Origin of the sequence: Pseudoalteromonas atlantica (genome assembly GCA_007988745.1) — a bacterium.
Lineage (GTDB): Bacteria > Pseudomonadota > Gammaproteobacteria > Enterobacterales > Alteromonadaceae > Pseudoalteromonas > Pseudoalteromonas atlantica.
Window position 1 is genome coordinate 1 of sequence record BJUT01000027.1, and the last position, 53,620, is coordinate 53,620.

The 53,620-nt window shown below is 41.6% G+C and carries 52 protein-coding genes and 1 riboswitch; of the genes, 35 read left to right on the forward strand and 17 right to left on the reverse strand.

What is annotated here, in order from left to right:
* Positions 1-182 precede the first annotated feature (182 nt).
* The 3 genes from PAT01_RS11965 to tolC all read right to left on the reverse strand — a co-directional run bounded on the left by PAT01_RS11965 (position 183) and on the right by tolC (position 3,176).
* A complete protein-coding gene (locus PAT01_RS11965) occupies positions 183-755 on the reverse strand; it encodes a toxin co-regulated pilus biosynthesis Q family protein (RefSeq protein WP_024031547.1) in 573 nt (190 codons plus the stop codon).
* 38 nt (positions 756-793) lie between these two features.
* A complete protein-coding gene (gene lpxL / locus PAT01_RS11970; protein ID WP_054983765.1) occupies positions 794-1,723 on the reverse strand; it encodes an LpxL/LpxP family Kdo(2)-lipid IV(A) lauroyl/palmitoleoyl acyltransferase in 930 nt (309 codons plus the stop codon).
* A gap of 97 nt (positions 1,724-1,820) precedes the next feature.
* Entirely contained in the window at positions 1,821-3,176 is a 1,356-nt protein-coding gene (gene tolC, locus PAT01_RS11975; RefSeq protein ID WP_154945546.1) for an outer membrane channel protein TolC, read from the reverse strand.
* Between the two features lie 150 nt (positions 3,177-3,326).
* On the opposite strand from tolC, the gene PAT01_RS11980 reads away from it, so the two are divergent.
* From PAT01_RS11980 to PAT01_RS12025, 10 genes are all read left to right on the forward strand, one after another.
* Entirely contained in the window at positions 3,327-3,953 is a 627-nt protein-coding gene (locus PAT01_RS11980; protein ID WP_004587962.1) for an NUDIX domain-containing protein, read from the forward strand.
* A gap of 26 nt (positions 3,954-3,979) precedes the next feature.
* Positions 3,980-4,438: a DUF1249 domain-containing protein gene (locus tag PAT01_RS11985; RefSeq protein WP_024031550.1), complete on the forward strand. Its 459-nt coding sequence runs from the start codon at positions 3,980-3,982 to the stop codon at positions 4,436-4,438.
* On the forward strand, positions 4,425-5,210 hold the full coding sequence (locus PAT01_RS11990) for a metallophosphoesterase (RefSeq protein ID WP_096041194.1): 786 nt from the start codon (positions 4,425-4,427) through the stop codon (positions 5,208-5,210). The genes PAT01_RS11985 and PAT01_RS11990 overlap by 14 nt, the downstream gene beginning before the upstream one ends.
* The gene (locus PAT01_RS11995) at positions 5,195-5,764 is read left to right on the forward strand and encodes a YqiA/YcfP family alpha/beta fold hydrolase (protein ID WP_004587965.1); all 570 of its coding nucleotides are present in this window, start codon (positions 5,195-5,197) and stop codon (positions 5,762-5,764) included. Before PAT01_RS11990 ends, PAT01_RS11995 begins: the two co-directional genes overlap by 16 nt.
* A gap of 26 nt (positions 5,765-5,790) precedes the next feature.
* A complete protein-coding gene (gene parE / locus PAT01_RS12000) occupies positions 5,791-7,680 on the forward strand; it encodes a DNA topoisomerase IV subunit B (RefSeq protein WP_055254871.1) in 1,890 nt (629 codons plus the stop codon).
* 30 nt (positions 7,681-7,710) lie between these two features.
* Positions 7,711-8,805: a PQQ-dependent sugar dehydrogenase gene (locus tag PAT01_RS12005; RefSeq protein ID WP_024031553.1), complete on the forward strand. Its 1,095-nt coding sequence runs from the start codon at positions 7,711-7,713 to the stop codon at positions 8,803-8,805.
* Between the two features lie 10 nt (positions 8,806-8,815).
* A complete protein-coding gene (parC, locus tag PAT01_RS12010) occupies positions 8,816-11,110 on the forward strand; it encodes a DNA topoisomerase IV subunit A (RefSeq protein WP_121637001.1) in 2,295 nt (764 codons plus the stop codon).
* Positions 11,111-11,279: 169 nt separating this feature from the next.
* Complete coding sequence (locus PAT01_RS12015) at positions 11,280-11,993, forward strand: 1-acylglycerol-3-phosphate O-acyltransferase (RefSeq protein ID WP_154945547.1); 714 nt, start codon at positions 11,280-11,282, stop codon at positions 11,991-11,993.
* On the forward strand, positions 11,993-12,328 hold the full coding sequence (gene rraB / locus PAT01_RS12020) for a ribonuclease E inhibitor RraB (protein ID WP_004587970.1): 336 nt from the start codon (positions 11,993-11,995) through the stop codon (positions 12,326-12,328). The genes PAT01_RS12015 and rraB overlap by 1 nt, the downstream gene beginning before the upstream one ends.
* 680 nt (positions 12,329-13,008) lie before the next feature.
* Positions 13,009-14,184, forward strand: a complete 1,176-nt coding sequence (locus tag PAT01_RS12025) for a polysaccharide lyase family 7 protein (protein WP_154945548.1) — start codon at positions 13,009-13,011, stop codon at positions 14,182-14,184.
* Positions 14,185-14,238: 54 nt separating this feature from the next.
* Here the strand turns inward: PAT01_RS12025 and PAT01_RS12030 are convergent, their stop codons facing one another.
* Entirely contained in the window at positions 14,239-15,210 is a 972-nt protein-coding gene (locus PAT01_RS12030; RefSeq protein ID WP_029772374.1) for a zinc transporter ZntB, read from the reverse strand.
* A gap of 278 nt (positions 15,211-15,488) precedes the next feature.
* Between PAT01_RS12030 and PAT01_RS12035 the strand changes: the two genes are divergently transcribed.
* From PAT01_RS12035 to PAT01_RS12045, 3 genes are read left to right on the forward strand one after another with little or no spacing between them, the layout of a single operon-like run.
* On the forward strand, positions 15,489-15,917 hold the full coding sequence (locus PAT01_RS12035; protein WP_004587973.1) for an ATP-dependent zinc protease family protein: 429 nt from the start codon (positions 15,489-15,491) through the stop codon (positions 15,915-15,917).
* 10 nt (positions 15,918-15,927) lie between these two features.
* Positions 15,928-16,833, forward strand: coding sequence for a 30S ribosomal protein S6--L-glutamate ligase (gene rimK / locus PAT01_RS12040; protein WP_004587974.1), 906 nt, complete (start codon positions 15,928-15,930; stop codon positions 16,831-16,833).
* Positions 16,820-17,878, forward strand: a complete 1,059-nt coding sequence (locus PAT01_RS12045; RefSeq protein WP_024031557.1) for a succinylglutamate desuccinylase/aspartoacylase family protein — start codon at positions 16,820-16,822, stop codon at positions 17,876-17,878. Before rimK ends, PAT01_RS12045 begins: the two co-directional genes overlap by 14 nt.
* Positions 17,879-17,952: 74 nt before the next feature.
* On the opposite strand, the gene PAT01_RS12050 is transcribed toward PAT01_RS12045, so the two are convergent.
* The 4 genes from PAT01_RS12050 to recQ all read right to left on the reverse strand — a co-directional run bounded on the left by PAT01_RS12050 (position 17,953) and on the right by recQ (position 22,567).
* Complete coding sequence (locus PAT01_RS12050) at positions 17,953-18,525, reverse strand: mechanosensitive ion channel domain-containing protein (protein WP_096739123.1); 573 nt, start codon at positions 18,523-18,525, stop codon at positions 17,953-17,955.
* A gap of 70 nt (positions 18,526-18,595) precedes the next feature.
* Complete coding sequence (locus PAT01_RS12055) at positions 18,596-20,305, reverse strand: POTRA domain-containing protein (protein WP_154945549.1); 1,710 nt, start codon at positions 20,303-20,305, stop codon at positions 18,596-18,598.
* 146 nt (positions 20,306-20,451) lie between these two features.
* Entirely contained in the window at positions 20,452-20,736 is a 285-nt protein-coding gene (locus tag PAT01_RS12060; protein ID WP_029772370.1) for a DUF3630 family protein, read from the reverse strand.
* Positions 20,737-20,743: 7 nt separating this feature from the next.
* Positions 20,744-22,567 carry a DNA helicase RecQ gene (gene recQ / locus PAT01_RS12065; RefSeq protein WP_054983758.1) on the reverse strand — a complete coding sequence of 608 codons (1,824 nt, stop codon included), beginning with the start codon at positions 22,565-22,567 and terminating at the stop codon, positions 20,744-20,746.
* Between the two features lie 134 nt (positions 22,568-22,701).
* Here recQ and PAT01_RS12070 point away from each other — a divergent pair, with 134 nt between their 5' ends.
* Together PAT01_RS12070 and rarD are read left to right on the forward strand one after the other, a co-directional pair.
* A complete protein-coding gene (locus PAT01_RS12070; RefSeq protein WP_004587980.1) occupies positions 22,702-23,157 on the forward strand; it encodes a thioesterase family protein in 456 nt (151 codons plus the stop codon).
* A gap of 130 nt (positions 23,158-23,287) precedes the next feature.
* Complete coding sequence (gene rarD, locus PAT01_RS12075; protein WP_004587981.1) at positions 23,288-24,205, forward strand: EamA family transporter RarD; 918 nt, start codon at positions 23,288-23,290, stop codon at positions 24,203-24,205.
* A 52-nt stretch (positions 24,206-24,257) separates the two neighbouring features.
* Here the strand turns inward: rarD and PAT01_RS12080 are convergent, their stop codons facing one another.
* Together PAT01_RS12080 and PAT01_RS12085 are read right to left on the reverse strand one after the other, a co-directional pair.
* Complete coding sequence (locus tag PAT01_RS12080) at positions 24,258-25,493, reverse strand: response regulator (RefSeq protein WP_154945550.1); 1,236 nt, start codon at positions 25,491-25,493, stop codon at positions 24,258-24,260.
* 87 nt (positions 25,494-25,580) lie between these two features.
* Positions 25,581-25,955 (reverse strand): MaoP family protein, encoded by a 375-nt coding sequence (locus tag PAT01_RS12085; protein WP_004587983.1) that lies wholly within the window; start codon positions 25,953-25,955, stop codon positions 25,581-25,583.
* A 90-nt stretch (positions 25,956-26,045) separates the two neighbouring features.
* On the opposite strand from PAT01_RS12085, the gene PAT01_RS12090 reads away from it, so the two are divergent.
* The 8 genes from PAT01_RS12090 to ung all read left to right on the forward strand — a co-directional run bounded on the left by PAT01_RS12090 (position 26,046) and on the right by ung (position 33,761).
* Positions 26,046-26,915, forward strand: coding sequence for a LysR family transcriptional regulator (locus PAT01_RS12090; protein WP_004587984.1), 870 nt, complete (start codon positions 26,046-26,048; stop codon positions 26,913-26,915).
* A 198-nt stretch (positions 26,916-27,113) separates the two neighbouring features.
* On the forward strand, positions 27,114-28,046 hold the full coding sequence (locus tag PAT01_RS12095) for a porin (protein WP_054983757.1): 933 nt from the start codon (positions 27,114-27,116) through the stop codon (positions 28,044-28,046).
* A gap of 98 nt (positions 28,047-28,144) precedes the next feature.
* A riboswitch (cobalamin riboswitch) is annotated at positions 28,145-28,276 on the forward strand.
* A 68-nt stretch (positions 28,277-28,344) separates the two neighbouring features.
* Positions 28,345-29,154 carry an ABC transporter ATP-binding protein gene (locus tag PAT01_RS12100; RefSeq protein ID WP_024031566.1) on the forward strand — a complete coding sequence of 270 codons (810 nt, stop codon included), beginning with the start codon at positions 28,345-28,347 and terminating at the stop codon, positions 29,152-29,154.
* Positions 29,155-29,158: 4 nt separating this feature from the next.
* The gene (locus PAT01_RS12105; RefSeq protein ID WP_055254854.1) at positions 29,159-30,163 is read left to right on the forward strand and encodes a FecCD family ABC transporter permease; all 1,005 of its coding nucleotides are present in this window, start codon (positions 29,159-29,161) and stop codon (positions 30,161-30,163) included.
* 5 nt (positions 30,164-30,168) lie between these two features.
* Entirely contained in the window at positions 30,169-31,659 is a 1,491-nt protein-coding gene (locus PAT01_RS12110; RefSeq protein WP_154945551.1) for a cobyric acid synthase, read from the forward strand.
* Positions 31,643-32,242 carry a cob(I)yrinic acid a,c-diamide adenosyltransferase gene (gene cobO, locus PAT01_RS12115; protein WP_004587989.1) on the forward strand — a complete coding sequence of 200 codons (600 nt, stop codon included), beginning with the start codon at positions 31,643-31,645 and terminating at the stop codon, positions 32,240-32,242. The genes PAT01_RS12110 and cobO overlap by 17 nt, the downstream gene beginning before the upstream one ends.
* Positions 32,242-33,102 carry a cobalamin-binding protein gene (locus PAT01_RS12120; RefSeq protein WP_154945552.1) on the forward strand — a complete coding sequence of 287 codons (861 nt, stop codon included), beginning with the start codon at positions 32,242-32,244 and terminating at the stop codon, positions 33,100-33,102. Before cobO ends, PAT01_RS12120 begins: the two co-directional genes overlap by 1 nt.
* Positions 33,099-33,761 (forward strand): uracil-DNA glycosylase, encoded by a 663-nt coding sequence (gene ung / locus PAT01_RS12125; protein WP_154945553.1) that lies wholly within the window; start codon positions 33,099-33,101, stop codon positions 33,759-33,761. Before PAT01_RS12120 ends, ung begins: the two co-directional genes overlap by 4 nt.
* Positions 33,762-33,941: 180 nt before the next feature.
* Here the strand turns inward: ung and PAT01_RS12130 are convergent, their stop codons facing one another.
* Positions 33,942-34,130, reverse strand: a complete 189-nt coding sequence (locus PAT01_RS12130; RefSeq protein WP_004587992.1) for a DUF3545 family protein — start codon at positions 34,128-34,130, stop codon at positions 33,942-33,944.
* Between the two features lie 305 nt (positions 34,131-34,435).
* Positions 34,436-35,386 (reverse strand): transaldolase, encoded by a 951-nt coding sequence (tal, locus tag PAT01_RS12135; protein ID WP_004587993.1) that lies wholly within the window; start codon positions 35,384-35,386, stop codon positions 34,436-34,438.
* A 254-nt stretch (positions 35,387-35,640) separates the two neighbouring features.
* Between tal and yaaA the strand changes: the two genes are divergently transcribed.
* Positions 35,641-36,420, forward strand: coding sequence for a peroxide stress protein YaaA (gene yaaA / locus PAT01_RS12140; RefSeq protein WP_004587994.1), 780 nt, complete (start codon positions 35,641-35,643; stop codon positions 36,418-36,420).
* A 123-nt stretch (positions 36,421-36,543) separates the two neighbouring features.
* Positions 36,544-37,500, forward strand: a complete 957-nt coding sequence (locus PAT01_RS12145) for a mechanosensitive ion channel family protein (protein WP_029774207.1) — start codon at positions 36,544-36,546, stop codon at positions 37,498-37,500.
* A 146-nt stretch (positions 37,501-37,646) separates the two neighbouring features.
* Here PAT01_RS12145 and PAT01_RS12150 read toward each other — a convergent pair whose 3' ends face one another.
* From PAT01_RS12150 to srmB, 3 genes are all read right to left on the reverse strand, one after another.
* On the reverse strand, positions 37,647-37,880 hold the full coding sequence (locus PAT01_RS12150; protein WP_154945554.1) for a hypothetical protein: 234 nt from the start codon (positions 37,878-37,880) through the stop codon (positions 37,647-37,649).
* 438 nt (positions 37,881-38,318) lie between these two features.
* Positions 38,319-38,639: a BON domain-containing protein gene (locus PAT01_RS12155; protein WP_004587996.1), complete on the reverse strand. Its 321-nt coding sequence runs from the start codon at positions 38,637-38,639 to the stop codon at positions 38,319-38,321.
* A 229-nt stretch (positions 38,640-38,868) separates the two neighbouring features.
* The gene (gene srmB, locus PAT01_RS12160; protein ID WP_004587997.1) at positions 38,869-40,098 is read right to left on the reverse strand and encodes an ATP-dependent RNA helicase SrmB; all 1,230 of its coding nucleotides are present in this window, start codon (positions 40,096-40,098) and stop codon (positions 38,869-38,871) included.
* Between the two features lie 76 nt (positions 40,099-40,174).
* On the opposite strand from srmB, the gene PAT01_RS12165 reads away from it, so the two are divergent.
* From PAT01_RS12165 to PAT01_RS12175, 3 genes are all read left to right on the forward strand, one after another.
* A complete protein-coding gene (locus PAT01_RS12165; protein ID WP_154945555.1) occupies positions 40,175-40,873 on the forward strand; it encodes a tRNA1(Val) (adenine(37)-N6)-methyltransferase in 699 nt (232 codons plus the stop codon).
* 155 nt (positions 40,874-41,028) lie between these two features.
* Complete coding sequence (locus tag PAT01_RS12170) at positions 41,029-43,035, forward strand: alpha-amylase (RefSeq protein ID WP_154945556.1); 2,007 nt, start codon at positions 41,029-41,031, stop codon at positions 43,033-43,035.
* Positions 43,036-43,212: 177 nt separating this feature from the next.
* Entirely contained in the window at positions 43,213-43,659 is a 447-nt protein-coding gene (locus PAT01_RS12175; protein WP_054983747.1) for a DUF2147 domain-containing protein, read from the forward strand.
* A gap of 2 nt (positions 43,660-43,661) precedes the next feature.
* On the opposite strand, the gene PAT01_RS12180 is transcribed toward PAT01_RS12175, so the two are convergent.
* Positions 43,662-44,576, reverse strand: coding sequence for a LysR substrate-binding domain-containing protein (locus PAT01_RS12180; protein ID WP_154945557.1), 915 nt, complete (start codon positions 44,574-44,576; stop codon positions 43,662-43,664).
* A gap of 192 nt (positions 44,577-44,768) precedes the next feature.
* On the opposite strand from PAT01_RS12180, the gene PAT01_RS12185 reads away from it, so the two are divergent.
* Positions 44,769-45,716: a DMT family transporter gene (locus PAT01_RS12185; RefSeq protein ID WP_055254837.1), complete on the forward strand. Its 948-nt coding sequence runs from the start codon at positions 44,769-44,771 to the stop codon at positions 45,714-45,716.
* A 34-nt stretch (positions 45,717-45,750) separates the two neighbouring features.
* On the opposite strand, the gene fldB is transcribed toward PAT01_RS12185, so the two are convergent.
* Positions 45,751-46,272, reverse strand: a complete 522-nt coding sequence (gene fldB, locus PAT01_RS12190) for a flavodoxin FldB (RefSeq protein ID WP_004588002.1) — start codon at positions 46,270-46,272, stop codon at positions 45,751-45,753.
* 106 nt (positions 46,273-46,378) lie between these two features.
* On the opposite strand from fldB, the gene xerD reads away from it, so the two are divergent.
* The 6 genes from xerD (at position 46,379) to PAT01_RS12220 (ending at position 53,492) form a co-directional block, all read left to right on the forward strand.
* Positions 46,379-47,305, forward strand: coding sequence for a site-specific tyrosine recombinase XerD (gene xerD, locus PAT01_RS12195; protein ID WP_055254835.1), 927 nt, complete (start codon positions 46,379-46,381; stop codon positions 47,303-47,305).
* Between the two features lie 60 nt (positions 47,306-47,365).
* Positions 47,366-48,094 (forward strand): bifunctional protein-disulfide isomerase/oxidoreductase DsbC, encoded by a 729-nt coding sequence (gene dsbC / locus PAT01_RS12200; protein ID WP_154945558.1) that lies wholly within the window; start codon positions 47,366-47,368, stop codon positions 48,092-48,094.
* Between the two features lie 292 nt (positions 48,095-48,386).
* On the forward strand, positions 48,387-50,108 hold the full coding sequence (recJ, locus tag PAT01_RS12205) for a single-stranded-DNA-specific exonuclease RecJ (protein ID WP_154945559.1): 1,722 nt from the start codon (positions 48,387-48,389) through the stop codon (positions 50,106-50,108).
* Positions 50,109-50,252: 144 nt separating this feature from the next.
* Positions 50,253-51,351, forward strand: a protein-coding gene (gene prfB / locus PAT01_RS12210; RefSeq protein WP_096041210.1) for a peptide chain release factor 2 whose coding sequence is annotated in 2 segments (ribosomal slippage) — positions 50,253-50,327 and positions 50,329-51,351 — 1,098 coding nt in all. Because the reading frame shifts where the segments join, the coding sequence is not laid out codon by codon here.
* A 26-nt stretch (positions 51,352-51,377) separates the two neighbouring features.
* A complete protein-coding gene (gene lysS / locus PAT01_RS12215; protein WP_096739134.1) occupies positions 51,378-52,913 on the forward strand; it encodes a lysine--tRNA ligase in 1,536 nt (511 codons plus the stop codon).
* Positions 52,914-53,309: 396 nt separating this feature from the next.
* Positions 53,310-53,492: a hypothetical protein gene (locus tag PAT01_RS12220; protein ID WP_024031585.1), complete on the forward strand. Its 183-nt coding sequence runs from the start codon at positions 53,310-53,312 to the stop codon at positions 53,490-53,492.
* Positions 53,493-53,620: the final 128 nt, after the last annotated feature.

A 53,620-nucleotide genomic window follows, 5' to 3' on the forward strand; every position in this document is an offset into this window, starting at 1 on the left:
TGCTGTGTTATCGCCTATTTATGTGGAATAACCACACTTCATAGGCTCTGTCTTGCCTAAAAACCAAACATGCTGCTGCAAATTCAACCATCAAAGTTCAACACGCCCTCGAAACATAAACACTAAAAACCCAAGCACAGGCTTGGGTTTTTATTATGTATGGGGTTGGTTTATTTACGCTGCTAAGTATTAAGCTTTAAACAATTGCTGCGCACAAATTCAGAGGGCAGCTCAGTGATCACCGCTGCGCGCTGTTTGTGGCAAAGGTAGGTATACACTTCGTATTCAAAGTCATCATTAATTGCGCGGCCAACTTGATAAAGCGCTGATGTAAAACTGCTATCAACCCTAAAATGATCTTTTACAACGTAATCTTTACTCAAATACCAATATAATTGAATACCTTCGCTTTTAGCGTATTGGTTAAGTACGTCTTTTAACGTTGAGCCGTTTTCAAAGCGTCTTGGTGCACTTGTTCCTGTCCAGCTAGCAGGCATGGGGTCAACGGCTCTGCCGCGCTCTGCTAAAACACGATCAAGTGTTTGCTCGGGCTTTTTAAGTTGTAATACAAACTTATCGCGCTCCCTATCGGATTTAACTTGGTTACGGATAGACGAATAAAAGCGAGAAAGCCCCTCGGCAGCTGCGTTTTTACTCTCTTTTATGTCAAACAATGGACCCGTACCAACTAACACATAGGTAGCTAGTAAGATTAATGCAACTGCTAGTATTAAATGCTTAACCCAAAACCACATAACTCATGCTCATTTATTATCATTATTTATTTATACCACTACTTTTTATAAAAAGAAGGGGTATTTTTATCAGGGCGTGTTTTAAAACGGCGGTGCAGCCACATGTATTGCTCAGGCGCTGCGTTAATTGATTGCTCAACGCGCTGATTTACACGTGTTACATCTGCTTTATCATCGCCGCTTGGGAAATTTTCAAGCTCAGGTACAATTTCTAAATGGTATTTACCGTGCTCATCACGACGACTAATTAGGCTCATGGTTTCGCAGTGTTTACTTGCTGCAAACAGTAATGTACCTGTAGTTGTTGCTGTATCTGGTACTGCGTAAAAAGGCACAAATTCACAGCGGTTACGGCCGTAGTCTTGGTCGGGTAGGTAATAACACACCTTTTTATTTTTTAGTGACTTTAACAAGCCTTTTACGTCTTTTCGTCCAATTAAATACTCGTTAGAACGAAGACGGCCATTGGTTGTAAAGTATTCCATGAGTGCATTGTTGTGTGGGCGGTAAAACCCCAGCCCTTGGCATTTAGTGCCCATAACACGACTCGCCATTTCTAAGTGTAAAATATGCGGCACCAATAGCAATACGCCTTTACCTTGAGCCTGCACGCGCTCAAAGTGCTCTAATCCTTTAATAGAGCCATACGCTTTTTTAACGCGCCACTGCGGCCACCACCAGGCCATGCCAGTTTCAACCATGGCAATTCCGGTGTTTTCCATGTTTTTTAGCACAAGCTGTTGTTGCTCGGCTTCGCTCATATCAGGAAAACACAGCTTTATATTAACCTCGGCAATATGGCGACGACGTTTCATAAATTTGTGTACTAAGCGCCCTAATAACTTACCTAAGCTAAGCTGAATTTTTTGTGGCAACCACGAAATCAAATACAAAAAGAAAACGCCAATCCACGTTAGCCAATAACGAGGGCCTAAAAACGAGGCTTTAAAAGGAGATGAGGTGACCACAAAATACTCTCTAAAATAAAAACGCTAGTTTAACGCTTAGTGTTATAAAATACAAAAAGCCAGCAATGGCTGGCTTTAAACGCTACTTTTTAACTTATTAGGCTTTTTTTAAGCCTTGGTTAATACCCAGTAAATCGGCACTTGTTAGTGTACCTGCAGCTTGCTTTAAGCGAAGCGTAGATAACACGTAACGATAGCGTACATCAGCTAGGTTTCGTTTTGCATCGTACAGGTTTTGCGTGCTTACAAGCACATCAACAATAGTACGCGTGCCTACTTCAAAGCCAGCTTCTGTTGCTTTAAGCGCACTTTGCGCTGATACCACAGCTTGCTCTAGAGCTTTGTAAGTCGCGATGTCTGATACAACCTGGTTGTATGAGGTAATAACGGTACGCGTTACGGCGCGGTAATTTGTTTCGTAATCTTGGCTGGCTGAAACATAAAACGCACGGGCTTGTTTAGTTGCAGCTACGGTTGCGCCGCCTGTGTACAGAGGAACACTTAAATTAACGGCAACCGATGTTGAGTCGGCACGTGGTTGGTCGTTAAAGCTTAAACCATTTATATTTTGGTCAGTTAAAGAATCACCGTAGCTGGCATCAAGTGTTAGCTTTGGGTAGTGGCCAGCTTTAGCAAGCGTGATCTGATCCTTAGCAATATCAACCGTGACTTTAGCCACTTGTAAACTGATATTATTGTTCTCAGCTACTTTTACAAAGTCAGTCGGTTTTTTAACCGGTTTTACTGTTGAAAATGTTTCGGTGTTTAAAAAATCAAGTTTTGCGTGGTACTTACCGGTTATTTCACGCAGTTGCTCGCGTGCGGTTTCAACGGCATTACTGGCAATAATTTCTTGTGCTACTGAGTTATCGTATTGTGCTTGCGCTTCGTGAACATCTGTAATTGCTGTAAGGCCAACTGCGTAGCGCTGTTTGGTTTGCTCTAACTGGCGTTCAATGGCACGCTTTTCGGCTTGCACAAATTCAAGGTTATCAATGGCGCTTAATACGTTAAAATAGCCTTCAGCAACGCGCACAATTAAGTTTTGTTTTGCGTTATCGTATTGCGCATTGGCTTGCAGCGCTTGTTTTTCGGCAATATCGAGTGTATTCCATGCGCCTAAGTCGAATAAGGTTTGGCTTAAACTAACACCACGCGTGAATTGGTCGGTATCGCTGTTTATTTTAACTTGGTCAGCTAAATTACCGACGCTTTGAAAAGAGGTAGAATCGCTTTTTTCATAGCCCATGCTTACGCCAATTTGCGGCAGTAATGCACTCATTGCTAAATCGCTCTCGTAAGATTGCGCATCTGCTTGGGCTTTTGCTTTTAAAACGGTGGGATCGTTAGCAGTAGCAATTTCAAAAACTTGCATTAAATCTTCAGCACTTGCTGTGGTTGTGCCTAATGCGCACGACAAACTAACGAGCGCTGCAAGGATGTTCTTTTTCATGTTAGGTTCAGTCCTTAGACAAATTTTGTACTAAAAGCATGGTAACGTGTTTTGCTTAATAACTAAAAAAGAAATTAGTAAAACTGTATGTTCAAATGTAACAGAATATATTAACAAACTTTAATCGTTTAAATAAGCGGGATGTATAATATGGCAGATAAAAGCTTGGTTCAATTTACACATAAAGATGTGAGCTTAAAAGCAGTTAAAAGTCTGTATAATGGCTTTTTTAAGGTGGATATGTATGAGTTTGAGCATAGCCTGTTTAATGGTGGTACATCGCAACTTATAAAGCGCGAAATACTAGAGCGGGGCGATGCAATCGCTGTTCTACCTTATGATGTAACTACGCAAAGTGTACTTTTAATAGAGCAAATACGTATTGGCGCTATTAACAGCAAACACTCGCCCTGGCTGCTAGAATGTATTGCCGGTATGACCGATGGCAGTACCGATTACGAAGGGGTGGTAAAAAAAGAAGCCTATGAAGAGGCTGGGCTTGAGCTTACTGACCTTGAATTTATGCTCTCTTACCTTTCAAGTCCGGGCGGTACCACTGAGCGCTTACATTTATACTTAGCACGGGCAGATTTAAGCCAAGTACAAAGTGGTGTATATGGCCTTGAAAGCGAAGGTGAAGACATTAAAACCCATATTTTAAGCCTTGATGATGCGCTTTCGCGCCTCAATAACGGTGAAATAGATAACGCGGCAACGGTAATCTGTTTACAGTGGTTGGCGTTAAATCGTGAAAAAATAAGCAGTAAGTGGACATAATTTTAACTTTTTAATACGGCGGTACTTTGACAGCACTTTTAGCAACCCAACGATATATTCAGAGTCTCCCAAAGTACATGACGCTTTGCGAGCATAATTACGTACGTCTTTCAAAACTATTACCTAAAGAGCGCAGCGCTAATAGTGTGCGTAAAGTTAAATTAGGTCATAGTGAATTTGCCATTATCATTGACGATAGTGCTAAGTACACACTGGATATTTCTATCAAACAGCTAACAGGGATGGTTAAAGGCGTTTCTCCTTTGTATTTAACAGTCAGGCTTTATCAAGATGCAAAAGTGGCTGAAATTATTCACCACGATTACCATCAACGGATAAAGCCATCTTATGGTTATCCAAATCCTAAAATGCACCAAAAAGATGAAAAGTATCAACTTAATGCATTTTTATATGACTGGTTAGTAGCCTGTGTAGAGCATGGCCGAGCAGTACTAAACTGGGATATAAACAATGGCTTGGTTTGATGAGCATTATCACTTTAACCGCTCATCGCTGCGTGTTGCGCATATAACCGATAGCCATTTATTTGCCGACCCTAACGCAGAGTACTTTAACGTAAACACCGCCGCGCATTTTGCACAAGCATTAGCGCACATGGCCACGCAGTCATTAGATGCGGTTATATTTGGTGGTGATTTAACACAAGATCATAGTTTTGAATCTTATTTATTATTTGCCGAGCTTATTAATAACGCTGATTTGACCTGCCCAGTATTTTGGGTACCAGGCAATCATGATGAGATTGCCATGCTTAATCGCATCAGTGGTGGGCAAATAGTGTCAGCTAAACGCATAATCGCACAAGGATTTGAGCTGCTACTTATAAATTCAAAAGGCCCTACACCTGCAGGGTGGGTGTCTAGTGAGCACTTAAATGAAATCGCGGATTGTTTAGCAAGTTCGCAATCACAGCATGTGGTGTTTTGTCATCACAACCCGCTTGCTATTAATGGCTATCTTGATAAACACATGCTTGAAAACGGCCCGCAATTATTAAACGTGTTAGTTAATAGTGCTAATGTAGCGGCGTTGCTGCACGGTCATGTGCATAATCACTATACGCAAACTTTTAGAGAGCTGAGTATTTATGCAACGCCCGCCAGTTCGGTGCAATTTACAAAAAATTGCCCGCAATGGCAGCAAGAAAACCACGGCCCCGCTTATCGAATGTTGCATTTAACTACACAGGACAATGCTTTAACAGTTAAAACGGATGTTGTATGGTTAAACGCGTAATTTATATTCATGGCTTTAATAGTTCTGAAAAATCATATAAAGCTGTGCGCTTTGGCGAGCTTATGGCAAACTATGACGTTGACTATTGCGTACCGCGTTTAAATCACGAGCCCTTACAAGCTATTTTACAGCTTGAGCATTTATTAACGCCAGATACCGCGTTACTTGGGAGCTCACTAGGTGGGTTTTATGCCACCTACTTGTCGCAGCGTTATAACCTGCGAGCAGCATTAATAAACCCAGCAGTAGCACCATTTAACTTATTAGCGCCGCTTATTGGCCACAATTATAATCCGTATCAAGATTATCATTATGAGTTAAATACCAGCCACATGGATGCTTTAAAAGCATTGTATGTGCCTAAATTAACATCCCCCGAATTGCTCTATTTGTTGCAGCAAACGGGAGATGAAGTGTTAAATTATCAACACGCAGTAAATTATTTTTCACAATGCAAACAGTTAGTTGAGTTTGGTGGCGATCACAGCTTTGTTGGTTTTGAACGCACCTTAGATAGTATTGTAGAGTTTCTTAAATTACCTAAAACAAATTAGCCTAAGCGCATATAAAGATAAAAATTATGAGTCAGCAAAATTATAACGCCGAAGCCATTGAGGTTCTCAATGGATTAGAGCCGGTAAAACGCCGCCCTGGTATGTATACCGACACGGTACGTCCAAACCATTTAGGCCAAGAGGTTATCGATAACAGTGTCGATGAAGCCATGGCGGGCCATGCCACTAAAATTGATGTGATCTTACACGAAGATAACTCTCTTGAAGTTATAGACGATGGCCGTGGTATGCCTATAGATATTCACCCTGAGGAAGGTATTCCTGGGGTGGAGCTGATTTTTACCAAGCTGCATGCAGGTGGTAAATTCTCTAACAAAAACTATCAGTTTTCGGGCGGTTTACACGGGGTAGGTATTTCGGTTGTAAATGCGTTATCGCACCGTGTTGAAGTAACGGTAAGGCGCGACGCTCAACAATTTAGAATGGCCTTTGAAAACGGCGATAAAGTTGAAGACTTAAATGTAATTGGCACTGTTGGTAAGCGCAACACCGGTACAACCGTTCGATTTTGGCCCGATGCGAGTTACTTTGACTCAGCTAACTTTTCAATTACTAAATTAAACCACCTATTAAAAGCTAAAGCGGTTTTATGCCCAGGCTTGCGCATTAAGTTTGTTAATAAGCAAACTAAAGAAACTCAAGAATGGTTTTACGAAACAGGCTTAAAGGATTACTTAATTGAAGCTGTTAAAGGCTTTGAAGTACTGCCAAAAGACCCATTTGTAGGCGAGTTTTCAAGCTCGATTGAAGGGGCTGATTGGGCTGTTGTATGGCAACCAGAAGGCGGCGAGTCGATTGCGGAGAGCTATGTAAACCTTATTCCTACCGCACAAGGTGGTACACACGTAAATGGTTTGCGCCAAGGCTTACTTGAAGCAATGCGCGAATTTTGTGAATTTAGAAACTTATTACCGCGTGGCGTAAAGCTTACCCCAGATGATATTTGGGAGCGCTGTAGCTATGTGTTATCGGTAAAAATGCAAGACCCACAATTTGCTGGTCAAACGAAAGAAAAGCTTTCTTCTCGCTCATGTGCAGCGTTTGTATCGGGTGTGGTTAAAGACTCATTTAGCTTATGGTTAAACGAGCACACTGATACTGCAGAATTGCTTGCAGAACTGTGTATTTCAAATGCACAGCGCCGATTGCGAGCGGCTAAAAAAGTAGTGCGTAAACGCGTCACCTCAGGCCCAGCGTTACCCGGTAAACTAACCGACTGTAGTGCCGCCGATAACGACCGTACAGAACTATTTTTGGTAGAGGGTGACTCAGCAGGTGGCTCGGCTAAGCAGGCGCGCGATCGTGAGTTTCAGGCAATAATGCCACTGCGCGGTAAAATTTTGAATACGTGGGAAGTTGAATCAGGGCAAATATTAGCCTCGCAAGAGGTGCATGATATTTCGGTGGCGCTGGGTATTGACCCAGACTCAACTGATTTAACCGGCCTGCGTTATAATAAAATTTGTATATTGGCCGATGCTGACTCGGATGGACTACACATTGCCACCTTATTGTGTGCTTTGTTTGTGCGTCATTTTCCGCAACTGGTTAAAACAGGACATGTATACGTAGCTATGCCACCACTGTTTAGAATCGACATTGGTAAAGAGGTGTATTACGCCCTCGATGAAGATGAAAAAACAGGTATTTTGGCCCGCATAGAAGCAGAGAAAAAACGCGGTAAAGTAAACGTGCAACGATTTAAAGGGCTGGGCGAAATGAACCCGCTGCAGCTGCGCGAAACGACAATGGACCCAAATACTCGCCGCTTAGTGCAACTCACGCTAGATGAAGAAGAGCAAACATTAGAAATGATGGATATGCTACTTGCTAAAAAGCGCTCGTCAGACAGACGCCAGTGGCTAGAAGATCACGGTAATAAAGCACAGGTATAATAGGCTTGTGTTTAACACTTGGAGAGGCAAATGAATAAAATACTAGGAAGTTTATTATTGCTTGGCTTAACAACAGCCCCAGCAATGGCAAAAGACATACTAGACAAACTCACCGTAGCACCAGGGTTTGAGGTAAGCTTATTTGCTGATGATGTTGAAAATGCACGCCAAATAGCAGTATCAAAAAAAGGCATTGTTTACGCAGGTTCGCGCAAAGCAGGAAATGTGTATGCGTTAATCGATCATAACAGTGATGGCGTAGCAGATAAAAAAATGGTGATTGCTGAGGGGCTAAACATGCCCTCTGGTTTAGCAATTAAAGATGGCGACTTATACGTAGGTGAAGTACACCGTATTATTCGCTTTAAAAACGTAGACACGCAGTTAAAAGACCCTAAATTTGACGTAGTTTACAACGCGTTGCCATCGGATCGTCACCACGGGTGGAAGTTTTTACGCTTTGCACCCACCGGAGAGCTTATTATTCCGGTTGGTGTTCCGTGTAATATATGCGCCGAAGATGAGCGTTACGGGCGTATTTTTGCACTTGATGTAGAAACCAAACAAATTAAAACAATAGCCCAAGGGGTACGCAACTCAGTGGGGTTTGACTTTCATCCAAGCACGCAAGCATTATGGTTTAGTGATAATGGCCGCGACATGATGGGTGATGATATTCCACCTGATGAAATTAACCGCGTAAGTAAAGAAAATGAGCACTTTGGTTTTCCTTACGTTCACGCCGGTGCCATTGCAGATCCTGAGTTTGGTAAAGGTAAAAACATTAGTGACTACAGCCCGCCAGCGCTTGCGCTAGGTGCTCACGTTGCGCCCCTTGGTATTCATTTTTATACCGGTAAACAGTTCCCGGGCTCTTACAAAGAGCAGCTATTTGTTGCTGAACATGGCTCGTGGAATCGTACTAAAAAATCAGGTTATAAAGTGGCTGTAGCCAATGTAGAGCAAGGGCGTATTACTAAATACACGCCATTTATTACCGGCTTTATGCATAACGAAACAACCTTTGGACGCCCAGTTGCATTTGCACAATTAAATGACGGCAGTCTGCTAATAAGCGACGATTACGCAAACGTGATCTACCGCGTAAGCTATAAGAAAAACTAGGTAAGCTTTAATGAGTGATACAGATACCTTGCTAATGCAAGGAATTGAACAACAAACAATGGGGCGTTTTACCGAAGACGCCTACTTAAATTACTCTATGTACGTAATTATGGACCGTGCATTACCGCATGTTGGTGATGGTTTAAAACCGGTTCAACGTCGTATTATTTATGCTATGAGCGAGCTGGGTTTATCGGCCGCTGCTAAATATAAAAAATCGGCTCGTACGGTAGGTGATGTATTAGGTAAATACCACCCGCATGGCGACAGTGCCTGTTACGAGGCTATGGTATTAATGGCGCAGCCGTTTTCTTACCGTTACCCATTAGTCGATGGGCAAGGTAACTGGGGGGCAGCAGATGACCCTAAATCGTTTGCAGCAATGCGTTATACCGAAGCACGCTTATCAAAGTTCTCTGAGGTATTACTTAAAGAGCTAGGCCAAGGCACCGTTGATTGGACGCCAAACTTTGACGGCACTATGGACGAGCCATTAGTGTTACCGGCGCGCTTACCGCATATTTTGTTAAATGGCGTAACGGGTATTGCAGTAGGTATGGCAACCGATATTCCACCACATAATGTGCGTGAAGTAGCCAGTGCCTGTTGTTTATTACTTGATAAGCCTAAAACCGAGCTTGATGAGTTACTTGAGCTTGTGCACGCACCCGATTATCCAACCGACGCTGAAATAATTACCCCAAAAGCCGATATTCATAAAATATACAAAACCGGCCGAGGCTCAATTAAAATGCGCGCGGTGTATACTGAAGAGCATGGCGATATTGTTATTACGGCGCTACCGCATCAGTGTTCAGGGGCTAAGGTGCTTGAGCAAATCGCGGCGCAAATGAATGCTAAAAAGCTGCCAATGGTCGCTGATTTACGAGATGAGTCTGATCACGAAAATCCTACCCGTATTGTGATTGTACCGCGTTCAAACCGCATTAAAGCTGAGCCGTTAATGGCGCACTTATTTGCCACCACCGACCTTGAAAAAAACTACCGTGTAAACTTAAACATGCTAGGCCTTGATGGCCGCCCGCAAGTAAAAGACCTACGCAGTATTTTATCTGAGTGGCTAACGTTTAGACGCGAAACAGTACGCAGGCGCTTACAGCACCGTTTAGATAAAGTACTGGCACGATTGCATATTTTAGAAGGTTTACTTGCTGCCTTTTTAAATATTGATGAAGTAATTGAAATTATTCGCACAGAAGATAAACCAAAACCTGTGTTGATGGAGCGCTTTGATTTAACCGATACTCAAGCCGAAGCCATTTTAGAGTTAAAACTTCGTCATTTAGCAAAACTAGAAGAATTTAAAATACGTGGCGAGCAAGATGAGCTGGCCAAAGAACGTGACAAGTTAGAGCTAACGCTTGGCTCAGACCGTCGTATGTCAACGCTTCTTAAAAAAGAAATTCAAGAAGCGGCCGACATGTATGGCGACGATCGCCGCTCACCTGTTATTGAGCGCGTAGAAGCTAAAGCACTGAGTGAAAAAGATTTAATTCCTTCAGAGTCGGTAACAGTCGTGCTTTCTGATAAAGGCTGGGCACGTGTTGGTAAAGGCCATGACATTGACGTAGAAGGGCTTAATTACCGTGCTGGCGATGAATACAAAGCCTCCGCTAAGGGTAAGAGTAATCAGCCTGCGGTATTTTTAGACTCAGCAGGGCGTGCATTTGCAACCGATGCGCACAGCTTGCCATCAGCACGTAGCCAAGGCGAGCCAATGACTGGGCGCTTTAACCTCACCACAGGGGCTAATTTTGAGCACGTGGTAATGGGTGAAGATAATCAAGTGCTACTTATGGCCTCTGACGCGGGCTATGGTTTTATTACTGACTTTAAAGACCTAGTAAGTAAAAATAAAAACGGTAAAGCCTTGGTGAGCGTGCCTAAGGGCGGAATTTTACTCTCACCAATCAGAGTAAACGATGTAGCAACCGATTACTGCATGGCCATTTCGAACGAAGGACGCATGCTGTTGTTCCCACTGCGCGACTTACCAAAACTGGGTAAAGGTAAAGGCAATAAAATTATCTCTATACCAGGGGCTAAAGTGCAAGCACGTGAAGAGTTTGTCAAAGTGCTGGCGGTGGTACCACAAGGCAGTAGCGTTACCCTTCATGCTGGTAAACGAAAGCTAACGCTTAAACCGAGTGACCTGGAGCATTATCATGGTGAGCGCGGGCGTAGAGGTAATAAGTTACCGCGAGGCCTACAGCGTGTTGATGAAGCAGTGGTGGAGTTTACGCCGGCAGATGAGCAAAGTGATGACACATTAGCCGAAGAATAAACCCGAAATATAAACCTCTAACGGCCTGCTTTTGCAGGCCGTTTTTGTTTATCCTGTATTTTTCAGCTTACAGCTGTTCGCTATTGTCTCGTGATCGTCATAAAATCACGTTATAATAGTGAAATATGCGTGGCTTATAGCGCATTGCACACACATTTTGGAGAGAAGTTTGTTAGCTGTTATACGTATTTTAATTATGGTGCTGTTTATATTTTTCAGCTGCGTGTTTGGGTTGTTATTGTCGATTGTGAGACCGTTTCACCCTAATAATGTGCATGTGATAGCCGGCTGGTTTGGCTCAATGGCTAAAATGTTAGGGGTTAAACTTGTCCTTAAACGCCACCCTGATGCGCTTAATATTGGCCCTGCGGTTTACCTATCAAACCATCAAAACAATTACGATTTATTTACGGTATCGGCTATGGTGCCTGAAAACTGCGTTAGCTTAGGCAAAAAAAGCTTAAAGTGGATCCCATTTTTTGGGCAACTTTACTGGTTGTCGGGCAACATATTGATTGATAGAGCCAATCGCTCAAAAGCGGCAGGTACAATTTCAAAAGCCGCTGAAAAAATTAAACAAAAAGGCCTATCTATTTGGGTATTTCCCGAAGGCACAAGAAGCTATGGCCGCGGTTTACTGCCATTTAAAACCGGCGCATTTCACACCGCTTTAAGCGCAGATGTACCCATAGTGCCGGTATGTATGAGCACAACTGATAAAACTATTAAGCTAAACCGCTGGGATAATGGTACAATTTACATTGAAATGTTAGCGCCTATATCACTTGATAAAAAAGTGAATGCCCGTGAACAGGCCACCCAAGTGCATAGTATTATGGCTGCTAAAATAACTGAATTAGATGCTCAAGCGAGAGATAAATAATGGAAAACTGGCGTGAAATAAGTGAAGACATCGTAAGTTCACTACTTGAAGATGGCTCTGATCCTGAAATACTTTATGAAGTTGAGCATCATTTTGTATGCGAAGATTTTAGCAAATTAGAGCAAGCGGCACTGGCTGCCTTTAAATTAGGCTACGATGTTGAAGAACCGGCAGAGCTTGAGCTAGAAGATGGCAGCAAAATTTGGAGCTTTGATATTGTAGTCGAAGCTGAGCTAGACGTTGAAGTTATAATGGAAGACGTTGATAAACTTGCAGCGTTAGCTGTTGAGTGTGACGTTGAATACGACGGTTGGGGCACTTACTTTCAAGAGTAAGGCGTTAGCTAGTTGATAAAGGCGAGCATTTATATGTGCTCGCTTTTTTGTGCACAGAGTAAACATGACTCTTTAAACCGCGGCCTATTTTCAGATATTAATTCATTTTTAGTGTAATGGCGCATTAATACCCCCTTTATTTTGCCTTATTTAACGGCAAAAATTTAATACTTTTCGTGTTACCAATTTTATTTTTGTTATAACCAATTATTATCTTTCATATAAAAAACTTAATTCTCCTTAATTTATTCATTAAAAGTTAAGCTTGTTCATATTCCTATTGGTAATAGGGCTTATTTCGACGTACTACTTATTCATTAAATTGAAAAAATATTTTTATTTATTGCTAACCTGTCCCTAATATATAACCTGTTGAATAGTTATAACTATTTACAAGTTGCAAATGCAATATTTAATAAAACTAATACTTATTTGCTATTACATCCTCTGTTGACATATTGGTAACAAAAAATATAGCCTTTAGCTCGCCATATGGCATTAATATTGGTAAGGCCAATTTAAGGGTTTTAGATTGATTTTTGTAACCCGAGTGTTCTTGCCAAATCTATTCATACACAAAAATAGAAACCTGTTTACACAGGGTGATCTAAGTTTTAGTGACTGACACAAAACTAGGTAGTTAGGTTATTTTTATATTCAGGTTTAAAGGAATAAAGATAATGATTAACCATAAAAAACTGTTTTTTTACAGCGCAATTGCGACAAGTTCAGCGCTATCTCATGCTGCAACAATTAATAATGCAGGCTTTGAAAGTGGCTTTAGTAACTGGAACGAAACCGACCCAGCCGCTATTTCTTCAGATGCTTACAGTGGCTCAAAATCGTTAAAAATTCAGGGCAGTCCAGCACGGGTTTATCAAGTGGTAGATATACAGCCTAACACTGAATACACCCTAAGTGCTTATGTGCTGGGTAAAGGGCAAATTGGTGTAAACGATTTAAATGGTTTATTTAAAAACCAAACCTTTAATGTTTCTTCGTGGACTAAAGTAACAAAAACATTTACCTCAGCAAACACCAATTCACTTCAGGTTTTTGCTAAACATTACAACAACACCAGCGATGTAAGGTTTGATAATTTTGCCTTGGTTGAGGGCAGCGGCAGTAATGATGGTGGCTCAGATGGCGGCAGCGATAACTCAAATGGTTCAACAATTCCTAGCAGCATAACCAGTGGTAGCATTTTTGATTTAGAAGGTGATAACCCAAATCCTCTCGTTGACGATAGCACCTTAGTGTTTGTGCCGTTAGAAGCACAACATATTACGCCTAATGGTAATGGCTGGCGTCATGAGTATAAGGTTAAAGAAAGTTTACGCGCTGCGATGACTCAAACCTATGAAGTGTTCGAAGCTACGGTAAAAGTTGAGATGTCTGATGGCGGAAAAACAATTATATCGCAGCACCATGCTAGTGATACCGGCACTATATCTAAAGTGTATGTGTCGGATACTGATGAATCGGGCTTTAATGATAGCGTAGCGAACAACGGAATTTTTGATGTGTACGTACGTTTACGTAATACCAGCGGTAATGAAGAAAAATTTGCTTTGGGTACAATGACCAGCGGTGAGACATTTAACTTGCGGGTAGTTAATAACTACGGCGATGTAGAGGTTACGGCATTCGGTAACTCGTTCGGTATACCAGTAGAGGATGATTCGCAGTCATACTTTAAGTTTGGTAACTACCTGCAATCGCAAGACCCATACACATTAGACAAATGTGGTGAGGCCGGAAACTCTAACTCGTTTAAAAACTGTTTTGAGGATTTAGGCATTACAGAGTCAAAAGTGACGATGACCAATGTGAGTTATACGCGCGAAACTAATTAATTAGTGACTTATTATGGCCACTCAATTGAGTGGCCATAATAAAAAAACTTTATCTTATAACCATTTTTTATTTTTAAAGTACACGCCAATACCGCCAGTAAGCACAATTAAAAAAATCACAAATGCACTAAATGCATAAGGGTTTTCGGTACCAGGTATGCCACCTACATTTACCCCTAAAAGGCCCGTTAAAAAGCCCAGTGGTAAAAAAAGCGCAGCCACAACCGACATTACATACATGCGTTGATTTAATTGCTCAGACACTTGGTTAGTAATGGTTTGCTGAATAATTTGCGCACGCTCTATGGCGCTATCTAGCTCTTCTAAATAACGAATAAGTAAGTTAGTGGTTTCGTTTAGCTTTGCTTTATCTTCATCTAAAAGCCAAGGGTAATGGTTATTTACCATTAAACTCAACGCTTCTTTTTGCGGTTTTAAGTAACGTTTTAAGGCAATAGTTTGACGGCGTAGTTGAGATAAACCTTGGTTATCAAACTTTTTACTTGGCTCGTCTATTTCTTCTTCAAATTCATCCAGGGTTTCATCAAGCGTATCAATGACACTTTGCATGCGTGATGTCAGTTTTTGCGTAATAGAGCCGACCAACTCTGATATTGAGCATGGGCCGTGGCCAGCATTAAGCTCTGCTAATATATCTTGAATCGAAAGTAAGCGACGTTTGCGCGTTGTGATAACCACAGATTCGCTAATAAATAAACGAATTGACACCATGTCCTCAGGGCTTTGCGCTGGGTTTAAATTTACACCACGCAAAAACAGCATATGGCCATTGGTACTAGGTGTTAAGCGAGGGCGAGTTTCATCAGCAATAAGCGAATCAAGCTCAAAGTCGGTAAGGTGAGCCTGGCTTTTAAGCCACGTTACTGCCTCGCTTTGGCTGTAGTCCATATGTATCCACAGTTTACCTTGGCTAGGGTGCCAGTTATTTAAATCGCGGGTGTTTTCTATGGCGTGCGCGCCGCCTTTTTCATCAAGCACCAGTGCATGCAGTAAACCATTAATCATATTTTAAACTCATATAATAGTGTATTTTTAATACAGTTAACTATAGTGTATCTGCATAGTGCTTTACAAACTTACCTTAACTTTTAATAAGTTAGCGTTAAGGTAAAACCTATATGCAGGCTTTAATTGCTAAATAAGGCACTAAACAGCAAGGCGCGCATTGTGTGATTAGTTCCTATGAAAGATCAATTTAATTTACTCATCGACTAGATAAATTTATTTCGCTGGTGTTTTTTGCGCCGTAGCGTATAAGTCACTTTTTTATTAAGGGCACATTTATGACAGCAAAGTTAACTGTTGGTTGGCGTGAGTGGTTAAGTTTACCCGAGCTTGGCATCGAAAAGATAAAAGCAAAAGTTGATACTGGCGCCCGCACTTCATGTATTCATGCAATTAACATTGAAGAGTACAAAGAAGGCGAAGAAAAGTGGGTAAAATTTATAGTCCAACCATTGCAAGATGACGAACACACTCAGGTTGCTTGCACTGCAAAGGTTAAAAAAATTAAGGCGGTAACCAGCTCAAGTGGGCAGAAAGAGTTACGGTACTTTATAGAAACAAGGTTGTCTGCAGGGCCCCATAGTTGGCCTATAGAAGTTACTTTAACGAGTCGGGCAACCATGAAGTTTAGAATGTTACTAGGGCGTACAGCCATGGAAAATCGTATAGTCGTTGATCCGGCTTTATCTCATTTATTAGATAGTTAAGGTTTTAACTATGAAAATTGGTATTTTATCTCGCAACAGAAATTTATATTCAACGCGTCGCTTAATTGAAGCGGCAGAGGCACGCGGTCACGAGGTAAAGGTGATTGATGCGCTTCGTTGCTATATGAATATAAACTCAGAACAGCCAGAAATTCACTACCGTGGTGAAAATTTAAAAGATTTTGACGCCATTGTTCCGCGTATTGGTGCATCGGTGACGTTTTATGGTTGCTCTGTTTTACGTCAGTTCGAAATGATGGGGGTTTATCCTGTTAACGAATCGGTGGCTATTTCTCGTTCGCGCGATAAATTACGCTCACTTCAGCTGTTATCACGTAAAGGCGTAGGCATGCCGGTAACCGGTTTTGCCAGCAAACCAGATGACGTTAAAGATTTACTAGAAATGGTAGGCGGTGCTCCGGTGGTTATTAAATTACTTGAAGGCACACAAGGCATCGGTGTTGTACTTGCTGAAACACGTAAAGCGGCTGAAAGTGTTATTGAAGCGTTTATGGGTTTAAAAGCCAATATTATGGTTCAAGAATACATTAAAGAAGCCGGCGGAGCCGATATTCGTTGTTTTGTACTTGGCGATAAAGTAATAGCGGCCATGAAGCGCCAAGCGCAAGAAGGTGAGTTTCGCTCAAACCTTCACCGTGGTGGTAGCGCTACATTAGTACGCATTACCCCAGAAGAGCGTAAAACCGCCGTTGCTGCAGCAAAAGCAATGGGCTTAAATGTAGCGGGCGTTGATTTACTTCGCTCATCTCGCGGGCCGTTGGTAATGGAAGTAAACTCTTCTCCAGGCCTTGAAGGGATTGAAGTGGCAACAGGTAAAGATATTGCCGGTATGGTGATTGATTTCATCGAAAAAAATGCTGCTATTAAAGGAACCGCAACCCGTGGCAAAGGTTAAAATTAATCGTCCTTTTACCTTATTAGGTGAAAGTGTTGGCGTGGGCGAGCGTAAAACCCTTGCCTTAGAGGCTGCTAAACTTTACACCCATTCACCGCTCAATATTCCTATTGAAGTGGTTAATGGTGTAATGGAAGGCCCAGTGCTAATGGTGTGTGCAGCTATTCATGGTGATGAGCTAAATGGTGTAGAAGTTGTACGCCAGCTGCTCTCTAAAATAGATGCAAGCCAACTGCGCGGAACCATAATTGCTGTGCCAATTGTTAATGTGTTTGGCTTTATTCATAAATCACGTTATTTACCCGATAGACGTGATATGAACCGCAGCTTTCCGGGCTCTGAGCGTGGATCGCTTGCGGGGCGTATGGCACATATGTTTTTTAATCAGGTGGCGGTACATTGTACCCACATTATTGATCTACATACGGGGGCTATTCACCGAACTAACTTGCCGCAAATACGCGCTAACTTAGATGATGAAGCAACCGCTGATATGGCTAAAGCATTCGGTACGCCAGCGGTTATAAATGCATCCCTTCGTAATGGCTCATTACGTAGTGAAGCCGCTAATTTAGGTATACCGGTTATTACTTACGAAGCCGGTGAAGCCTTACGCTTTGACCCTATTGCCATTGCAGCAGGTGTGCAGGGTGTGGATTATGTGATGCGGCATTTAAAAATGATCCGCGGCAAGCGTCCTAAAAAACTGCCCGATCCTATTATTGCAGGGTCTACAAGTTGGATACGCGCTGAGGTAGATGGCATTGTGCGTGCGCAAGTATCGCTAGGTGAACACGTAGAAAAAGGCCAAGTGCTGGCGTACATAAGTAGCCCATTAGGTGATGCCGAGCTTGAGCTTTTAGCGCCTAAGGGCGGTATTGTGATTGGCCAGCAAACTATGCCACTAGTAAACGAAGGGGATGCGGTATTCCACCTTGCTTACTTTGCAAATGATAACAGCTTAGTAGAGCAGCAGTTAGAGCATTTTATTGACGAAATAAATGATTTAGATGAAGAGCTTAAAACAGCTGAGCTAAATAATTAGCATTATGTTAGCTAGTAAAAAGCCGCAGTGAGGTTTGCCTTACTGCGGCTTTTTTGCGGATATGACTTTTTAAACTATGTCTTTTTAGGGCCAATAATCCGTTTTATTACCGGTGCCTTTGTAGGCTTAGGTTCTTTATTTAATACCATAACCGGGCGTGTCACAAACAGGTTGTTAGGGTAAACAACTCGGTGCCCATCCACATGCTCAAGTAGCACGTTCATTAAACCTAATTCGACAATGCGCCCTTCTATATGGTTTGCGCCATCAACAATACGCACCCAATTTCCCACATGAAAACCATTTTGAATAAACATGAGTAAAAAAGCGGTAAGGTTACTAAGCAGCGACCAAGCGGCAAATAAAGCGACCCCGAGCATAGCAAATAAGGATGAGCCCAAAACTAATAGCCCGCGCAGCTCTATACCCCAAAATATAAGCACTAAGCACAGCACTACAAACGCGAGTATTATTTTTAATAACAGCTCAGCTCTAAATTTACGATGAACATCTACTTTTCCTTTTATGGCTTTTTCGAGCAACTTTTTAGTGACTTTTAATAAAAGAGGAAAAAGTAAAATGGCCATAAGGGTAACAATCAATTTATATTGCGTACCCACTAGCTCTAAAAGCGCAAACAATTCCAAAGTGTGATCCCGTACTTTTTTTAGGTAAATTTAAAGCGCTAGTGTAACGCTTTCGTTTATTGCTCGCTATTTAAAAGGTGTTTTTAACACTTACGAGCCACTGCACCGAATCAACATCGTCGTAGCTATCAAGCGGGGCGGCAATATCAAGGTGGATCATGGTGCCAGAGTTTGCTCTGCTAGGTGCTAAACGCAAACCCACACCAACATTTTTTAAAACATGATCGTTCTCGCCGTTGTCTTCATCGTTAAACCAAGCGCGGCCAACATCAACAAAGCCCGCTGCACCGACTTTAAATAGCTGCAGTAAATCGTACTCCCAGTAATAGCGTTTTTCTAAGCTGACTAAAAAGCTTCGGTCGCCATGCTGGTAATCCATAGGATAGCCACGAAGGCCCGTTTCGCCGCCAAGTGTTAGCTGCTTATCGGCGGTTAGGTTTTTAGCATACTGAGCACGGGCTTTAACAAACCAAGATTGGTTTTCGCTGGTATTTAAGTAGTACTGCACTTCGCTGGTGGCTAAAAAGTTTTCTAGTTGTTTTTGCTCTTTATTCCAATAACCATCCACTTGAGCACTAAAACGCCACAGCGTTCTGTCGGTAGTAAAGTGCGCTTTTTTAGCTTTTAACGAATACACGGCTCTGCTGTCATCATTGCTAAGTGATTCATCTGAGTAGCCTAATAAGGCTTTAATATTCCACCCTAAATTTAAATCTTCGGTGCGCGAAATACTGTCAAAATTACGCACTTTTATATAACTGTCTTCAAACCAATGACCACTCACATAGGGGTAACTTAGTTGTCTGTTTTTGGCCAAGGGAGCAAAGGTTGTTTCTATTTCTGCAAAGCTGTCTTCTTGGTTTACATAGCCAAGCGTTAAGCGCTGTGTCCAGCTATCAGATAATGCTTTAGAGTGGCCTAAAAAAGCGCTAAAAAAATCGGTTGTTTGATCAAACTCACTGTATTCATCACCACGGCGATACAACGACTCTTCTCGCTGTTCAGAAAAGCTTTTAATACCATAGCTATAAGGTGTATCTATGGCGTAAAACGGATAGGTTAGCTCTAATAAGTGGCGCTTACCGTCACTGTTGTCGGCATACTCTAAGCGCCCGCGATACCGGCTAGATAATATATTAGGATCGTCATAAATAAATAAATAACCATTACGATCGCTGTCGGTGGTGCGTGAAAATGACAAGCGCTTGCCCCAACCCAGTAAATTGGACTCGCGAAAGCCAATACTCGATTTATTTTCGCCACCGCTGCGACTAAAGCTTATTTCGGGTAGTAAGGTCCATAAATCGCGAGTTACCACCGTTACATCTACGTTGCCGTCGCAGTTTTCAACCGCGCTTATTTGCGCATCATATAAATAGTTTTGTTGGCGTAATAAACGCTCTGACTCAGCGAGCTTTCTGGCATTGTAATTATCGCCTTGTTTAAATAATAAAATATTACTAATAACGTCTGGCTCGGTTTGAATATGCGCGCGGTTGGCAAAACGAAAAAGCGCGTTATTTTCCTCCTCCAGCTCGGTATTAAAAACGTTAAGTTGTTTAAGGGTAATTGAGGTTATCTGGGCGTCGCTGCGACTATTAATCAGTGTGGTTTTATCTTCAACCTCACGGCGTAAATTATTGCTTTTGTCTGAGTGAGTTTGCACAGCGGAGCAGGTGTTAGTTTTATTGGGTGGTTGTTGTGCAAAGGCCTTAGGCGCACTAAAGCTTACAAGGGCTAAGCTTATACAACAGTGTGCAATCCATTTTCTATTCACCATTCAACCTCTTCAATACTACTGCAAATATGAGTCGTAATATCAGCTTACATCATTGTTATTACAATGTAAGTAAAAGGTATGGATTTTGAAACTAATTAATTGTTACTGTTATACACCTTTGTTAATTAGTGCATATGCGAGGCGTTTTAGCTTAAGTAAAAAGCAAGGGCTGCTAATAAATGCTCGGCTTCTTGGCCTTCGCCATTAATCCAAATACTTTCGCTGTAGTGTTCAAAATTTAAATTAAAGGTTTGCTGTTGATAGCTAAAGCGCAATTGATGACGGTCAGCACCCCCAGCATAGTCAATAATTGTTATTTCATCTGCGTGTAAAAACAGTGTGCTCCACAGCTCAAAGTCTTCATCGTGTGGGGCTTCTACTGGGCTTATAACAATGCATTTATGGGCGTGATTGTATTCAATTTGGGTCATAGTTTACTTAATTGCTAGCAAGGTAATTACGAATGGCCGTTAAAAATTCGCCGCCATATTTATTGAGTTTGGTAAAGCCAACGCCCGACACCTTTAAAAATTCGCTGTCGTTGGTGGGCATTAATTGCGCCATTTCGGCTAAGGTTTTATCGTTAAATACAACGTACGGCGGCACATCGTCGGCATCAGCGAGTTCTTTACGCAGAGCCCGTAAGCGGGCAAATAGTTTTTTGTCGTAGTTAAACTGCGCAAGTTTATCTTGGTATACGTGTTTAGCTTGTAAGCGCGGCTCGGCAAGCTGTAGAGCGTATTCACTTTTAAGCACTGCGCGTGCTGCTTCGGTTAAGCGCAGCGAGGCGCCTTGGGTAATATCTTGGCTTAACAAGCCTTGGTGTATAAGTTGGCGTAATATACTGAGCCAAAATTCACTGCTTTTGTCTTTGCCTATGCCATAGGTGCTGAGTTCGTGGTGGTTGTTGTCGCGTATGCGGCTGGTATTAGCCCCGCGTAATAGTTCTACAATATAGCCTAAGCCAAAACGCTGCCCAGCTCGGTACACACACGAAAGCGCTTGTTGCGCTACTAATGTGCCATCAAAGCTTTTTGGTGGGTTAATGCAAATATCGCAGTTGCCACATTGCTCGCGTTTATACTCGCTAAAGTAGTTTAATAGTATTTGCCGGCGGCATGTTTGCGCCTCGGCAAAACTGGCCATGGCATTAAAGCGTTGTTCTTCTACGCGGCGGCGTTGTTCATCGTCTATGTCTTCAAAAAAGCGCCTAACGCGGCCTATATCGGCGGGATCAAAATACATAATGGCTTCTGCGGCTAAGCCATCACGCCCAGCGCGGCCGGTTTCTTGATAGTAGGCTTCAATACTTTTTGGAATATCATAATGCAGAACAAAACGCACATTTGGTTTATTTATGCCCATACCAAAGGCAACGGTCGCAACGACTATTTGAATATCATCGCGGGCAAACCCGGTTTGCACAAATTGGCGCTGCTCGTTGCTCATGCCAGCATGGTACGCGGCGGCATTTAAACCTGCATCAGCGAGTTTTTCGGCAATGTCATCAACGCGCTTACGGCTAGTGCAGTAAATAATGCCACTTTGATTTTTTTGCTCTTTTAAATAGCGCAGTAGTTGCGCCATTGGCTTGAACTTTTCTTCGATGGTGTAACGAATATTCGGTCTGTCGAAGCTGCCGGTATGTATATAGGGCTGTTGTAATTTTAATTGCTCAACTATATCAAAGCGGGTCGCTTTATCGGCCGTGGCGGTCAGTGCCATCATAGGTACATGGGAAAAGCGCTGCTTAAGCTCATTTAATCTAAAGTAATGAGGTCTAAAGTCATGCCCCCAATGCGATACACAATGTGCTTCGTCAATTGCAAATAAGCTGATATTTAAGTGGCTGAGTCGCTCGGTAAATTCATGCTGAAGCACTTTTTCAGGGGCTACATACAGTAATTTTATTAGCCCTTGGTGCAATTGTTGGTACACTAATTGTTGCTCTTCGCGAGCCAGGCTATTATTAATGTAAGCGGCTTTAACACCTAATGCTTGCAGTTGAGTTACTTGGTCTTGCATGAGCGAGATAAGCGGTGAAATTACCACAGTAACCCCTTCGAGCACTAACGCTGGTACTTGGTAACACACTGATTTACCGCCGCCTGTAGGCAGTAGTACCAAAGAGTCTTGGCCATTAATGGCCGCGTCGATCACCGCTTTTTGGCCATCACGAAACTCGCTGTAGCCAAACACTTGTTTAAGAACCGTGTCAGGCTTGCGGACCAATGTGCTAGGTGTAGGGGTTAGAGTATTCATCGGCGGCTATTTTAGTGTTTTTTTTATAGGATGTCTTTAGCTTAGAGGTAAATGATTTAATTAGTGCCTCGTGGTTTTGCTTCAGGTATGCTTAACTCATCGTACCAGTGTTAATTTAAACATAGAGAATAATAATGAATAAAGAAATGTTAATTGAACAAGTTGGCGCACTGTTTGTAAATGGCATGCCATTTAATCAGTTTTTAAATATCTCGGTAGAGTCGCTCAGCCCTGAGCAAGCTAAAATTACCTTTCCCTGGCAGGATGTATTTATAGGCAATCCTGCACAAAAAATTCTTCATGGCGGTATTATATCGGCGGTGCTCGATAATGTGGGCGGCATGCTTGCAGCAGCCAGTGTTATTGATAAATTAACCGAGCTCGATATCCCTAGCGTACAGCAAAAGCTGGCTACCTTAGGCACTATTGATTTGCGCACAGATTATTTGCGCCCTGGCAAAGGGGAGACATTTACAGCCAGTGCTACTTTGATCCGCTCTGGTAATAAAGTGTGTGTATGTAGAATGGAGCTACACAACGAAAAGGCAATCCAAATCGCCTTTGGTACAGGTACGTATTTAGTAGGTTAAAGCTGCTAATTACGTACGGCTAAAATAAAAAGCTTTGCCTTGCGCTGAGCTTTAGTTACCGCAAAATAAATCACTTAATAGCGCGAATTGGTATAAACTGTCGGCCTTTTAGTATGAATAAGTAGTATGTATGTCGATTGCAAACGAGCAGCGTAAAGGCGGTATTTTTGCCTGTTTAGCTTTTTTAATGTGGGGCTTAGCGCCTATTTATTTCAAACAAATACAGCATGTTTCTGCTTTTGAAATTTTAACTCACCGTGTTGTCTGGTCTGTGGTTTTTTTAGTGCTTGTGGTCAGTGTGCTCAAATATTGGGATAAGGTTAAGCGCATAGTTGCCCAGCCAAAAATTATTTTAATGTTAGTACTTACCTCTTCTATATTGGGCTTTAATTGGGGGCTGTTTATTTGGGCGGTTAATAATAACCATATGCTCGATGCCAGTTTAGGGTATTACATAAACCCATTACTTAATGTGCTGTTGGGCATGCTATTTTTAGGCGAGCGGCTGCGAAAGTTACAAGGGTTTGCAGTGTTTTTAGCCTTTGCGGGCGTAGTATTGCAATTGGTCAGTTTTGGCTCGTTTCCGGTGGTGGCGTTTTCGCTTGCCACGTCTTTTGCTATTTATGGCTTACTGCGTAAAAAGTTACCTGTTGAAGCGCTGCCAGGCATTTTACTCGAAGCCCTAATTTTACTGCCGGTTGCATTAATTTACTGGTGGGTAATGGCACCAACGCCTACTTCCGACTTAGCCCTAAACGATTGGCATACCAATGCGCTGTTAATTAGTGCCGGTATTATTACTACGTTGCCGCTGCTTTGCTTTACCGGAGCGGCCAAACGTTTGCAGTACACAACATTGGGCTTTTTTCAGTACATAGGACCAAGTTTAATGTTTATGCTTGCTGTGGTGTTTTACGATGAAGTATTTGATGCAGAGCGGGTGATTACGTTTGCCTGTATTTGGAGTGCACTGGCTATATTTACTTGGGACTCTTATCATCAATCGCGTAAGCGTAAAAAAGCGGCTGTTACCGCCGCCGAAGTTTAATACCTATGCGCAATAATAGTTTAAGTAAGTTGCTATAAAGCAGCGTTAAGGTTTAGCTTATTACTTTATTACGGCCGGTTTCTTTTGCATCATACAGCTTTAAATCGGCCTGTTTAAGTAACTCATCTATTTGGTAAATAGGGCCGCTTGCAAAACCAATAGAAATTGTAAATTTAATTTTTTCTTGGCTAAACTCTTGGCTATTAAGCTCTATAAATTGCCTAAATCCTTCAAGGCGTTTTAGCGCTTGCGCTGTGGTTGCATCAGTAAAGTAAACGGCAAATTCTTCACCGCCTAAGCGAGCGACTAGCTGCTTTTCAAAGTACTTTTTAAAACACACCGCCAACCCTTTAAGAACCTCATCGCCTGAATCGTGACCGTATGTATCGTTAATCGATTTAAAATGGTCTATATCAAGCATGGCGAGTGCACCATCTTGATTCGATTTTTTTAAATGCTTGAGAGACTTGCTCGACTCTTCAAAAAAGTAGCGACGATTAGGCAGGTTTGTTAAGTAGTCGGTATTTGCTTGGCGTTTAATTGTTGCTATTTGCTCAAGCATGTCGACGTTTTGACTTAGTCGGCAGTAAAACTCTTCGCTGTTAAAGGGTTTATGAAGGTAGTCGTTGGCACCATTTTTTAAAAATAGGCTCGATAATGCTGACGAGTCAGCACCTGAAATACCGATAATGGCTTTTTCATCATTACTGTAAAGCCGGCGAATTTCGGCGCATAGCTCATCACCATTCATGTTTGGCATTTCGTTATCGGTAATAATAACAGACACATCTTTTTGGCTTTCAAGTACTTCTAGCGCGTCTTTGCCGTCCTTAGCTTCGAGTATTTGATACTTATGGCGCTTTAGTAAACTACAAATGTATCTACGGGTAGAGGTTGAGTCGTCGACGACCAACACTTTTACGTTCTCGTTACGTGGTAAACGGCTTAGTTGTTTTTCTAGGTATTGGTAAGCTTGTTTGTTTTCTTTGATTATGTAATCAATTATTGGGTATTTTTCTACCGTGTCGCGAGTTTGTTTATCTATGTTGCCTGTCATTACTATGGTGGGAATGTCGGCATTAATAGTATACGGAATCGCCTCACCGGCAGGAGCATCGGGAAGGATAAAATCAACAACAGCGCAAAAGTAGCTATTGTGTTTTATTAGCTCTTTTGTTGCCGCTAAAGACTCGGCTATATCTACTTCGTAACCTGCTTTAAGCGCGATATGCTTTTGCACACGCGCTATAGTAGGCGTATCTTCAACTATGAGTATTTTTCGCGTCACGTAACAACCTTGTTTGATATTTTGCAAAAGTATTTGCTTATACAAGTTGTAACTGTTAAAACGCAAAAAAGCAAATATCTTAGAGGCTTATACGCTATCTGATTCGCTATAATCGTCTTGGCTTATTGGTACCGGCCCTGACATTTTTGAACGGCCAAAAAGTGTATGAAACTTGGTTTTACAGGTTGTTAGTTTTAAATATTTAACCCAGGCTTTTTCAATTGGGTTTGTAGGTTCTTTACTGCCACAAACTACGTCAACAAATTGCTCTTGTAGCGTATTTTGGGGTGCTAAAGTTTTATTATAAAGCCCTTTTAGTACAACGCCGTGTTGCTCTAATATGCTGGCTTCTAATAAGGTGAAGTTTCCGCTGCGGCTAAACCCGCGAGGAAAGTTTTGATCATCATAAAATTGACGTTGGCTAACAAACGCTTGGCGAAGTAGTGAAATATCGTTGCTCATAACTGTATCCTCATACCCTGTTTATTGCTGGAGTATGATGCAAGTTTGACAATTTATTAAACAAGTTATTTTTATCGTGAGGATAAAAAATTGGATATAGATTTATTAAAAACATTTGTAGAGGTTGTGCGCACGCGTCACTTTGGTAAAGCGGCCGAAAACCTGTATATCACTCAATCGGCAGTAAGCTTTCGAATTCGCCAATTAGAGCAGGGGTTGGGTGTAAACTTGTTTATTCGCCAGCGTAACAATATTCAATTAACGGCGCCAGGAGAGCGATTGCTTCCGCACGCTAAAATGATCATCACCGGCATGCAGCGTGCCAAAGTGGATGTGGCACTTGCCGATAACATGCACAAGCAAATAAGTTTAGCGGGTACGCCTAATATATGGGATGCGTTTTTACAATTTGGCATTACTAATATTGTGTCGGCTATGCCTGGGGTCTCGTTGGTCGCAGAGGTTAAAGCCCAACAAGAAAGCACGCGGCTATTATTAGAGCGTACGCTTGATTTGGCCATTTTATTTGACCCCCCTAAAGTAGACGAGCTTGTGGTAGAGCGAATTTGCGAGCTGCCAATTATTCCGGTTAGTGGCTATGACACGGCCACTAACGAGAACTTTTTTGATAACCAATATGTATACGTTGATTGGGGTACTACGTTTTCACTATGGCATGCGCGCCAATTTACCGGTAAAACGCCGCCTTATTTTAGAACCAGTACGGGACGTATTGCACTTGATTTAATTCTTCAGTGTGGCGGCAGTGCGTTTATCCCCGAGGTACTTGTTGAATCTCACCTAGAAAAGGGTGAGCTGTTTCATGTAAAAGATGTAGAACATACTTCGCGTGATATTTTTGTGGCCTACCACAGAGACAACGAACAAAAAGAGCTAATAGAAACCCTGATTAACTTATTACCTAAAATAAATGCTTATCAGCCTGTTGATGAACACTAAATACCGACTATGATTTTTAATGAGGTTGAATAGGTACAATTTTGTTTATTAAATATTCATGTCGGTTTGTTTTCAGAATTTAGACACTTTTATTAAAATAAAAAGACAAAAATGTTTCCTTTGTAATATATCTGTCATTTAACGGTGACAAACTGCAGCTGTTTTAAAAATTAGTCTTGTGATTATCGAGGAAATAACATGAATTTTGTAAAATCGAGCTTATGTGTTGCACTAGTAAGTGGTTTATCTTTTAGCGCGTTTGCAGACGTTGATGTATACGGTAAAGCGAATGTTACTGTGCAATCGTCTGATGATGGCGAAGGGTCTTTCACTGAAATTAAAAGTAATGCATCTCGCTTTGGACTAAAAGGGTCTGAAAAGATTACTGATGGATTAGAAGCGGTTTATAAGTTTGAGTTTCAAGTTGATGTATCTGATGCTGACTCTAAAGGTGATAACGACGACAATATTTCTGCACGTAACCAGTACGTAGGTTTAAAAGGTGCATATGGTCAAGTTGTTGTGGGTCGTAACGATACAGCGCTTAAACAATCGCAAGGTAAGTTAGATTTATTTAATGACCTTGAAGGCGATATTAAAAATGTCTTTAAAGGTGAAAACCGCTTAGGTGATTCAATCACTTATACATCTAAAAGCTACGAAGGCTTTAAAGTACTTGCTACATTTATTGCCGAAGATGACGTAGATGCAGATAACGGTTATTCAATGGCGGTTACCTACGGTGACTCTGCACTTAAAAAGAGTGCGGTTTACGCCTCGGTTGCAGCCGATAGCGAAGTAAATGGCTACGATGTAGTGCGTGCGTCAATTCAAGGTAAAGTAGAGAGCTTTAAATTAGGCGCTATGTACCAAACTCAAGAAAAAGTAGACGGTAGCGCAGAAGCTGACGGCTATTTATTAAACGCAGCCTACAGCATGGGTAAAAACACGTTTAAAGTGCAATACCAAGCAATGGACTTTGATGACAGCGACGACAAAACGGCAGTTTCTGTAGGTGTTGATCATAAGTTTAATAAAAACATTAAAGTATTTGGTTTTTACTCAAGCTTTGATATGGACAACAATGTTGACCAAGACTACGTTGGCCTAGGTATGGAATACAAGTTTTAAGCGCTGCTTAAACACTCCCTTTATTAACCGCGCTCTAATGAGCGCGGTTTTTTTTGCTTTAAATTATTTGCTTACCCGCCCATAATAGACCCTCATTTGGAATGGGGTGAAATTCCTCAACTATTCCCGTAACTGTAATTAGCACCACGCTTTAAGTCAGATACAAATGAGACATATCAATCAGCATGAGAAGTTCTAGATTGGTATACTTTTTTAACGAGCGGGTAAACTCATTTTTATTGATGCACTAGTCTTTTAGCTGTGTGTTAGTGAGTGCACGCTTTCCAAGGACTCACTTTTGCAAACTACATTAGCGCCAAATACACCCTTATTAAACGTTCAAAATGTGTCGTGGGAAGTTGATGATCATGCCATTTTAAACAATATTAATTTACACATAGCTAAGGGTAAGTTTATTGGGTTAATTGGCCCAAATGGGGCGGGTAAGTCGAGCTTATTGCGCTGTTTGTATCGCTTTAATAAACCCACCGCTGGTAACGTTACCTTTAATCAGCAGGATATTTGGCAGCTTAAAAGTGAAGACTATGCAAAATATGTTGCTGTAGTTCTCCAAGAAACGCCTGCGCAATTTAACCTAACATTATTTGATGTGGTTGCCCTTGGGCTTACACCTCATAAATCATTATTTAGCGCCACCACCCACAGCGACAAACAAAAAATTACACAGGCAATAAAAACCGTAGGGCTTGAGCAACAGTGTAAGCAAAATTTTGAATCGCTTTCGGGGGGCGAAAAGCAACGTGCCTTGATTGCCCGCGCTATAGTGCAGCAACCGCAATTACTCATCATGGATGAGCCAACCAGCCATTTAGATGTTAAATACCAAATACAAGTGATGGAACTGGCAAAATCGCTAGGGGTTACTGTGTTTGCCTCATTTCATGATTTAAATTTAGCAGCCGCTATGTGCGATGAGCTGGTGGTTATTAATAAAGGTAAAATAACACATACAGGTTCGCCTGCGCAGGTACTTAGTGAGGACATGCTAGCGGATGTTTTTGGGGTATGTGCGCGCGTAACTAGCCACCCTCAACGCACAGAAAATGGTCAAACTATTCCTCATATTACTTACTTTTATGGCTATTAATTAAATGGATATAACAAAAATAAACCAGTGGACAATATTTATAGCAGCCGTGTTAATTGCACTGGGTAGCCTTTTTAGCGCACTGAGTTTTGGCGCCGCAGATACGCCGTTAAGTGATGTGCTCACAGGGATTTTATCAGCAGGGGAGGGCTCGTTTAACGCGCGTATTATTTATGAGCTTAGGTTACCTCGTACCTTACTTGCCTTTATGGCGGGTGCAGGTTTGGCTATTGCAGGGCTTATTTTACAAACGGTTACCCGTAACCCGCTCGCTGATCCGTATTTATTTGGCATATCGTCAGGCGCATCGTTTGGGGTCGTACTGCTTATGGCTGTTGCGGGTATTAGTGCAGGGTTTATGTTATCGGCTGCTGCCTTATTAGGGAGCTTTTTAGCAATGGGCTTATTGATACTTATTGCTGGGCGGCAAAAAAGGTCGCAAGTAGAGTCTATGTTGCTAGCGGGGGTGGCACTGTCGTTTTTATTTAGCGCATTTACAAGTTTATTGCTGTATTGGAGTGACCCGCAAGCAGTGGCTGGTATTTTGTTTTGGACGTTAGGTAGCTTTGCCCGCGCACAATGGGCCACGTTATGGTTGCCATGCGTGGTTATAGTGGTGTGTATTAGCTTTATGCTGAGCTTTAAAAGGCAGTTAAATGCGCTGCTTCTTGGCGATGAAAGCGCGATAACGCTTGGGGTCCGTGTGCACCGTTTTAGAATTTTAATGTTGGTATTGAGCTCGTTAATAACGGCCGTGCTGGTGGCCCTATGTGGCGGTATTGGTTTTGTAGGTTTAATGGTGCCGCACATAGTGCGCTTTTTTATATCTCAGGGCAGTACTGCTGGCTTACTAATTACCAGTTTAGTGGGCGGCACGTTTATGGTGTGGGTCGATGTGCTTTCGCGCTCATTACTTAAAAACCAAGAGCTCCCTGTAGGGGTGATCACAGCAGCCATGGGTAGCGTATTTTTTTTAAGCTTACTCTTTTTTAGAAAAACAAAGGCATAGTGCTGATGAAAACCTTAATGATTCAAGGCACTACCTCAGATGCCGGAAAAAGCACCTTAGTCGCTGCGCTTTGCAGAGTGTTTGCAAAGCGAGGTATAAAGGTCGCGCCTTTTAAACCGCAAAATATGGCGCTTAATAGCGCGGTTACAAAAGAGGGGGGCGAAATAGGCCGTGCGCAAGCTTTGCAAGCTATAGCCGCTAAAGCAGAGCCTCAAAACGACTTTAACCCCATATTGCTCAAACCCAATAGTGATACGGGAGCACAAGTCATTGTACATGGAAAAGCCATTAGTAATATGGAGGCCGGGGCGTATCATAACTATAAACAAGTTGCGATGGATGCAGTGCTTGCCTCGCATAAACGCCTAGCAAAGCAGTTTGATTTATTATTGGTTGAGGGCGCAGGCAGCCCCGCAGAAATAAACCTACGCGAGAACGACATTGCCAATATGGGTTACGCAGAAGCGGTAGATTGCCCTGTCATTATTATTGCCGATATAGACAAAGGCGGTGTGTTTGCGCATTTAGTGGGCACACTTGCGTTATTAAGCGAATCCGAGCAAGCGCGCGTAAAAGGCTTTGTTATAAACCGCTTTAGAGGCGATATAAGCTTGCTACAAAGTGGGCTAGATTGGCTTGAGCGCTACACAAAAAAACCAGTGCTTGGAGTGCTGCCTTATTTGCATGATTTAGCACTTGATGCCGAAGATGCTGTAGCAATAGATAATAAGGTGACGACTGCCACCATTAATATAGCCGTACTTTTATTGCCGCATATTAGTAACCATACCGATTTTGATGCATTGCGGCTGCACCCAAATATTAATATAAATTATGTACGCCACACACGCGCGATCCCACCGGTTGATCTGATTATTATTCCTGGCAGTAAAAACGTGCTGGGTGATTTAAGTTTTGTAAAAAATGAAGGCTGGGATACGCAAATAAAGCGCCACTTACGCTATGGTGGCAAAGTACTTGGTATCTGTGGTGGTATGCAAATGTTGGGGTATACCATAAATGATCCCAGCGGAGTCGAGTCGTCATTAAAGCAAGTAACGGGGCTTGCCCTATGCGATTTTGAAACCACACTTAGCACCCAAAAAGTACTCACTAAAGTAACGGCGGCTATGCAGTTAAATGATTTGCAAACACCGTGTAGCGGCTACGAAATTCATGCCGGCATTAGTGAAGGCGCAGCACTTAATAAGCCATTTTTAACGTTTCACGCGCACCCTCATGGATTTGAAAACGATGGCTTTATTAGTGACGACAATGCCATTGCTGGTACCTATTTACACGGCTTGTTTGATGAACCTGCTGCCACACTGCAAATTTTAAAGTGGGTAAAAAGCGATGCAGCCATACAACCTGTGAGTATTGTAGCGCACCGCGAGCAACAACTAGAGCGCTTGGCCACTATGTGCGAGGCGCATTTGAACATACAACACATTATATCGATTTATGAAGGAGATAATTATGACGGATACAAATAACGATAAGCACCAGCAGCGCCAACAAAAAGTAAAAGAGCAGGTAGATGCACGCGTGGCTGCTGCGCAAGATGTTAAAGGGATATTTCAGGTAATTACGGGTAATGGTAAAGGTAAATCCACCTCAGGCTTTGGTGTGGTTGCTCGCTGCGTAGGGCATGGTAAAAAAGCCGCTGTTTGTCAGTTCATTAAAGGCACATGGGAGTGTGGAGAGCGTAACTTATTACAAGGCGCAGGGGTTGAATTTGCCGTTATGAATACCGGTTTTACATGGGATACGCAAAACAAAGAAGCCGACACCGCAGCCGCGCAAGCAACATGGCAAGAGTCAAAGCGTATGCTTGCTGATAGCAGTATTGATTTAGTATTACTAGATGAGCTTACCTACATGGTGACTTACGGTTATATTGATTTAGATGAGGTAGTAAACGCGCTAAATAATCGCCCTCCCATGCAATCGGTTATTATTACAGGTCGCGCAGCGCACCGCACATTAACAGACCTTGCCGATACAGTAAGCGAAGTGCGCAATGTTAAACACGCCTTCGACTCGGGTATAAAAGCACTAGAAGGGTTTGATTACTAATGTATAAAGCGTTTTTTGCTGCACTGCTGTTATTGTGTTCTGGGGGCAGTGCCGTGGCCAGTGATACAGCTGCGCCAGATAAACTGCGCGTTGTAGCACTTGCACCGCATATAGTAGAAAACCTATTTGCTATAGGTGCGGGAAGTAATATTGTTGGCACTGTTGATTACGCTGATTACCCAAATGAAGCTAAAAGTATTGAACGCATTGGTGGTTACTATGGTATTTCTCTTGAAAAATTATTAGCGCTAAAACCCGATTTAGTGATTGGTTGGAAAAGCGGTAATCAAAGTGAAGATTTAGAACAAATTAAACGCCTTGGTATAAAAATACATTTAAGTGATCCCAAAAAAATAGAAGAAGTTGCAAACGAGCTGATTGCTTTTGGAAAATTTACAGGGCGTATTGAGCAAAGCAAGCAAGTAGCAAACGCATTTATTACTAAGCTCAAAAAAATTAAAAAGCAGCAGCAAAGCAAAAAAATATTAACTGGTTTTTATCAATTATGGCCAGAGCCAATGATGACGGTGAGTGAAAATACATGGATAAACCAGCTTATTGAAACATGTCATGTAAGCAATGTATTTGCACACAGCCCAACCGACTACCCGCAAATAAGTATTGAAAACGTGGTGATTAAAAAACCACAGATTATTATTATTCCTGATGAACAGGCCGATAAGCCACAACCTAAAATTAATTGGCAAAAATGGCCAGAAGTCCCCGCTGTAAAACATAATCAATTTATACGCGTAAATGCCGATTTATTACATCGTTTTACACCGCGCATGCTAGAAGGACTGGCAAATATGTGTGATAAAATAGATGCATCACGCAAACAAATTAAGAGTATACAATGAGCGATTGGCCAGCCTTTTTAGAATATGAATTACAGCAACCTTATATGCAGCAAACATTAGATTATGTAGCAAAACGCCGTGTCGAAGGTGTTGCTGTGTACCCACCCAAAGAACAAGTATTTAGCGCCTTTGAAGCGACAGCCCTTAACAATATTCGCGTGGTTATTTTAGGCCAAGACCCATACCACGGAGAAGGCCAAGCCCATGGCTTATGTTTTTCTGTGTTGCCAGAGGTTAAAAAGTTACCGCCGTCGTTAAAAAATATGTACAAAGAATTGGCAACGGATATTCCCGGTTTTGAAATACCAGACCATGGCTACTTACAAAGCTGGGCAGAGCAGGGCGTGTTTTTACTCAATACAGTACTCACGGTTGAGCAAGGCCAAGCGCATTCGCATAAACATTTAGGGTGGGAGCAATTTACCGATAACGTGATAGCCCATATAAATGCACACTGCAAAGGAGTGGTGTTTATTTTATGGGGCGCTCATGCGCAAAAAAAAGGTAAAAATATTAACAGCGCTCGCCATCATATTTTAAAAGGGCCGCACCCATCGCCGCTTTCTGCGCATCGTGGTTTTTTTGGCTGTAAGCACTTTTCACAAACAAATAAGTTATTACAAGCCCAAGGCGATAAGCCCATTAACTGGCAGGTTTAATTGATATATTAAAAAAGGCTTTCGTATCATGAAAGCCTTTTGCTTAGTTATTGTGTATTAATGCCCATGCGCAATAATTATCAATTATTTTGAAGGGGTAAAACCTGGCGTTAGCTTTACTATCGATACGGTTTTCCTGCCGCAAAATAAATTGCCTAATTGAGCGCAATGAGTTTGAAATTAAAAATCTAGCTCATCAATTTCAATGCTGTCTGTAAAAAAGTCTAACTCCTGTAGTTCTTTACGTAACCGTTGTTTGTCTTTTATGGCCTCAATCTCGCGCCACTTTCTTTTTTTATTCTTTTGAGAGGTTTTTCTTGTTGTATCAGGACCTTCTAATATCTCTAATATATCGTTTAGGCTATCCATGACTATCTCCTATTGATTTTAGTGAACCTCGAGAATACCTATACCACAGGCCTAGCTAAAATAGAATAAAAAAGTGACGAATTTGTTACAGGTATGTGATGCGTTGATGAAGTTTAATACTAACTAGCTTTATTGAGCGCGCTATTTTTAGATAGAAAAAATAAATAAAAAAACACTAAAAGTGAGCTATTTAGCTGTGTAGGCAATGGTACATGCTGTGGCAGGTTAGTATAAAGCAGTGCGGATTATATTAAGGGCATAAAAAAACGCCGCAGGTGCGGCGTTTAATACATAATTAGCGCGTATTACATTGCTTTAAAACGTGCTTCTAGCTGCTCTTGTGCATCTGCGAATGAGCGGATACCTTCAGCTAGTTTTTCAGTGGCCATTGCATCTTGGTTATGTAACCAACGGAACTGCGACTCAGTAAGTGGAGCAGGCTTTGGCTCTTTAGGAATATCACTTTGTAGTAAGTACTCTTCTGCGCCTTCTAAATTGCCTAAGTCTTCTAGTAGGTTAGGGCTAATTGTTAGCTTGTCACAACCTGTAAGCGCAATAATTTCGCCAGTGTTACGGAAGCTTGCGCCCATAACAACGGTTTTGTAATCATGGCGTTTATAAAACTCAAAAATGCTACGTACAGATTGAACACCTGGATCTTGTAGCGGATCGGTTGGTTTTTCCATACCATTTGCTACGTGCCAATCTAAAATACGGCCAACAAATGGCGAGATCAAAAATACATTTGCATCAGCACACGCACGCGCTTGAGCATCGCTAAATAATAAAGTTAGGTTACATTTAGTCCCTTCTTTTTCTAGCTGTTCGGCCGCTTTAATGCCTTCCCATGTAGACGCAACTTTGATTAAAATTTTGTCTTTGCTTACACCTTCTTTTTCATAAAGGCTAAGCAGGGTATGTGCTTTATCAATAGTTGCTTGGGTGTCGAATGATAAACGAGCATCTACTTCAGTAGAAATATAACCAGGTACAATTTCGCTAATTTCTTTACCAAGTAATACGGCAAAGTAGTCACATGCAAGTTCAAGCTGTTTAGCTGCATCTTGCTCTGTTTCTTTTGCATAGCTCCAAGCTTTATCTAAATAAGGCTTGTAAGCTTCAATCTCGCTCGCTTTTAATAAAAGCGACGGGTTTGTGGTTGCATCTTCTGGTTGATGCTTTTTGATCGCTTCAATATCGCCAGTGTCGGCTACGATAGATGAATGTTGTTTTAGCCTTTGTAGAGCGCTAGTCATTTGCCTTCCTCATTCCAAGCAAGTTAAAAGAAAATCTAAACTACCTTAATATAAGTATTCAATACTGCAACAGTGTGACAATGCTTGATAGGTCTTATGTCCTTATCAATAGAAAAACGACGATGCATGATTTATTAAGGTAGGATTTAGGCCATTGCGATTAATTTTCAATGGTATTTTATAAACAAAACGTGCTTTTCGTCTCATTTAATGTTGAAATTGACATTAAATAAATTACAAGTCAATAGCTAACTATGATCACTGTTATTTCACCAGCAAAAAATCTTGATTACGAAACGCCACCCGCAACAGATAAGTTCACTCAACCTGAATTACTAGAGCACAGCGAAGAGCTCATGAAAGTATGCCGTGAACTAACTCCAGCGCAAATTGGCAGCCTAATGAAAATTAGCGATAAGCTTGCAGGGCTTAACGCTGCGCGCTTTAGCGAATGGTCGCAACCATTTACACAAAGTAATGCTAAACAAGCGGTACTAGCCTTTAACGGCGATGTGTACGGTGGTTTAGATGCCGCAACACTCACTGCAGCTAACCTCGATTATGCGCAAAGCCATTTACGAATACTTTCGGGTTTATACGGCTTATTAAAGCCGCTTGATTTAATGCAAGCCTACCGCCTAGAAATGGGTACTAAGCTTGATAACCCTCGCGGGAAAAATTTGTATGAATTTTGGGGCAGCATTATTGCGAATAAATTAAACGAGGAATTAAAAGCGCAAGACGCACAATACCTGGTTAATCTTGCTTCAAACGAGTACTTTAAAGCAGTAGATAAAAAAGCACTCAATGCGCAAATTATTACCCCGCATTTTAAAGACTGCAAAAATGGTCAATATAAGGTAATTAGCTTTTACGCTAAAAAAGCGCGCGGCATGATGGCCCGTTACATTATAGAAAACCAGGTAACACAGCTTAGCCAATTAAAAGAGTTTACTGTGGCGGGTTATTACTTTAGCCCTGAAGCAACCACTAAAGATCTTGAGCCTGTATTTATGCGCGACGAGCAAAACTAAGCGTTTATACTCAGCAAACAATGAGTTAAAAAGCCATGCATTGCATGGCTTTTTTTATGCTGGCGCTAAACTTGCTAACTTCACCTACTATTAATGAGATAAAAAATAGATAGGTGTAAAAATATGATCAGCATACCTTCAGTAGCCGAAGCCGAAAAACTCATCGAAGAAAAACTCGGAGGGTGGTTTGATGTAGTAATAAGCCACATCCCAAACTTTATTGTGGCAGTGGTAATAGCCATTGTATTTTCAATAATAGCGCGCTTTGCCGGCCAGCTAATGAAAAACCTATTAAGGCGCTCACTCGACTCTAAGCAAATTGCTGATTTAATGGCGTCTATTTTTAAGGTTATTGTGTTATGTGTGGGCCTATTTATCGCTTTAGATTTTATGGGGTTAAAAGGCACAGTCACATCGTTACTAGCGGGTGCGGGTATTGTGGGTTTAGCCATTGGCTTTGCTTTTCAAGACATGACCGAGAACTTAATTGCCGGTATTGCTATGGGAATACGCAAGCCATTTAAAGCGGGTGATGTAATTGAAACCGACGACGTATTTGGCTCGGTACATTCTATAAACCTGCGTAACACGCTAATAGAGAGCTTTTACGGGCAGTTAATACTGGTACCTAACAAGGTATTATTTAGAAATGTGTTAAAAAATTACACCACGTTAGGCGTTAGGCGCATAGAGGTACCGGTGGGTATTTCATACGGCGACGACATTGAAAAAGCCAAAGAAGTTATCGTTGATAAAATTAACGAGTTTGACTTTGTAATACGTAAAGATGAAACCGCTGTTTACGCAGAAGGTTTTGGCGACAGTAGTATTAATTTACTGGTGTGGTTTTGGATAAAATACCCAGGCGAGCCAGACTTTATGACAGTACGCCATAAAGGCGTAGTCGCTGTTAAACAAGCGCTTGATGCTGCAGATATAAGTATTCCATTCCCAATACGTACGTTAGATTTTGGCATTAAAGGCGGTGAAAAGCTCGATGCCATGATAAGCGATAAAATAAACCAACAGTCACCCAAACAACAAGGCGGGAGTAATACGGGTTCAAATCAAAGCGAATGAGCGACTAATACTGGTTTAAATTAGCCCAGTAATAGTTACCCACTAGCAGCGCATTTTTACATAAAAAGTGCGCTGCTAGTAATTTCAAAGCGCTAAGTCGGGTTAAATTTAACTATACTTTTAATCAATTTATTTTAAGTTAATACTTATTTGCTTTTCGCTGCCATCGAATTTTTGATTAGTAGTAAAAGCGTTTCACCACTGTTTTTTGTCATCGATTTTTTTGTAACCTCAGCAGGGCGACCTGGAATAGCGCAGCTATCTAACTCTATTACCTTGTAGCCTACTTTTAATCCTGCCAGATCAGCAACAGGATCTGCATAGGCTTTTATAATATCTCGTTCACTAATTTCTGGGCTAAAAAAGCCGGATACAGACACATCCGCAGCAAAACCAAATATAGCTTCCTCTGCATGGCCAATAAGAGGGATTAGCAGTAGTGAATAAATCGTTTCATGTATTAGCTTCCTTGTGTAAGTGATGGGGCATTTGCATGCATTAAGCCATATATTATTAACTGTTATTTATGGTGTGGTTGATTAGCAAACACTTGTAGGTTGCCAACGGTATTAAAAATGCGCTGATTATATGAACTTTACAGCCTTGTTATAGCATTCTTTTATCAAAGCTGTAGTAAGTCACTAATTTAAAAGAGTGGGAAAGGACGGCTAAGTGTTTGCTCTATTTTTTAATAGGGGAGCTAAAGCTAGAAGTTTAGATACTAAAGTGTGCTATTAAGCATAAAAAAGCGCGGCTTGTGTTGGAGAAACAAGCCACGCAGAGGAATAAGTTATATAAACAAATATTGTAATGCGGTATCAGATAACACTAATTTTATTACGGATAATTTTAACGCCATCCATATTTTCTAAAAACTTTTGCGCAAGTGCACGCTGAAAACCTGTTTGCGCTTCACCGTATAGGTCAACTTCACCGTCTTCAACCTGCACGCGAATATCGCTTAATGCTAAGTTTGGGTTAGTGCGTAACGTATTGGTGATTGTTTGTTGTAAGTTAGGTTGAGTAGCCACACTGCTTACTACGGCTAAGTTAGTTGCTGCACTTACTTTTGTAGCGCAAGCTAATAAAAATAAACAACAAAATGATACTAAAGCGATAGTTAACTTAAAGCGGTTCATAACTTCATCCTTACATTACGGTTAATCGTGCAGCTATTCTTAGCTGAGTTACTTTCTCAGTTACAATTTCGATGCCAGTTTTAATTTGTTGAAATATAAGGTTATTTTATTAAGTGAGAATTCAGGTGGGCAATAATTACATTTTAATGGGAATGAGTTACATGCTTGGGTTACATTTGTAACGGGTACAAAAAAGCCGGCAACTGCCGGCTTGTTTATTTATGGTGTGCTATTTCTTTTTAATTTTAGCTTTGGCTTTTTTCTTAGCTTTCATTTTTACCGGATCTTTACGCTTTTTAGCGGGTGGCTTAGCTTCTTTATGCTGTGGCTCAAGCCCTTTAATTATACGGCGCTTAAGCTTTTGCTCTGTGTATCGCTCAACCTTGTATAAAATGCCAATGTCGTGCGCTTCAACTAATGATATAGCAATCCCTTTTTTACCTGCACGGCCAGTACGGCCAATACGGTGTACATAGACATCGGCAGTGCGCGGCATATCAAAGTTAATTACGTGGCTAATGTCAGAAACATCAATACCGCGGGCCGCAACATCGGTTGCTATTAATATGCGCGTTTTGCCACTGTGGAAATTTTCCATCGCTTTCATGCGCTTATCTTGCGGCATTTCGCCACGCAGCCACGCGGCTTTTACGCCATTGTTAGTTAGCTCACCAATTAGCGTTTCTAGGCGCTCACGGGTTTTTACAAACACAATGGCTTTACTTACATCTGGTCCGTTTAGGGTATTAACCAACAGCTCAAGCTTGTGGTGGTAGTCATCAGCAAGGTGAACCCATTGATGAATTTTTGCTTTTTCTTTGCGTGACGATTCGGCTTCAAGTAAAGCTGGGTCGTTTAAAATACGCTCAGCAAATAACTCAACGCTATCGCCTTCTAGAGTCGCAGAGAATAAAAAGCACTGACGACGGTTTTTAGCTTCGTCACATATGCGCAGCATTTCTTTTCTAAAGCCCATGTCTAGCATGCGGTCGGCTTCATCAAGAATAAGCATTTCTACGTTTTCAGCATGGAAATTTTCGGTTTCAAGATATTCCATTAAACGCCCTGGTGTGGCGATTAAAATATCGTTATTGTTTTCAAAAATTTCTTTATGGGTGCCGTAGTTTATACCACCTGTTACTACACCAATTTTAAGGTGAGTGCCTTTAGCAAGCAGTTCACACTGCTCATGAATTTGATAAGCCAGTTCACGGGTTGGGGTCATTATTAACACACGTGCAAAACCTGGGTCGCGACGCGGAAAATCCATTAAGTATTGAATAGCCGGAATTAAAAATGCCGCCGTTTTACCTGTGCCAGTAGGTGCTGATGCTAAAATATCGCGACCTTGCAGCGCTTCAGGAATAGCTTGTTGTTGAATGCTGGTTGGTGTCTCGTAGCCCATTTTATCAATGGCGTTGAGTAGTTTAGTATCAAGATCAAATTCAGAAAATTGCATAGAGTGTCTAAAATAAGGGACAATTACCTGCAATTATACGCGCTATACGCCAGTTGGTGAATGAAAAGGTGAAAAAATGTCAGGGTTTACGTTTAAACAATTTAAGGTTGAGCACGATAGCTGTGCTATGAAGGTCTCAACCGATGGCATTTTACTTGGCGCATGGGCGTATTTAAAAGGTGCCAATACATTACTCGATATAGGCACAGGCACCGGTTTACTTGCGCTTATGTGTAAACAGCGCCAACCAGCACTTAGTATAACCGCTGTTGAAATTGATGAAGCTGCTTACAAGCAAGCACAGCAAAATATAGCCTCTAGCCCGTGGCCAAATATCACAGTAAAGCACACCACTATACAAGCGTTTAAACAGGCGGCGCCCTTTGATGTTGTGATATCTAACCCCCCTTATTTTAACCGCAGTTTAAAAGGGCTAAGCGATGCCCGTAACACCGCACGCCATACCGATGGTTTAAGTTTTGACGAACTAATACATGCCTATATGCGTTTAAGTCATGAGCATTCGTGCTTTAACGTAATTTTACCCACCACAGAGGCGGGCTTATTCATTGACTTGGCAAAACAAAGCGGGCTTTATTTAAACGCGCATTGCCAAATAAAAACCACACCAAGTAAAGCATTTAGCCGCAGTTTAATGCGCTTTAGCTTAGTAAACACTTTGCTTGAGCTTACCTCCCTATGCATAAAAGATGAAAACAACCGCTACAGCGATGATTATATTGCGTTATGTAAAGCGTTTTACTTGAAAATGTAATTTTTTAGGCAGGTAATTATCTAGTAATAAAGGATAGTTTACCCATTATGCATACGTATTCAGTTTTTATTTGAGCAACTCTCAAACTAGTGTTAATCACTTGTAAATAACGTCGAGTATGTTGTTTAACTCGCCCAACACTGGAAACACACACTATGAAACTGAATAAAATGATCACCACTGCAGGTTTTAGCTTAGGTTTAACCTTACCAAGTTTAGTATCGGCTGCACCTACAACATTTGTGCATTTATTTGAATGGAATTGGCAAGATGTAGCCCAAGAATGTGAGCAGTTTTTAGGACCAAAAGGGTATGCTGCGGTACAGGTGTCTCCGCCTAACGAGCATATTACAGGTAGCCAATGGTGGACTCGCTATCAACCTGTGAGCTACCAACTACAAAGCCGAGGCGGTAACCGTTCGCAATTTATAGATATGGTTAATCGCTGTAACACCGCAGGCGTCGATATATATGTTGATACATTAATAAACCATATGGCAGCCGGCAGTGGTACGGGCACTGCTGGTAACACTTTTGGTAATAAACAATACCCTATTTATAGCCCACAAGATTTTCACGAAAGTTGCTCTATTAACCCAGAAGATTACGGTAATAACCGTTATCGCGTGCAAAACTGTGAGCTAGTAGGGCTGGCCGATTTAAACACTTCTTCAAATTATGTGCAAAATACATTAGCGGCATATATTAATGACCTTCAAGCTATGGGTGTTAAAGGTTTTAGGTTTGATGCTGCTAAGCATGTTGCTGCAAGTGATATTCAAAGTTTAATGGCAAAAATAAATGGCTCGCCAGTGGTGTTTCATGAGGTGATAGACCAAGGTACTGAAGCGGTTGCAGCCTCAGAGTATTTAAGTACAGGGCTAGTTACCGAGTTTAAATACAGTACGCAGCTTGGTAATACCTTTAGAAATGGCTCGCTTGCATGGTTAAGTAATTTTGGTGAAGGCTGGGGCTTTATGCCAAGTTCATCAGCTGTGGTATTTGTAGATAACCACGACAATCAGCGCGGCCATGGTGGCGCGGGTAATGTAATTACCTTTGAAGATGGCCGTTTATACGACCTAGCTAACGTATTTATGTTGGCGTATCCGTATGGGTATCCAAAAGTAATGTCGAGTTATGATTTTCACGGCGATACAGATGCGGGTGGGCCAAGTGTACCGGTGCACAATAATGGTAATTTAGAATGTTTTGCAAGTAACTGGAAGTGCGAGCATCGCTGGTCTTATATTGCGGGTGGTGTCGATTTTAGAAATAACACAGCCGACAATTGGGTAGTAACAAATTGGTGGGATAACACCCAAAACCAGATTGCATTTGGACGTGGTAGCTCTGGTCATATGGCAATTAATAAAGAAGACTCAACGCTTAATACAACAATTCAAACAGATATGGCGCCTGGGCAGTACTGTAATGTGTTAAAAGGCGAGCTTTTGGGTAATGCTACTAGTTGTAGCGGTGAAGTAATAACAGTTAATAGCAACGGCACCATCAATTTAAATGTAGCGTCATGGGATGCAATAGCAATTCATAAAAATGCTAAATTAACTCAAGGAACAGTGCCTAATAATAGCGACTGGCAAAGAACCGTTATTTTTATTAATGCTCAAACACAAAGCGGACAAGACATGTTTGTACGCGGTGGTATAGATCACAACTATGCAAATACAAACCTTGCTAGAAACTGCCAAACAACAAATGTTGAATGTGCTATGCCAATTCGCCATAACAATCTAAAAAACAACACCACAACGCCTTGGAAAGCAAACGATAACTACCTAGATTGGTATGGAATTGAACAAGGCCAAAGCAGTGAAGCGCAAGGCACTGCCATGGATTGGACTACAAATGTTTGGCCAAGTGAATATGGCGCCCAAAAATCGGTAACAGTAGATGGCTTTGGTGTTACACCCCTTAATATATGGGGCGAACACTATTGGATGCTTGATGTTGATATGGATTGCAGTAAAGCTGTTAACGGATGGTTTGAATTAAAAGCATTTATAAAAAATGGCCAAGAGTGGGAAGGCGATATAAGCCAAGCAAATACCCCCTATACAAGTACTAACCATATGGCACAGTGTGGCAAAATTAATATGTTTGAATTTAACAGCTCAAGTGTAGAGGTACGTGACTTTTAAATACGTACTTTAAAACGCGTACGTTAAAAAACTATCAGCCAATTTAAAACCAAGTGGGTTAACGCGCACTTGGTTTTTTACTTTTATATGTACCTAAATAGCAGTTTAATTTAATAGTGCGTTTATAAATCAGCTGGTATTATCGTTTTATTCGCCATTTTTAATTTAGGCAACACAATGAAAAAGTTAAACAAACTTCCGTTACTAACTACACTCGCTGCGGCTTTATTTATAAGCCAAGGTGCGCTTGCAAACATGACTCCTGTTGGGCTTTGGAAAACCATAGATGAAGACACCAACGAGGCTAAATCGTACGTACGCATTACTCAAAACGATAAGGTGCTCAGTGGTAAAGTTGAGGCTATTTTAGACCCAGCTAAACAAACCGGTATTTGTAAAGAGTGTGATGGGGCATTAAAAAATCAGCCTATTTTAGGGATGACCATAATCACTGATGTAAAGCCAGAAGATGATGGCGTGTGGGGCGATGGTGAAATACTTGACCCTACAAATGGTAAAACCTATACCGTGCAACTAACACCACAAAACGACGGTAAAACATTAGAAGTACGTGGCTATATAGGCTTTTTTTACCGTAACCAATATTGGCAACGTGTGGAGTAGCACTACTCGTTTGCTGTTTTTAAAAACTCGCGTTTAAGCCACGCTCGTAATGCGCTTACCTGTGGGAGATTAAGCATGGCGTGGCTCGTTGCAAAATAAAACTGCTGATGCGGATTAACAATGCTTTGGCCAATTTGCGTGAGCATGCCGTGCTTTATATCGTCGCGTACAAACTGTTTGTGGGTGACCAAAACGCCAAGCTGGCGCATCGCGGCTTGCGTTGCTTGCACTGAAATATTAAAGGTTAAGTTATTATGCTGCTTAGGCTGCGCTAAATTATTAGCCTCGCACCACGTTTGCCAATCGTTTTGCCTACGTGGGTTGGTAACGTAGATTGCTTTAAAACGCTGCAGCAAATTTTGCGCGGTTAACTCATCTTTATTTAAGCCAATTAAAAGCTGTGGGTTACAGACTAAAATTAACTGATCGTCGGCTAGTTTTTCACAGTGATATTTTTGCCACTTATCGGGCTGGCCATGAATAATAGCTGCATCAATCCCTTCGCGCTCTAAATCAAATTCTCCCACCAAGTTAGAAATACGAATGTCACTGTTTGGCGAAATTCGCTGAAAATCAGCCACCCTAGGGATCCACCAGTGCAGTGCTAGTGAGTTAACCATATTGAGTGTTAAATAAGTTGGCTCATTCGCTGTGTTACTTGCCTCTTGGCTGGCTGCTAAAATTTCAGTCATGGCCGGGGCTATGCGTTTGTAATAGCGCTCACCCACAGGGTTGAGCTCAACGCGGCGACCAATGCGATTAAAAAGCGGTGTATTAAGTTGTAACTCTAACGCTTTAATAGACTGACTTACCGCCGAGTGACTAACACTTAGCTGCTCAGCCGCGAGCACCATGCTGCCAGTTTCGGCAACAGCTATAAACGTATAGAGAGATTTTAACGGCGCTGATTTGATCATAGGTTATTTATTAACAGTTAAGTTTTACTTACAGGTTAGTTTAATATTATTCGCTTTTAAATTTATAAAGTACACGTAAAATTAGCGCCATAAAAGCCAATGCCAATTTTTTGAAAAATAATAAATAGATTAAAAAAATTAAGCCTTTAATTTTGCTTTTTACATTCATTTTTTATTCAAAGGATAACTGCGGTGACGTTAAATTTTCGTGCTAGTGTGTTTATGCTGCTCTCTACATTTACCTTGGCGTTAAATAGCTTTATAGCCAAGTTACTTACCGATTACTTTAGCACCAGCGAAGTGGTTTTTTTACGGGTGTTTTTACCCGCGATTATTATGCTGGCATTGGCGGCAGGTATTAAATGGCAGCTACCTAATAAATCAGCATGGCGAACCTTTGCTATTCGCGCAATTTTTATAGTGCTGTGCCAAAACTGCTTTTTAGTGGCGCTAAATACTTTAACGCTGGTGGAAGCGGTTATTTTATTTAGCACTGGGCCATTATTTATACCGCTAATAGAACGGGTGCTTTTTAAAACTAAATTAAATTGGTTATTGTTACCTACAATGGCGCTGATGTTTGCGGGTGTGATTATTCAAAATATTCATAGCGACGGCATACAATGGCGCTGGAGCTTATTAATTGGCTTAGGGGCTGGGATTTTTAATGCCTGCTCGCAAATCACCTTGTTTCGAGCCAGTAAAATTAAGCTTCCGATGATGGTTATTAACGGTTGGAGTTTTACACTGGCTGCTATTTTTATGGTGCCAGTGTTAATGTTTACCAGCGAAGGTGAGCGCTTTTACCAAGGTTTTGCAATCGATATAAGCAATTACAGTTTATTACTGATGGTGGCATTAATTGGGTTTTCGACCGCTGCAACGCAGTTTTTTAGAGGAAAGGCGTACCGATTAGCCAGTTCTAACTCGCAGTTAGCACCACTTATTTATTCTAACTTATTATTTGCGTTGTTATTTCAGCTAATTTTTTACGATACAACATTAAGTTTATCGCAAGTAATAGGCTCAGCGCTTATTGTACTGGCATGTATTATTAATACCTTTGCGCCTAATTGGCTATTGCAAAGGAAAGCAAAAATACGTGAAAAAAAGTGCGCTAAAAAACTTAGTTATTTGTAATGCGTTGGCCTAAACATGGTTTAGGCCAAACTCGTTATAGCGTTTCGCTATACTCTGTCATTATTTGTTCAACCCAACTGGCTATGCGCTCATCGCTTAGCTCGTATTGGCTGTCTTCATCAAGCGCTAGGCCAACAAAGTGTTTGCCATCGGGGGTAAGTGCTTTTGACGCTTCAAACTCGTAGTTTTCATCGTTTGGCCAAAAACCAAGTTGCGTAAACGACTGGGTATTTATTTCATCGTGAAGCATACCAAGGGCGTCTTGAAACCATTGTCCGTAACCTTGTTGGTCGCCCATGCCAAATAAAGCAATGGTTTTACCATTTAGGTTTACATCTTTAATGTCGTCCCACTTAGACTCCCAGTCTTCTTGTATTTCTCCAAAATCCCATGTTGAAATACCAAAGATGATAAAGTCGTACTGCTCTGCATTTTTAAGTGGTTCGTCTTTAATATTGTGTAAGGTCACTACATCGGCGCCAATAAGGTCGCGAATTTTTTCTGCTGCCATCTCTGTGTAGCATGTAGTAGAGCCAAAAAATAAACCAATCTGCATCGTATTTATCACTGTGTAATTGCCTGTTATGATAGGGCGCAGTTTACCGTAAGGTATTTTTAATTGATACCTTCTACCGTGGGTATTACCAACATGAGATCACAACGTGACAACGCTACCTGACGATTTACCTGAACCAAATACCGAGCTAAACAGCAACAGCGACTTTTTAGAAACCTTTTTAGATAGCTTGTACTTAGAGCAAGGTGTAAGCGAAAACACCCTTAGCGCGTATCGCAGTGACCTAGATAAGTTTTGTCAGTTTTTAAAAGGCGAAAGCTTAATGACGGTAACCAGCTTAGATATAGAAAGCTACCTAGCGTATCGCGTAGATTTAGGGTTGAAACCACGTAGCACGGCACGCAGCATAAGTGCGTTAAAGCGGTTTTATCAGTATTTTGTACGTGAAAAACGTATCGCAAGCTCACCGCTTGAAAACATTGCGCAACCAAAAGCGGGTCAATCGTTACCTAAAACGCTCTCAGAAGCCGAGGTAGAGGCATTATTAAGTGCGCCCAATATTGAAGAACCAATGGGGCTGCGCGATAAAGCCATGCTAGAGCTACTTTATGCTACGGGCTTGCGTGTAACCGAGCTTGTAGGGCTGCGTATGGAGCAAATTAACTTGCGCCAGTCGGTTGTGTTTGTAAAAGGTAAGGGCAACAAAGAGCGCTTAGTACCTTTAGGCGAAGAAGCCATGTACTGGCTTGAGCAGTTTTTAAAAGGGGGGCGTGCACAAATGATAAAACACGCCACCGATTTTGTGTTTCCTTCAAAACGCGGTGTAGGTATGACCCGACAAACCTTTTGGCATCGTATTAAACACTATGCTATTTTGGCGTCTATTGAGTCAGATTTATCGCCGCATACATTGCGTCATGCCTTTGCAACACATTTACTTAATCATGGTGCCGACTTAAGAGTGGTGCAGATGATGTTAGGGCACAGCGACTTATCGACTACACAAATTTATACCCATGTTGCCAATGAGCGATTAAAATCGGTACACTCAGAGCATCATCCGCGCGCGTAATATGAAATTTAATATCAGCTTAGCGGTCAATTTAGTACGTATTATTAGATAGAGAAAATTATGAAAAAATTAATGTTAGCAGGTGCAATGTTGTGCACAAGTATTAGTGCATTTGCAAATGGCGTAGCCACAACGCCAGATGCTAATGATCCTATTGTTACTAAATTTGCCACGTTAGGTGTAACAGTTAAGCAAATAAACCCAAGCCCCGTTGCCGGTTTAAAAGAGCTTATTACAAATAAAGGTGTACTTTACGCCAGCCCAGACGGCCAGTTTTTAATGCAAGGCACGCTAATTGATTTAAACAACCGCAGCAACTTAACCGAGCAAGCGTTAAATGATGTACGTGTTGAAGGTATTAAAGAATACCAAGATTCAATGATTGTTTATAAAGCGCCTAACGAAAAACACCAAATTACGGTATTTACCGATATTAGCTGTGGCTATTGTCGTAAATTACACCGCGAACTAGACGACTTGCTTGATGCAGGCATTACTGTTCGTTATTTAGCGTTTCCGCGTGGTGGACTGCAAGGTTCGGGCTACGCCGATTTAATGAATGTATGGTGTGCACGCGACCAACAAGAAGCACTAACAGAAGCTAAATCAGGCGAAGACACTAAAGTAGTTGCCGGTTGTAGCGCACCAGTAGCTGAGCATTACCAGCTAGGCCAAAGCTTTGGTATTAGCGGTACGCCAGCCATTATTTTAGAAGACGGTACAATGATCCCAGGCTACCAGCCAGCCGCCGCATTAAGTGCAGCGCTTGAGGCGAACAAAGCAGGTTAATTAAAAATCTGAGTACCTGTTTAATACCAATCCGCGATAATACTTAATCATTTTGCGGGGCTAAACGTGTTTTACCGGCGTTAAAAAAACTTATTTACGACTGCATGGATGCAGAAGATAGAGCAATGCAGGAGCAATTGCCGAGAACAACTAAATAGCGAATTTATTGCCTAGCTATCAACACGTTTTTTCAGCCTCAAAATAGATCACTTAATTAAGCGAATTGGTTTAAAAAGGCCTTTATGGCCTTTTTTTGTCTTTTTATTATGAACACCATAAGTTAAAAACCAGCATGAAAAAACTGATCATTGCGCGCGAAAATGTAGACGATTCTTACCTGCCAAGCGATCTGCACCCTGTTATTAAGCAAATTTATGCCACGCGTAACGTGCAAAATGCACACGAGCTAAATAATAGTGCAGCCACGCTAATCGACTTTAAACTGTTTAAAGACATCGACAAAGCCACCGAGCTATTAATTGATGCGCTGAATACGCAAAGCCGCATTTTAATTGTTGGCGACTTCGATGCCGATGGCGCAACCAGTACAGCCACCTTAATGCAAGGCTTGGCAATGTTTGGCTTTAATAACTTAGACTACCTTGTACCGGATAGATTTAGCTTAGGTTATGGTTTAAGCCCAGCGCTTGCTGAGCAAATTGTTGATATAAAACCAGAGCTGGTTATTACGGTAGATAACGGTATTTCGTGTATTGCAGGCATAGACATACTAAAAAAAGTGGGCATTAAAGTACTGGTTACTGATCACCACTTGCAAGGGGAACAGCTCCCTAATGCCGATGCAATTGTTAACCCAAACCGTCATGATTGCCGTTTTCCTTCAAAATCAATTGCGGGTGTCGGCGTAGCCTTTTACTTGCTTATAGCCCTTAGAAGCACGTTACGAGAGCAAGGTTATTTTGAACGCCATGCTATGCCAAATTTAGCCGACTTGCTTGATATAGTTGCCCTAGGCACCGTGGCCGATGTAGTTGCGCTTGATGCAAATAACCGCACTTTAGTACATCAAGGGTTAGCGCGTATTCGCAGCGGTAAAACACGCCCAGGTATTACTGCGCTTATTGAAGTGGCTAATCGTAATGCCGCGCGTTTAAGCGCCAGTGACTTTGGTTTTTCGTTGGCCCCGCGTTTAAACGCCGCAGGGCGACTAGATGACATGAGTTTGGGTATAGCGTGCTTATTAAGTACCGATATAAACCAAGCAAGGCGGATTGCCAGCGAGTTAGATAGCTTAAACCATGCACGGCGCGAAATAGAGCAGGGTATGCAAGCCGAGGCGCAAGCTGTGCTTGATAGGCTCGCGTTTAGTGATGACACCATTCCCGATGCCATTTGTTTATACCAAGAAGATTGGCACCAAGGTGTTATTGGTATTTTGACGGGTCGCTTAAAAGAAAAATACCACCGCCCAACCGTTATTTTTGCCGGTGGCGAAAACGGTGAAATAAAAGGCTCGTGCCGCTCTATTGAAGGGCTACACATGCGCGATTTACTCGAAGGGCTAAATACAGCCGACCCGCACTTAATTAATAAATTTGGCGGCCATGCCATGGCGGCAGGGTTAAGTATTGATGAGCAAAATTTTAATGACTTTAAAAACGCGTTTGATGCAGCTGTAAGCGCGCAGTTAAGCGAAGAAAGTAAACGCTGCATTGTATTTACCGATGGCGAGCTGCCAAACGAGTGCTTTACAATGGACTTTGCTCAGCTATTAAAGCAATCAGGCCCATGGGGGCAGCAATTTCCTGAGCCGGTATTTGAGCACACCTTTGAAGTTATTCAGCAGCGTATAGTAGGCGAAAAACACTTAAAGCTGGTGCTTAAACATCAATCTGGGCGCTTAGTTGACGCCATTGCATTTGGAATAGATGTAAAAGCATGGCCCGACACCGAGGCCCATTATGTCAAAGTGGCGTACCAGCTCGACATAAACGAATTTAGAGGCAAGTTTAGCCTGCAATTAATTGTTCGCGAGCTTGAAAAAGTGCATTAAAAAATATGCACAATGCATGCATAAAAGGCTAATAAAGCGCGCGGTTTTTTGTTAAAATCGGGCGTTTTTATCATTTGACGATAATTTATTGCGTTTAGTGCTAATTTTAGCGCGCAATAATCTAGCCATTTTGGAGTAATGTACATGTTTGAAGTGAATCCTGTGATTAATCAAATCAAGGAAATTCGCGAACGTACTGAACTGCTTCGGGGGTACCTTTGACTACGCTCACAAACAAGAGCGCCTAGAAGAAGTAAACGCCGAACTTGAAGATTCAGCCGTATGGAATGAACCTGAGCGCGCACAAGCACTTGGTCGTGAAAAATCAGCCTTAGAAGCCGTTGTTGAAACAATCGACAACTTGGTAGCGGGTGCTGACGACGTAGAAGGTTTATTAGAGCTTGCAGTAGAAGCAGAAGACGAAGACACGTTTGTTGAAGCGCAAACTGAACTTGAAGGCTTAAATAAACAGCTTGAGGGTTTAGAGTTTCGCCGTATGTTTTCGGGCTCTCACGATGCAAACGATGCTTACCTTGATTTACAGTCTGGGTCTGGCGGTACTGAAGCACAAGACTGGTGTAACATGTTATTACGCATGTATTTACGCTGGGGCGAAGCTAAAGGCTTTAAAGTTGAGCTAGTAGAAGCAACCGATGGCGATGTAGCCGGTATTAAAGGTGCAACAGTGCGCTTTGTAGGCGAATACGCATATGGTTGGCTGCGCACAGAAACAGGTGTACACCGTTTAGTCCGTAAAAGCCCATTTGATTCAAGTGGTCGTCGTCATACCTCGTTTGCCTCTGCCTTTGTTTACCCAGAAGTAGATGACAATATTGAAATTGATATTAATCCGGCTGACTTACGTATAGACGTTTACCGTGCATCGGGCGCGGGTGGTCAGCACGTTAATACCACCGAATCGGCAGTACGTATTACTCACGTACCTACCAACACGGTTGTTCAGTGTCAAAACGAGCGTTCACAACACAAAAATAAAGCCCAAGCAATGAAGCAGTTAAAAGCAAAATTATTTGAGCTTGAACTTCAGCAGCAAAATGCTGAAAAGCAATCGCAAGAAGACGCAAAGTCGGATATTGGCTGGGGAAGCCAAATTCGTTCTTACGTACTTGATGATGCACGTATTAAAGATTTACGAACTGGCGTTGAAAACCGTAATACGCAATCGGTACTTGACGGCAACCTAGACAAATTTATTGAAGCCAGCCTAAAATCTGGCCTATAACCACCAAGCTAAAAAAGAGCTAAAAAATGACTGATCAAATCCAAGACGAAAATAAGTTAATCGCTGAGCGTCGCGGCAAATTAGACGCTATTCGCGAAAATTGCCCAGCCAACGGTCATCCTAATCAGTTCCGTCGTGAACATTACACGGCTGATTTACAGGCTGAGTTTGGTGATAAGAGTAAAGAAGAATTAGTAGAGCTTAAGCACGTTGTATCAATTGCTGGCCGTATTTTAGCTAAGCGTGGTCCTTTTATGGCCATTCAAGACATGAAAGGCCGTGTACAAGCTTACGCATCTAAAGATGTGCAAAAAGACTTAAAAGCAAAATATGGCCAACTAGATATTGGCGATATTATTGGTGTTAAAGGTGCGCTTAATAAATCAGGTAAAGGCGATTTATACGTAGAAATGACCGAGTACGAACTACTTACTAAATCACTACGCCCATTACCAGAGAAGTTTCATGGTTTATCAGATCAAGAAACTAAGTACCGTCAACGTTATGTTGATTTAATTACTAACGAAGCAACGCGCGAAACATTCCGCATTCGCTCACAAGTAGTTGAAGGTATTCGCCGCTTTTTAGCAGAGCGCGACTTTATGGAAGTAGAAACGCCAATGCTACAGGTTATTCCTGGCGGTGCGTCTGCGCGTCCATTTGTGACTCACCATAACGCACTTGATATAGACATGTACTTACGTATAGCGCCTGAGCTTTACCTTAAGCGTTTAGTAGTAGGTGGTTTTGACCGCGTATTTGAAATTAACCGTAACTTCCGTAACGAAGGGTTATCAACGCGTCACAACCCAGAATTCACTATGATTGAATTTTACCAAGCATACGCTGATTACATCGACCTGATGAACATTACCGAAGACATGCTACGTACAGTTGCAACAAACGTTTTAGGTAGCCCAATTGTAGTTAATACCACTAAAGATGAAAACGGCGAAGTTATCGACTCAGTAGAGTACGACTTTGGCAAACCGTTTGAGCGCCTAAGCATGGCTGATGCTATCTTAAAATATAACCCTGAGTTTGATGCTGCGGTATTTAATGACCCAGAAAACCACTTTGAAGAATTAAAAGCGTACGCTAAACAAGTGCACGTTAAAATTCCTGAAAATTGTGTATGGGGCCCAGGTAAGTTTTTATGTGAAATATTTGAAGAGACGGCTGAGCATATGCTTATCCAACCTACATTTATTACAGGCTACCCGTGGGAAGTATCGCCACTTGCGCGCCGTAACGACGAAAACCCATTTGTTACCGACCGCTTTGAGTTTTTTGTTGGCGGACGTGAGCTTGCAAATGGCTTCTCGGAGCTTAACGATGCACAAGATCAAGCAGAGCGCTTTACTCGCCAAGTTGAAGAAAAAGACGCCGGCGATGATGAAGCAATGCATTACGATGAAGACTACATACGCGCACTAGAGTACGGCTTACCACCTACTGCCGGTGAAGGTATTGGTATTGACCGCTTAGTAATGTTATTTACTGATTCACCAACCATTAAAGATGTTATTTTGTTCCCGCATATGCGCCCACAAGCTGACTAAGCTTTAACAAAATAAATGTGATAAACGCCGCTGAATTTTAGCGGCGTTTTTGTGTGAGTATAAAAATAAGCGCCAATGCAGAAAAAGTTGGAGAGTAAATTGCTTTATAAAAACAGACGAAAGAGAGGATAAGATTGTTCGCTTTTTAATTAATTAGTACTAAGCTAAATTTTAAAGCTAGTTATTAGTACTTATTAATAGTTAATTCAGATTGGGTTATTTAATGTAGCCTTGTTTTAAATAACCTTAATAACAGTGCTATAACGTAATTTTATGACTGTTTTTTAAACATTATGTTGTATTTATGTAAAAAACTTAGCTAAAATACGCCAAAATTTTGAGCTGGGTAAAAATAGCACTCTAAATATGAATTCTCAAATGGACTTAGAATATAATATGAAAGACAACCGAGTTGAAGAATCGCCAGAAACTGACACCACAGAGCAAAAGCGACAAGCTTATTACCGAGCCTGTATTGCTGAGTTTCAGCAATTAGGTTACCAAGAGCAATATTTAGCGCAGCTCAAAGATGATTTAGTGCCTTTAATGGGCGTTAACCCACAAGACAAAAACATTTAAATCGTTTACTTTTCAAACCAATTATACAATTAAAGCTGACTTATGTGCGTTCTGTAACCAGATAGTCATTTTTGGCATAAAAGTGTTTGACATATTTTCTGAAATCTTTATTATACGCCCCACAAGAC

Bases quoted from the DNA above. Each gene is read 5' to 3' on its own strand.
- PAT01_RS12155 (WP_004587996.1), bottom strand. From the start codon at position 38,639: ATGAACCGCTTTAAGTTAACTATCGCTTTAGTATCATTTTGTTGTTTA.
- PAT01_RS12120 (WP_154945552.1), top strand. From the start codon at position 32,242: ATGTATAAAGCGTTTTTTGCTGCACTGCTGTTATTGTGTTCTGGGGGC.
- PAT01_RS11965 (WP_024031547.1), bottom strand. From the start codon at position 755: ATGTGGTTTTGGGTTAAGCATTTAATACTAGCAGTTGCATTAATCTTA.
- PAT01_RS12025 (WP_154945548.1), top strand. From the start codon at position 13,009: ATGATTAACCATAAAAAACTGTTTTTTTACAGCGCAATTGCGACAAGT.
- PAT01_RS12035 (WP_004587973.1), top strand. From the start codon at position 15,489: ATGACAGCAAAGTTAACTGTTGGTTGGCGTGAGTGGTTAAGTTTACCC.
- PAT01_RS11980 (WP_004587962.1), top strand. From the start codon at position 3,327: ATGGCAGATAAAAGCTTGGTTCAATTTACACATAAAGATGTGAGCTTA.
- PAT01_RS12145 (WP_029774207.1), top strand. From the start codon at position 36,544: ATGATCAGCATACCTTCAGTAGCCGAAGCCGAAAAACTCATCGAAGAA.
- PAT01_RS12085 (WP_004587983.1), bottom strand. From the start codon at position 25,955: ATGAGCAACGATATTTCACTACTTCGCCAAGCGTTTGTTAGCCAACGT.
- dsbC (WP_154945558.1), top strand. From the start codon at position 47,366: ATGAAAAAATTAATGTTAGCAGGTGCAATGTTGTGCACAAGTATTAGT.
- yaaA (WP_004587994.1), top strand. From the start codon at position 35,641: ATGATCACTGTTATTTCACCAGCAAAAAATCTTGATTACGAAACGCCA.
- parC (WP_121637001.1), top strand. From the start codon at position 8,816: ATGAGTGATACAGATACCTTGCTAATGCAAGGAATTGAACAACAAACA.
- PAT01_RS12005 (WP_024031553.1), top strand. From the start codon at position 7,711: ATGAATAAAATACTAGGAAGTTTATTATTGCTTGGCTTAACAACAGCC.
- PAT01_RS11995 (WP_004587965.1), top strand. From the start codon at position 5,195: ATGGTTAAACGCGTAATTTATATTCATGGCTTTAATAGTTCTGAAAAA.
- PAT01_RS12060 (WP_029772370.1), bottom strand. From the start codon at position 20,736: ATGACCCAAATTGAATACAATCACGCCCATAAATGCATTGTTATAAGC.
- PAT01_RS12030 (WP_029772374.1), bottom strand. From the start codon at position 15,210: ATGATTAATGGTTTACTGCATGCACTGGTGCTTGATGAAAAAGGCGGC.
- PAT01_RS12095 (WP_054983757.1), top strand. From the start codon at position 27,114: ATGAATTTTGTAAAATCGAGCTTATGTGTTGCACTAGTAAGTGGTTTA.
- PAT01_RS12130 (WP_004587992.1), bottom strand. From the start codon at position 34,130: ATGGATAGCCTAAACGATATATTAGAGATATTAGAAGGTCCTGATACA.
- PAT01_RS11990 (WP_096041194.1), top strand. From the start codon at position 4,425: ATGGCTTGGTTTGATGAGCATTATCACTTTAACCGCTCATCGCTGCGT.
- rraB (WP_004587970.1), top strand. From the start codon at position 11,993: ATGGAAAACTGGCGTGAAATAAGTGAAGACATCGTAAGTTCACTACTT.
- cobO (WP_004587989.1), top strand. From the start codon at position 31,643: ATGACGGATACAAATAACGATAAGCACCAGCAGCGCCAACAAAAAGTA.
- PAT01_RS12070 (WP_004587980.1), top strand. From the start codon at position 22,702: ATGAATAAAGAAATGTTAATTGAACAAGTTGGCGCACTGTTTGTAAAT.
- srmB (WP_004587997.1), bottom strand. From the start codon at position 40,098: ATGCAATTTTCTGAATTTGATCTTGATACTAAACTACTCAACGCCATT.
- ung (WP_154945553.1), top strand. From the start codon at position 33,099: ATGAGCGATTGGCCAGCCTTTTTAGAATATGAATTACAGCAACCTTAT.
- PAT01_RS12170 (WP_154945556.1), top strand. From the start codon at position 41,029: ATGAAACTGAATAAAATGATCACCACTGCAGGTTTTAGCTTAGGTTTA.
- PAT01_RS12055 (WP_154945549.1), bottom strand. From the start codon at position 20,305: ATGGTGAATAGAAAATGGATTGCACACTGTTGTATAAGCTTAGCCCTT.
- tolC (WP_154945546.1), bottom strand. From the start codon at position 3,176: ATGAAAAAGAACATCCTTGCAGCGCTCGTTAGTTTGTCGTGCGCATTA.
- parE (WP_055254871.1), top strand. From the start codon at position 5,791: ATGAGTCAGCAAAATTATAACGCCGAAGCCATTGAGGTTCTCAATGGA.
- PAT01_RS12180 (WP_154945557.1), bottom strand. From the start codon at position 44,576: ATGATCAAATCAGCGCCGTTAAAATCTCTCTATACGTTTATAGCTGTT.
- PAT01_RS12105 (WP_055254854.1), top strand. From the start codon at position 29,159: ATGGATATAACAAAAATAAACCAGTGGACAATATTTATAGCAGCCGTG.
- PAT01_RS12175 (WP_054983747.1), top strand. From the start codon at position 43,213: ATGAAAAAGTTAAACAAACTTCCGTTACTAACTACACTCGCTGCGGCT.
- PAT01_RS12110 (WP_154945551.1), top strand. From the start codon at position 30,169: ATGAAAACCTTAATGATTCAAGGCACTACCTCAGATGCCGGAAAAAGC.
- recJ (WP_154945559.1), top strand. From the start codon at position 48,387: ATGAAAAAACTGATCATTGCGCGCGAAAATGTAGACGATTCTTACCTG.
- rarD (WP_004587981.1), top strand. From the start codon at position 23,288: ATGTCGATTGCAAACGAGCAGCGTAAAGGCGGTATTTTTGCCTGTTTA.
- rimK (WP_004587974.1), top strand. From the start codon at position 15,928: ATGAAAATTGGTATTTTATCTCGCAACAGAAATTTATATTCAACGCGT.
- lysS (WP_096739134.1), top strand. From the start codon at position 51,378: ATGACTGATCAAATCCAAGACGAAAATAAGTTAATCGCTGAGCGTCGC.
- recQ (WP_054983758.1), bottom strand. From the start codon at position 22,567: ATGAATACTCTAACCCCTACACCTAGCACATTGGTCCGCAAGCCTGAC.
- PAT01_RS12220 (WP_024031585.1), top strand. From the start codon at position 53,310: ATGAAAGACAACCGAGTTGAAGAATCGCCAGAAACTGACACCACAGAG.
- tal (WP_004587993.1), bottom strand. From the start codon at position 35,386: ATGACTAGCGCTCTACAAAGGCTAAAACAACATTCATCTATCGTAGCC.
- fldB (WP_004588002.1), bottom strand. From the start codon at position 46,272: ATGCAGATTGGTTTATTTTTTGGCTCTACTACATGCTACACAGAGATG.
- PAT01_RS12165 (WP_154945555.1), top strand. From the start codon at position 40,175: ATGTCAGGGTTTACGTTTAAACAATTTAAGGTTGAGCACGATAGCTGT.